This is a genomic window from Lysinibacillus sp. NPDC097868 (assembly GCF_044761135.1).
Classification (GTDB): Bacteria; Bacillota; Bacilli; order Bacillales_A; family Planococcaceae; genus Lysinibacillus.
This window is the reverse complement of the sequence record NZ_JBIWBS010000001.1, coordinates 2,487,690-2,544,351: the sequence shown is the minus strand read 5'-3', so window position 1 is coordinate 2,544,351 and position 56,662 is coordinate 2,487,690. Positions and strand designations below refer to the sequence as shown.

Below are 56,662 nucleotides of genomic sequence, written 5' to 3'. Positions count from 1 at the left end.
ATTTAACCTTCTACAGTTTTTAGCATTAGAGCAGACAACTGCAACAAATGTTGGCTTAATATCAACTTTAAATATGATTTCCATCGCTGCTTGTTCAGCTATATTTTTGAAAGAGAAATTGAATATGCTACAAATTGTTGCAATGAGTGTTTCCTTTTGTGGTGTCATTCTTGTACTATCAAAAGGGAAAATAGACTACTTGTTATCATTGAAGTTTAATACAGGAGATTTGTGGATGCTTGCTGCAGTATGTATATGGGGAATTTATACAATTTGTAGTAAGTGGGCTATGGCCAAAACTTCGGCTTTAATGTCTACTTTATACTCAGCTATTTTTGGACTAATAATGCTTTTCCCAATAAGCATACCTAGATTTACTGTTTCCCATATAGATACTTCTTTCATTGGTGGGCTTCTTTATACAGGCGTATTAGCAACAGTCGTATGTATGCTATTTTGGAATATGTGTGTTTACAATATAGGTTCAACAACATCAGGCGTTTTCCTAAATTTTAATCCAATATTTACTGCCATTTTAGCTTTTCTACTATTAGGTGAAAAAATGAGTTGGATACAAGGGATAGGGAGTGTCATAGCAATAGGGGGATGTTTTTTGTTTTCATACTATACAAAAAAGAGTGATACGACAAAAGATATAGTCGCAAATCAAAGCGTTCAAAATTAATGAGATGCAAACTATAGGTGCCTGAACTATTGGAAATTAAATAAATGAATAATTACAAGGGCTCAAGGCATCATAGTTTATCGACCTTCCTCTCCCATCCATCCTTTCAACTTCTGTCGTGTAGATTTTGTGCTACATAATGGCTTGGCATTGAAATAAAATATGCCCATTTACTAAATGTACATCTACAATGACGCATTCCCCTTTTTCTGTATAATTCCATGGGAAGTCTTCTCTGCTTTAAATATCCACTGATGAAGAGTTGGTTGATATTTTGGTAGTATCCAACCTAAAATTTTGCCGATAAAATAGGCGGCAATAAGTGTACCGATTCCGATTGAGCCTAATGAATGAATGAAAATTACACAGATTGCACCAGCTACACAAATATTTATGAAATCGATAGAAATTTTTGCTTTACCAAATTTTATATTAAATTTTTCGCTAATTGCGTAAGTTAACGCATCGTACGGCATTAATGGAAGTTTGGCAGTTGTATAGCCCATTAAGCCGACTGCTATAACAAATAAGCTACTAATTAAAAAAACAATTCGAGTAAAGAAGGTTTCAGGTGTGGGGAAAAGTTGTACAACAGAGAGCGCAGCATCCATCAAGAACCCAAATAAAAATGAAATTATGAATTGACCTGCAAATTCAGTTAACTCCATTCGTTTACTGATGATTACTTGAATAATAATGTATAAAACATTTGCCAGTGCCATTGTCACACCAACCGATAAACCAGTCGTTAGTGTACTTGCATATGCTAATGATGACACAGGCGATACGCCAAATCCTGCTTGAATCGACAGGCTAATACCAATCGACATAAAAAATAACCCGAGCACGTACAAGATGATACGCTTCAAGGTTTTAATCTGATGATTCATCATATCTCTCACTTCCTATTTAATATAAGCACTATATATAGAATTATAATGCCAAATTCAAGATATGAAAAATATATATATGATAAACTAATCATATTAAAAAACATATAACGGAGAGATGAAATGGATTTTCGACAACTATATTACTTCAAAGAAATTGTGAAACAAGGAAGTATTTCTAAAGCAGCAGAAGTGCTACATATCGCGCAGCCACCGCTTAGTCAGTTGTTAAAAAAGCTTGAAAATGATCTTGGCACTACATTAATTCATCGATATCGTCAAAAATGGGAGCTTACAGAAACAGGTGACATACTCTATCAGTATGCCAATCAAATGCTAATGCAAATTCAAGATGTAAAGCAGAGAATTCAAGAAATTGAACAAGGTATAGGAGGTACAGTAAGTATCGGTGTATCATCTTCATGTTCGAACATGCTTATTGACTATGTCAGTATGTTTAGAACACAATATCCGAATGTTAAGATGAATATAGTAACAGGAAATTCAGAAGAATTATTAAAAAGACTAGAACAAAGAGAAATTGATGTTGCCTTACTTTTACGTTTGGGCAATAGCGAACAGTATGAGATGAAAAAATTAAAAGAACACCCAACCGCTGTGATTATCCCAAAAAGTTGGGCAACATCGTTTTCAGCACAGCATGTGACGATTGAACAGATTGCCCAGTTTCCATTCATAATGCTAGGATCAATGGAAGGTCTCTCCTTCCATGAAGACCTCTTTAAAGTATTTGATGAACAGCATGTTAAGCCAAATATCATTATCGAGTGTAAAGATTTGAGGATGGTTGAGGCACTTGTTAGTAGAGGATTAGGATTATCCGTTATTCCAAGAATAGATTACACATCCCCATTTTTAGAACATACAACGCTTTTTGAATTGAAACAATTTGATTTTCATCTAGAGCCTGTATTAGTTAAATTAAAGGGCCAACAAGTTTCCAAAGCGGCATTTCAATTTTGGGAAATGGTTGATTAATTAACTGCGATTATAGCTCCCAGTTACCGAAGCAGTCTAGTGCAATAATAATTGCTATGAATAAGAACCATAGGAGTGTTGGATTTGGAAGAGTTTGAAGTTTTCCTCCCAAGAAATAAACATGATGTCGATAAGGTTGAAGAAATTAAAAAACTGGATAGAAATATACTAGTGTCTTTATTGCCAGAGCTACTCGTATTTACGCAGGATATGAACTGGCCAGTTGCTCTTGGTGTATTGGAAATTTTATTAACTTTCCCCAAGGAAATTGTCCCCCATGTGCAAGCTGTTTTATCTTCAGATGATGATAGCTGGAAGTGGTTTATTCTTCATTTTTTAGTTTTTGAATTGCCATTAGAGTCAAGAGTTCAGTTTAAAGAATATTTAACGAGGGTGGCCGAAACCCCTACAGAAGTTGAGCTTGCAGAAGAACTTGATGAAATTGCAAAAGGAATTTTAGAGACACTCTGAAAAAATGAGGTTTATCACTACTTAGAAAATAAATCGACGACTTATATGAATGGGCTTCACTATCGCGGGGTCAATTTTTTGTCTGTGAAGGATTAGTTTTATGGAAGAAGGATTTATCGATTTTCAGGAGAACTTTTATTCCTAATAGAAAATATTTCTAGATGAGGTGTTGGATTGAATAAGATAAAAACCGAAACAGAAAGATTAGTTATTCGAATTATAGAAGAGGAAGATTATTCTACTTGGCTTACCCAATATGAAAATCGTTTACCTTCTCAGCATAAATACGATGAAGGTAAAATAGATATGAGCATTTGTACGAAAGAATGGTTTCATGATTTAGTTACAGAACATTTTCAAATGGCTGTTGATGACAAAGTATATATATTTGGCGTGTTTAGAAAAGTCGATAATACTCATATGGGCTTTATAGATTTTTCGACAATTATGAGGAGAGAATTTCAATGGGCTAGATTCGGTTATACGCTCCATAACCAATTTTGGAGACAAGGTTATGGTAAAGAGGCTGTAAAAGCAGCGATTGATTTAGCGTTTGAAAAGTTAAATTATCATCGAATAGAAGCTCACATAAATATTGATAATATACCGTCTATAAAATTGGCAGAAAGTGTTGGAATGGTCTATGAATGCACAAGGAAAGGTTTCATCTACGAGAACGACAAATGGACAGATCACCTAGTCTACTTTATAAAAGCAAATTAAAACCATTGAGTTGCATAAGCAGCTCTTTTTTTATTGAACAAATGATACCTTATTACTTCAAAAAATGTTGACATTGTCCACTAAATTCATTAATATTTGTTGACATAGTCCACAAATAAAGGAAGGCGAATATGAACTTAAATGATAATATCATCGCTGATATACGGCAATTCAATCGGTTTTATACGAATATACTTGGATTATTAGATAAACATGTTTTGGATACCGGTTATTCTTTTACAGAGGCACGAGTAATTGTTGAGATTGGTTTGTTGGAACAGTGTATTTCAAACAATTTAGTTGAAAATCTAAATATTGATCGCAGTTACATGAGCAGAATCATTACTAAGCTTAGTAATGATGGACTAATTAGTAAGGAATCATCGACAATGGATAGCAGAACAAAATTGATTCGATTGACACCTAAAGGGCTTGCTTTATTTGATCTACTCAATGAGAAATCTGATGAACAGATCGTGAATTTACTGCAAGGTTTGTCACCAATGGAGATGAAAGAAATACATGCCTCTATGTTAATGATTCAAAAGAAATTAAATATGTTGGAGGAAATATAAAATGATACGTTTTGAAAGTGATTATGCAGAAGGTGCTCATAAGCGCATTCTGAACCGATTAATTGAAACAAATGAAGAGCAGACACCTGGATATGGTATGGATGAACATTGTGAAAAAGCCAGAACTTATATCCAAAAAGCGTGTGGTATCGAAAATGCAGATGTGCATTTCTTAGTTGGAGGAACACAAACGAATACGACGATTATCGCGTCCATTTTACGCCCACATCAAGGTGCAGTTGCTGCAATTACGGGTCATATTGCAGTGCATGAGACAGGGGCAATTGAAGCCACTGGTCATAAAGTGCTGACTTTACCGAGTGATGATGGCAAAATTACAGCGCAACAAGTTAAAGAATTATATGATGCGCATTGGAATGATGTCACGCATGAGCATATGGTTCAGCCAGGCTTAGTTTACATATCTCATCCTAGTGAGAATGGGACAACTTACAGTAAATCTGAATTAGAGGAATTAAGCAAAGTTTGCCGTCAAAGTGGCTTGCCATTAGTTATGGATGGAGCTCGATTAGGATACGGTCTCGTTTCTAAAGACAGCGATCTATCATTAGCAGATATCGCTAGACTTTGTGATGTCTTCTATATCGGTGGAACGAAGGTAGGCGCAATGTTCGGGGAAGCGGTCGTCATAATTAATGATAACCTTAAAAAAGATTTTCGCTATTTTATCAAACAAAAAGGCGGCATGCTCGCTAAAGGGAGATTGTTAGGAATCCAGTTTGAAACGTTGTTTGAAGATGGCTTATACTATGAGATTTCTAATCATGCTGTGGAACTGGCGATGATGATCCGAGAAGCATTTGTTGAAGAAGGTTATTCATTAAGATACGATTCGAAAACAAATCAACAGTTTCCTATTTTACCGAATGATGTGTTAACTAAATTAGGTAAGAACTATTCATTTTCCTTTTGGGAACAGTTCGATGCTACGCAAAGTGTTGTAAGATTTTGTACTAGCTGGGCAACTAAAAAGGAAGATGTTGAAATACTGATTGAAGATATTAGAAAATTAGAAAATAGCTAAGCCTTTGATGTTTTGTTAAAAATCAATATATAAGTTTTTATTACATAGGAATCCATTTTGAAGAAATTTTAAAATGGATTCTTTTTATTTATGGAAAGGTTAAAATGATAAATATTTTAAAAATTTTTGAACGAAATGAAGTATTTTACAGTCTAATGAGGGAAGGAGGCGAAAAGCATGGAATTAGAAATCACACAGCGTGCTATACGTGGCGATCATCAAGCGATACTTTCACTTATTGAAATGGATGAAGAGATTTTATTTCGCATGGCTTTTACATATATGAAAAATGAGCAAGACGCTTTAGACGTAATGCAGGAGCTAATTTTTAAGGCACTGAAAAGAATGCATACCATTCAACAGCCCGAATATGCCAGAACATGGCTCGTGCGTGTCTTAATCAATTGTTGTAAAGATCATATACGTAAACGCCGACAAACCGTTCAAATTGAAGAATATCACTTATTTGAATGGGCTATTTACTCGGATATTGAGAAATTGTTAGAGCAACTAACCTTGTCTGAGCAACAACTTATCTATATGAAATATTTTCAGCAACTAAAAAACAAAGAAATTGCCGAGCTAAATCAAATTCCTGAGGGTACTGTAAAGTCTAAGCTTCATCACATATTAAAGAAGCTCAGAATCTTCGCTAAAGAAAAGGAGGACTGGCTATGAATAAACAACCAATTGACGTTCCAAAGGACAAACTTCACCAAATTCGTATGGATGCATTGCGTAAAGTGAAGCGAGAAAAAACAACAAAAAAGCGCATCGTTTCTGTTGCAATCGTATTTTTGTGTTGCTTAAGTCTTTTATTTTCAATTCGCGTATCGCCAACAATTGCTAACTATGTTGCAAAAATACCCGGCCTTGACGCCATTGTAACAGCGGTAGTGAGAGATAAAGGGATAAAAGATATTGTGGATAATCATTACTATGAAGAAATCAATGTGACGCAAAATAAAGATGGCTTATCGCTTACATTGCAAGGTGTTATAGCAGATTATTCGGGATTTGTCCTTTACTATGATGCGGATGCGCCATTTGAATTATTTTTGGACAAAGTGCAATTGTTCCAAGGGGATGATGAAATTGAATGCGGTTGTTCATTTACTATGAATGCTGAAAATCAAACAATCTCTTCGTCGGTAGAATATAGTTTTTCAGAGCCAATCGCCTATACTTCAAAGGATTTTAAAGCTATTTTTCACTTTAATGATAAAGAAAAAGGGAATATTGAAATGACGATACCGTTTACTTTACAAAATGATATCGCTAAGGAAAAAGTTTTTACTGCGAATCGTACGGTTGTTGTCGCAGGTCAGAAATTTACGATTACACAAATTCGCCAGTCACCATTAAAAATGGCACTCGATTTTGAAGTAGATGAAGACAATACAATGCAAATATTGGCACTGGAAGATATTGCAATCGTGACGGAAAGTGGTGAGCGTAGAGAAACACTTAGAAATCGCTCATCAATTTACAGAAATAATTCCAATGGAAAATTCACAGTATATATTCAAAGTAATTATTTTGATGATCCACAGGAATTGACGTTAAAGATTGGCACTGTACAAGCTGTGCCAAAGGGTGAGGATTTTATCGAAGTTGATTTTGGTACACAGGAAATAATCTCAAAACCAGATTATTTAGATTGGGATATATCTGTAGAGCAACATAGCCTAAAAATTGCCGCAAAGAAATGGGATGATCGCGAGCGCCATATGTTCTTTGAGAATGCTTTAAAAGCAGATGGCACGGTGTTAGAATTTGCAGGGGGCTCGTTCTCAGATGATGATGAGTATCTATACGCAACAGAAACCTTTAAAAACTACGATGGTAAAGCCAAAATAATGATAGACTATTTCTACAATCCTATTGGGGAAAATATTGAAATTACGATTCCGTTGAAATAAATTACAGATGTTCAGAAGGGGGGAGGTCCTTTTTGAACATCTGTTTTTTCGACTAATAAAGAATTAAAGGATAGGAGTATGCGAATCGTGGGTAAGCTTGGGGAAATCGCGGATAGAAGTCCGTGAATCGCTGATAAACAGGTGGAAATCATATGCAATATTGCTTGAGGTGAAGGAGTTTTTCAGAAAACGCTGAAATCTATCGTTCTTGTATGTTACAAATTAAATTTATTACATAATATTCAGACTTATATTTAATCCGATGCTAGCGTTTTGATATAATTTAAGAAAGAAAATGAGCTTTGGGAAGGAACGGAGGATGATGAATATTCGCAATAAAAAAATATGGTTTTTGTTGATTGTAGTTGTGATTTGGCTAATATGGTTTTACACAAGACCACTAATTACTTTTAATGAGGCAGTACCAGAATTGGATATTGCGAGCATCAATCATGTTTTAATTTCTGATTTGAGAGAATCGCATTATATTGAGCAAGAGGAAACAGAACAATTTATCACGATACTAAATAGCCTCTTTATGAAAAAGAAAATAATACCTAATAGACCGGCTTTTAATGAGGATGCTTATATTTACTTTTATTCAGCAAATCCAGATCAATCCTATACAATAATTTTAGACTATGAAAGAAATATCATAGGAATTATCGAGAGGCCTAAGATGTTGAAGCAATACATTCTTGAGGATAGTTCTGAGCTATTTGCATTTGTTAAAGGTTATTTAAGTAATAATGAGGTAGTCGAATAAACTCGACTACCTCATTATTTTATACTGGGATTCGATTACCTTTTTCATCGTAAAAGGCGTGGATTTTACCTACTCCTGTTACACCTTTGAAAAGCTGCTGTTGTGTTGCCCAGTCACTCGCTTCTAAAAAGGCTAACTCAACATCGAATGTTTCACTATAGCGGTATGAATTAACTACATCACTCTCAAAGCGTTGCACCGCATTATTACCTGCTTTAAGGCCTTGAATCATACCATTTCGATGTGATTGGGATGGGCTTGAAGCAAGGAAACTACACCTAATGCAACCCCGACTGCGCTACTTTTTCCAAAGACCGAATAAGCAATACCTGCAAGTGAAGCGATGTTTCCAATATTTGTTTTGAGTTGATCTGCATTTGTTTTTCCTTCTAGATAATCTATTGCTGCAATTTGGGCAAGTCGAATTGGAAGTATGTCACGATCTCCTTTAATTTTTTTTACTTCGATATATTCTTTCGTTACTGTAGGCATATCAAGCACTCCTTTTTAGTTTTATTGTGTTAGCTAACAATCTATAAAGGTGAACTGGTAGCACAAATAACAACCAATAAGTGAAATTTAATTTTACCGAAAGGGAGATAATTTAGAGTTTTTTATATGGTCGAAAGGATAATCAATTATGAATATTAAAGGTTGTTAAAATACTTGTAAAAACCCCTTTATATAAACAAAGGAGGTTTTAATATGGATCATTCGATACTAATAAATTTTATTAGCAATGTTGGTTTTCCAATAGTGGCATTTCTATTGGTCTTTTGGAAATTTGATAAGTCATTAGCGTTATTGACCGAAGCAGTAAATAACAATACCCAAGCAGTACAGTTATTATTGCAAAAAGAAAAGAGGGAGGGGGTCGAACATAAAAATTGATGGGATATGTAGTCGATAAATCTCTATGATTCGAAAAAAATTATAAAATGTCTGAGGTGATAGTGGTGGATGGCAGATTTGAACATGAAGTTATTGAACTGTTGACACCAAAAATTAAATCAGTGTTAAGACAAACAGATTGGCAATATCGAAATGATTTGGAGCAAGAACTGATTTTAATGGTGCTTTCAACGATAAAAAGAAAGGAATTTAAACAACTTCCTTCCTTTTTTGAACTTATGGATAAAGAGAAAGATACACAAATAGAAAAGTAGAATTGGTGATGGAGAGGGTATGTTTTGATAAAAAATCAAAACATCCTTTTTTCTATTGATAGAGAAAAAGGATGAATTTACAAGAATTTTAAGCTAAATAGAGTGAAAATATATAAAATTTGATATAATTTTAATAAATATAATGAGGAGGTACTCTATGCGGAAACGTAGAATTTTCTTAATCATTGCTGTCGGTGTAATCAGTGTTGTTTTAATGGGATTGGATGTATATGAAAATAAAAAAAGAGATGCTGCTCTTAAGGCTGAGGCTGAAAAAATTTATACTGTTTCAGATATAATGAAAGATGCGAACTTCAGTGATGAAAACGCAACTTTGTATATTGGAGCAGTGGTTGCAACTTTACAAGAACCTTTTAATACAATCAAAGTAGAAGATTCAGTTCAGAAAAAGAGAATCATCGATGAATTGAATAACCTACAACTTAAACAGATTAAAGGTTTCACGTCATTAGAAAAAACTGCGTATCTTATAGATATTACATTGAATAAAAATTATACATTGTATGTATTTGAAAATGAAAAACAAATTCGATTTCTAGATTTTGATGATTCAACTGGAAGTGAAAGTGAATATCTTTATTACTATACCATCCTTAATGGAGATGATTTTTTTAATGCTTTAAAGAATCTAACTCAAACATAAACCTGCCAATTATAGGCAGGTTTTTATGTTGTGAAATTAAGTAAATTATTCTTCTACAGCAACAATGTATTTTAAAACCGTTCTGCCAGTATGAAGGTTAAAGGCTACATAATAAGTTATTTTAAGTGTTAGATTCTTAGATCCGCTATTAAGTGCCTTTCTATGAATAGCGCTCATTTGTCTAGCTCCATCTCTTGCCCTACTTATAAGGTCTTCTTTTACACCTTTCATTCCGTCTGAATAAATTAAGGCGGTACGACTGGCTACTGTTTTAGCAGAAGTCTCGCCAAAGACGATATTTAAAACTTCTGGACTTGTAAGATAGTAAGCATCTGCCATTACATGCTCTGGGTATTTAGTTTCTAAATGTGATGCTCCAGTAAGTAATGCATGCTCCATTTTTAATAAAGTTGCCGGCGTTACAGTGATTGTTGTTGTAGCACCTCGTCGAGAACTAATTATCGCCATAATGTAATTCCTCCCTAAATTTTTTAATAAAAAGTGTTAAGGTTGGCCAACCTAACACTTTTAAAAGGGAAGTTTAAGGTGATTTATCAACCATCTTGATAAATTTTTGGCAACTTAATTAGTATTGAAATTTCTTCTATTTGCAGATTCATACTCTTTTCTTATTTTGCGTAATGCGTGATTTTTAACCTTATTAATAGCTTGTTTTGAAACACCAAGCTCTAAAGCTAGTTCTTCTTCAGTCCAATCTTTCACAAAAAGTAAGTATAGAATCTCTTTTTGCTTTGCGCTTAATGTGGAAACAATTTCGTATAGCTGTTTATCTTCAAAAATCATTTCTAATTCACTAGATTCAACAGGTGTATTAAATTCAATATCAAAATAGTTTCGTTCATTTGCGATTAAATCAAGTAATTTGCCTCCTCCGTCATCGATACTTTTATCTAATATCAATTGATTCAATTTACTGTTATGACGAATTTTTTTATCAAATTTTTGAGACTCAAAAGTTAAAGTACATGAAAAATAACTAAGCAGCTGAATCTTTCTACCATGGATTTGAAACATTTTTTCAATCTTTTCTTTCTTGCAAGTAGTAGGCTTTTTTAAATAACTTTGATACAGCTGATTTATTTCAGGGTTTTTTAAAAAGTTTTTAAGTAACCGATTTTGAATCAAAAAAACCAACTCCTTTACACTTCATGGAATGGGGACCTATAGAAAATTAGATCTATTTCTATATGAGTTTTTATTTATATAAAGGACTTTTCTTAAATCAAAATCAACTTATACAATTGATTAAATTTGTAAGGGAATTTTTGATTAATTTAGCGGGAAAATCTTTTTTTTATAGCGGGAGATTAAAGGGAAATGATAATTTTATTACTTATTAGTAAATAATTTTTTATTAGGTTGTTAAAAAATTATTTAGCCCCTTTATGGTGTGTTAGCAGCTAACTAAAAAACTATAATAATGGAGGTTGTACTATGTCTTTCACAACAACTGAATACGTTAGAACGATTACAGTCTCAAAGTCTACATTACTATCTTTAGGCTTTGTATTTAAATCAACAGTAACTGGAGTCATTCTTGCAAACGTCAGCTACTACATCATATAAAGAATCGGTTGCTTCGACTGCTTCATCAGGTTTAGATTACATTATTGAACTGTTTTCAATAATGAAAAATAACCCTAATTACACATCCGTAGAAGTTCAACTACCTTATTTAGAATGCCGAAAAACAGCGACGGGTGAAGTGTCAACACTTATATCTGGTAAGGGTTCTGTTGTTAAATGGAATACCATTGGGGGAAGTATTCCAGGTTAAGATATAATGGAAAATCGAATTGATATTAAAATTATTGTGACCTTTTGCCGTTTTTAATAAATATTTGTTCATTTCAAAAACAGCACCACCGATTAAATAATTGGTGGTGCTGTCATTGTGTGCTATTTAGATACCACATGTAATAATGCATTAAATACTTGGTCATCAACAACCTGATATGTTTCTTCTAGCTTACCATCAATGAACAAAGAACCGTGATTTGAAAGATATAATTTAAATGCACCGCCACTACCGCTAAGTGAAACTATATAATCAATAGCTTTGGATTCTGAGCGTTTTTGAACACGCTCTAAATCAATTGTTTTTATAATGGATAAAAAAGTAGTTAAACTTTCCTCGTTTAAATCCCGTATTGTTTCATTAGCAGCATCAACAACAAATCCTGAATTGACTTTATCGAAGTCAATCTCGGTCAATAGGTCCTTGGCTAGTGATGTCGTTTTAAAAAAATTCAATGTGTAGAAAGATAAAAAAACAATGCAAACAAGTGAAAAGATGGATAAACGTAATTGCTTACTTGTCATTTTTAAACCTCCTATAGACTAGTGTTCCTAACATTAGTTTTAGCAAAGTGAAAAAATTTTTTTAATAATTTCTCGCTACATTTGATAGAAGCCCATGAATCGCCGGTAAACTTGAGGAAATCGCTGATAGAAGCCTCTGAATCGCTGGTAAACTTGAGGGAATCGCTGATAAAAACCTATGAATCGCCATTAAGACTTCGGAAGGAAGGCCCTGACGCGAACATCAACAGCAATGAAAAAGTGTTCTATTGATTTCAGTCAATAGAACACTTTTTTGTTTCATTATACTTCTTCATTAAAATAGATTTTATAAAATTTTCGATTCGTTTCCTCATCAAAACCAACTTCAATTAGCTCATCCATTTGCTCAATATCACGGACGTTCACTTGAATTTCAATCGCGGAATCCAGTTTGATTTTACGTTTATAACTTTTTTCAGCCTTTGCAATGGCACTTTCGGAAATCACTGTTTCGTAGGGTTTGACTGAATTAATGATAATATCTTTTTGCGTAGAATCAGCCGATTCAAATACTGTTTCGATATAGTCGTTTACTTGAAATTCTTCTTCACTACGGAAATAATCGAGCGTTTTGTTTAAAAGACCCAACTTTTCGGGATTGGAAAAACTCTCTTCTTTTAAAATATATTTTTTACATTCAGTTAATGCTAAGTTTGTTTTATGATAATGTTCATCAGCTACTTTAATTTTCAAAAAACGTTCTTGCCAGTAAACGACATCTTCTTTCTTTTTCGTTTTCATAAAGACAACTGGTGCTTCGTCTGCCCCCATATCTACAATGACGGCCATATTATTGATTTTCTTTACATTAATGCCGTCGATGCCATTGACAGTCACTTTATTTTGTTCATTTTTCACATCTAAAAACATTTCTTTTTCTTCAATTTTAACAATGGCAATAACTTTCTTTACTTCTGTCGACATAAAACAATTGTCAAATAAGCCTATAAACAACTCACCACTTTTAATATTTGGATGACCAGATGCACTATGTAAGTGCGTAGCAATATGTTTGGACTGTTCAAGGAAACTACCTTCCTCATCAAAAATGGCTTTCACATACGTATACACTTCATTCAAACCAATATTCGTTTCATGAAAAAATTCATATTGCTGCTCGTAGTCTAATTTGTTAAATGCTAATTGGGTAAACGCTGCTTCTAGCATGACCTCAGGTTGAGAAAATGCTTCCTCTCCTAAAACAAGAGTTTCGCTTACATAATGTACAACATATTGTGCTAACTTACTTTCACTTACTTCTAACATAATTATCCACCTTTAATATAATTGTTTCGATAATTTACCTTAGCATACCCCGAGTAATAATGACATGGATTTTATATGTTGATAGACCAGGAGTTGGTGTGGTGTAAATAAAGATTTACTTGAGGTGATGGTGTTATTCTCTCGACGTATGAGTTAGAAAATGAAATCTAGTGTGCATTCTTGAGCAACCGGTTTTGAATCAAAAAAACCAACTCCTTTATGTAAGGCGGACCTTAAAGTAATATTGGTCAATTCCTACATGTTTTTTTATTTATATAAAGGACTTTTCTTGAAGCAAAATCAACTATACATTTGATTAAAATTGTTAGGGGATTTTCGGTTAATTTAGTGGAGAATTCGTTTTTTAAAAAGAGGTATTTGGAGGAAATGAATATTTTTATAATGGAAATATCCTTTGTAAAAGATGGTCTCTTAGTAAATTTTTTTAATAATTTCTCTCTATTTTTAATTGAAAATACTTAAAGATTCTGATAAATTATAAAAAAATAAAAGGAGGGAGTTGAAATAGATAAGTATCGTATCGATAGAAAGGGAAGGCAATTACATATTTCAAAGATGTTATATTTGGAAGCTATTGGGCGAAACTTTAGAAGTTTACTAATTAAAACGAGTAAATTAAAAAGGTGTGAAAACGTTGAAAAGCAAATCTAAAAAAACAATACTATTTTCGATGCTTCCTGTGACTTTTGCTGTATCGTACTATCTTATTGGACAACCAAAACCGGAACCCGAGGTTATAAGTGAATTGACTGAGATATTGCCGAATGGTGAAATGAAGGTATCCATTATGGAAAAAGTCGATGAAGAAACAATGAAGTGGCTTGACGAAAAAAAAGCAAATATACAATCACTCATAGCAGAACAAACAGGTTTAAAAGATGGAGACGTTATAGTTTCGGCAACCTCTGAATCAAATATAGGCGATCCAAAGAATCAAGAAATAGGATGTTCAGTTGTACTACGTACGGAGTCAACATTTGATGACCAAATTATTCAAAACGTAGTAGATGGGATCATCAATGTTTTCAAAGATTCGGAGGAAGCAAATATTAGTAAAGAAAACATTGTAATTGCAAATAATACTGATGTCCTCCATTAAAAATACAACTGCTATGTAATAAAAAGTAAATAACCTTTTGGAAGTAAAGAGGGGTAATTTGAAAGCACCTTACTATCTCAATTGATATGCTCTCAAAATTTTATTTGTTTTATATGTTTACACCTGGGAGCATATCATGCTTCATTGGGTGCTTTTTTTATGCCAAAAGTTCTTTAGTTTTCCCTAGGAATTTAATTGATACTTTCAATACTAAAGGGACATTTTTGACAAATAATCAACCTTAATTATCAATTTTATTTCGGGAATGATAGAGTCTATAAACCACATAAACTATGGAATTTAATAACAACAAGATAATCATCTGTATTGTTATTGTAATGACAACAAATAAAACATCTGCAAATAATACAATTTCGCCAGGTGGCAATTCTTGAGCAGGAGTTGATAGAACTGCAATAAACGTAATAATAATCGAACTAAAGAAAGCAGCGTAAGCAAAAAGTGCGTGTTGATAAAACGGTAGTTTAAATTTGCTAAACCAAAAAATCATATTAATCAGCACTAAGGTAAAAGGGAAAAGTAAAAATTGATAAATCATCATATTTATTGAGTCTTCTAGATGTGTCCAATAAAGAATTTGGGCTGAAGATATAATGATAATATTTGTAAAGGGGACAATGAACGAACTATTGCTTTTATGCATTACTCCACCCCCATTCCACTTTTTTTATTTATTTTAAATACATAGATCTTTGTTTGTAAATTGAAAAGAAACATAGCAAATCCTACATTACATATCGTTTGCTATTCCAGAAGAAAAAAAACATATATTACTAGGAGTCTATCTTGCAATCTATGATTTAGGTTTATCGCTTGGGGGCTTTGTGACGGGGATTGTCGTCCAGCTGACATCGTATGGCATAATGTTTATAGTGTGCTTCATTGTGGCACTTATAGCTATGGATTAGTCATATTAAAGCGTAATATTCACTAATTAAAAATGATCCCTTTGCTCAAATAGTTTCCTTATTTGAACAAGAGGGATTTTATATATTATTTTTCGATTTCCACGATAATCTCGTCCATATCAAATTCTTTTAAGTCAGCTTTACTATTCTCTAATCTATATTTCCCTTTAATGGAGCCATCCGTATTGTAATCGACTCCGTCATAATTTGAAAGTGTCACCTTTGGCGTGATGATAAGTTTGGATGCCTCAGGATTTAGCACCTGGAAGGTTTTATTCCAAGTCATATTGACATCATCCATACCGGTCCCACCATGATAGGTGCTAACATATCGATGTCCTAAATTATCTTTTACTTCAATATCTACATCTGCCATATCCCATTCATTTAATATATCCTTAGAAACAGCTTGTTCGTAATTAATTAGGAAAGATGTTGGTGTAATCGTGACATTTTCAATAGTTACTGAAATGCCTTCCTTTTCTTTGTGCTGTTGAATGTTTTGCACTGTAATATTAGCTTTGTCTAAATGAAAACTAAATTGCCAGTCCCCAGTAATTCGCTCCTTATCAGTTGTCAGATCAGAAAGGATATAATCGAGTTTCCAATCTACATCGATGGAAGAATACTTCTCCTCAGTAAAAGTTGTGGCTTTCCCAACATATTTATTTTCATCTATTCGCGAAACCTCGTTTATTCCATCACCTTTATTTTCTATTAGCGGGATACCCTTAATATGAAGTGTGTCGCCCATGTATTTATTGGTTTCAATTGAATAGGTGACAATTAGCTTTTCACCATCATATACGGCATCATTCACTGTTACCTTAATGCCATTGCTTTCTGCGACGGCGTTTATTGGATCTGCGTTTTCCTTATAGTCTACAGATAAGCCATCGTTATTAAAATATTTATAGATATTTCCTATAATCGGAATCTCTTCTGCATTAGCTGTAAACGATAAACCAAAGAGGGTGGAGGCAATTAAACCTAATGTAAGAGACGCAGCAGTTACTGCCTTTTTCCACTTCTTTTGTTTGCCTGCGTGAATACTTTTTAAAAGTTCTTTTTTTACTCTCGCCTTGTCAAACGCACTTACTTCTATTTCTTCAATTTCTTCTATATCAATCTCCAAATCGTTTAAATGCTTAAAAATATTCTTCATACCATACTACCTCCTGTAAAAAAATCAGATGCATGTACTTTTAGTTTCTTTTTACAGCGATAAATGCGATTGTCGATAGAAGCTTTCGTTTTCCCAAGCCTGCGAGCGATATCTTCAGAATGTTCGCCGAGAAAGAATTTCCGAATAAAGATTTGTTGATCAATCGGATCAAGTCGGTTAATCAATTGCATGAGTTCCGACCTATTTTCATTGCGCAGCAAATCCTTTTCTACAGAGTTAGCAGTAAAAGGCTCTAAGTAATTACTGGAAACCTCCATATTTTTTGCAGCTTTTCGATAATAATCAATGGCCTTAAACTTCGCTATCGAACAAATCCAACTTTTGAATTTAGCAGAGTCACCATTGAAATCATTTGCATGATGCCAAACAGATAAGAAAATATCATTCACACATTCATCTATCATGCCTTCGTTTTGAAATGGAGATAGTACTTTATAGGTAATGCTCTTTATTAGGGATAAATAGTTGTCCACAATATATTCGAGTGCGTCTTCTTTTCCGAATTGCAGACGCTGAATAAAATTTGTTTCATTAGATTTCATCTACAATGGCTCCTTCAAATTTTTGTAAAGGCCTTTACACTTACTATAACGAAAGGAAACGACTAATTTCTCATTTTTTAGAGGATTTCACTAAAATTATTAGGAGGAGAGAAACTTCTAGAAGAAAAAAGAGAAGTTGGAGAATCATTTGTTATGAAAAGTGTTAAGCAAAAAAGGAGACCAATAAAATCGCATTTATATAACTAGACTGCAGCGCAAATAAAATAAAAATTTTTTGAAGGGAAAAATATTTTTTGCAATAATAATTTTACCTCCTTTTATTTTCTGAAAAATCTAATAAAACCAATTACACCAATTTAAAATGGATTTCACGACTCCAATTTAAATATCGAATTCAATAAATTGAAATAAAGAAAAACTTGTTTTAAATAGATTTCTAGTGAATTAACGAGAAAAAACATATTGATTTATATTTTTCTATTTTGTAGAATTCAAATTAAGTAAGCGCTTAACTAAAAAGTTTTTCACATAAAAAATGAGGTGATGAACATGCAATGGGGAATTATTAGCGCAGCAAATATTGCTTATGATGAGGTAGTTCCGGCAATCCGCCGTTCTGCTAGTTCCACACCATATGCAATTGCTACAAGATCTACAGGAAAGGCTGACCGCTTTCAAATTGAAACGATTTACGGGTCATATGACGAGCTGTTAGCAGACGAAAATGTAAAATCTGTTTATATTCCTTTGCCAAACTCGCTCCATCATGACATGGTTGTGCAATCCTTACAAGCTAACAAACATGTCTTAGTTGAAAAACCTGCAACGATTTCATTTGCACAAATGAGGAATATCGCCTCAGTCATTGGAGAAACAAAGAAGGTATTTTTAGAAGGGTTTATGTATCAGCATCATGCACAGCATGTAAAAATGAAGGAGCTGTTACCTTCAATTGGTGACATCTTACATATCAAATCTCATTTTTCATGGTTGTTAGAGGATGACAACGATATTCGATTAAACCCAGCATTAGGTGGCGGTGCTATGTATGACGTTGGTTGCTACTGTTTGCATGCAATTACCCAACTTATCGGCTTTAAACCAGTTGCTATTAGCATGGTGAGTAATACACTTTCATCCACAACTGTCGACAGAACAAGTACTTGTACAATGATTGATGCGGCTGGTATTATTTCAACATTTACATGCTCAATGGAGATGCCATACCTTGATTACTATGAAATTATTGGTACAAAGGGTTCACTAAAAGTTTCACATAGTTTCCGCCCGGACCTTGCACCAAATGAGCATGGAATAATTGAACTTCGTAATCATGCAGGCGAAATATTGGAGGAGCATCTGATAAAAGATGATCAATACTTGAGACAAATAGAATATTTTGAGCACCAAGTCGAGGCTCAACAATCTTCAAAGCGCGATGTACAACAATCACTTGAAATGGCGTATTACCTAGAAAAAGCTTATGCATCAGCTCGACAAAGTGGAGAACTTATCCAAATGGAGGAATTGCACTATGCTTAAAACAGCAGTAATTGGATTAGGTCGTTTAGGGCGTTGGCACGCTATTAATATGCTGAATATTCGAGAAATTGAAATTGTTTCAGTATGTGATCATACACTTGAAGTTGCTCAATCGGTTGCAAGTGAATTGAATATACCGCATTTTACGGATAATGTGGATGTTATTATGGCAAATGATGCGATTCAAGCTGTAGTTATCGTGACATCAACTAGTACACATTATGACATTATTTTAAAAGCAATCTCTGCTAAAAAAGCAATTTTTGTTGAAAAGCCACTAACAATTGATATGGATGAATCTATATCTATCCAACAACAAGTAAAGCAAACCAACGCCTTTTGTCAAGTTGGTTTTATGCGACGCTTTGATTCTGACTATGTGGAAGCAAAAAAAATTATAGATGCAGGTGGTATAGGGATACCGCTTTACTTTAAAGGTATTAGCCGCGATCCAATAGCACCTGAGGGTAGTTTTATCTCCCGTAGTGGAGGTCTATTTATTGATATGTGCATCCATGATTATGATCTTGCCCGCTTTTTAATGGGCGATGAAGTGAAAGCGGTTTCTGCATTTGGTAGCAATATTAAATACCCTGAGCTAGCGCAATATGGTGATGTGGATCAAGGCTTAACATATCTACAATTTGCAAATGGAGCTGCTGGAGATATCGAGGGTAGTCGATGTGCATATTACGGCTATGATATTCGCACAGAAGTAATAGGCTCAGAAGGAACACTACTTATTGGTAGTAGTCGAAAAAACAATGTCAATATTTTAACGAAGCAAGGTAATACGCATGAGATTATTCCTGCGTTTCCGCAGCGTTTCGAAGCTGCCTACGTTAACGAGTTAAGCGCTTTCGCTCATGCTGTAATTAATAGAAAGCCTTCACCGGTAACTGTTGATGATAGCTTGAAAGCATTAAAAATTGCATATGCAGCAACTGCCTCATTTAATGCACAAGGAAAAACACATACCGTAGAACTATAAGAAGGGAGGGACATTATGGCGTACGAAGTGTTATTTGAAATGAAAAATATTTATAAAAGCTTCCAAAATAACCACGTACTCAAAGGTGTTGACTTTAATGTTCGACCTGGTGAGGTGCATGTACTGTTGGGGGAGAACGGGGCGGGAAAATCGACACTTATTAAAATTTTAACCGGTGCTTACTCAATGGATCAAGGTGAAATCATTTGGGAAGGGAAACCTGTGCAAATTAACGGACCGATTGAGTCAATGGAACTTGGCATTGCGACGATTTATCAAGAACTAAATGTCATTCCAGAGTTAACGGTATTTGAAAATATTTTCTTAGGTCGTGAACTAAAAAAGGGAGGAAAGTACAGTTTACTTGATCGTCCTGCAATGATTAAGCGTGCAGAGGAATTACTGATAAGACTTGGGCAAAATCCTAAATTAGCAACTACACCATTGAACAGGCTTGGTATGGGCCAACAACAACTTGTAGAAATCGCAAAAGCATTAATTTTAGATGCCAAAGTACTAATTATGGATGAGCCTACATCCAGTTTAAGTGGAGGTGAAGTAGAGCAGTTATATAAAATTGTCGATCAATTACGCGATGAAGGGATTGCTATTATTTTCATCTCGCATCGTCTAGAGGAAATTCGACGCTTAGGTAATAGAATTACCATTTTACGCGATGGTCATGGTATTGAAACGGTAGATGTTGCGACAACTGATACAGATTACTGGATTGAGCTAATGGTAGGACGCTCACTTGATGAGAAATTCCCTAAAAAGCATTTTACGCGGGGCGAAGTTGGCTTCCGCATTGAAAACTTTAAAGTAACGGCACAATCCCCAGCCATCAATATGGACATCCACTACGGAGAAATTTTGGGGATTTCCGGATTAGTTGGCGCAGGAAGAACCGAGCTTGCACGTGCGATTTTCGGTGCTGACAAACGAGAAGCAGGAAAAATATATATTGATGGCGTTGAGCAACACATTCAAAATCCTCGTCAAGCCATCGATGCAGGGATTGCTTTTATTACGGAAGATAGAAAATCTGAAGGATTACTGCTTGATTTACCACTCGATTTCAATGTGTGCTTAGCTAATATGAAGAGCTTTAAAGGTTCGGGAAATTTATTAAGCCCAGCAGCGATGCGAAAACAGGCAGAGTCTTATGTCCAAGAACTAAAAATTCGTCCTAGTAATATTGAGCTCCATGCACGTAATTTCAGTGGGGGTAACCAACAAAAGGTTGTTATTGCTAAATGGCTTTGTACAAGAGCTAAAATTTTTATTTTTGATGAGCCAACTCGTGGTATCGACATTGGGGCAAAAGTTGAAGTATATCGCTTAATTAATCATTTAGTCGATGAAGGTGCACTTGTCATGATGATTTCATCGGATTTACCAGAAATTTTAGGCATGTGTGATCGGGTATTGGTTATGAATCAGGGAAGTATTACTGCTAATCTACCAATTGCAGAGGCAACGCAAGAAACAATTATGAAGGCTGCAACGATAGGGGCATAGCATTAAAGGGAGGAGAAACAATGAGTGAATTAACCGAATCAGTTGAATCAGTGAAACCACAAGGCAAAGAACAATTTTGGAAAAAGTTAATAAGTAAGTTCGGTTCACTGTTAGCACTAATTATTTTGATGATTGTGCTAACGATCCTGTCAGATAGATTTTTAACCGTCAATAACCTTATGAATATCGCTAGACAATCTTCTATTAATGCCCTGCTAGCAATCGGAATGTTATTACCAATCTTAACAGCTGGTATTGACTTATCCGTTGGTTCGATTTTAGCTCTCTCTATTATGATTATGGGGGTTGTGTCAATCAACTTGCAGATGGGGCCAGTTATAGGAATTGTCGCTTGTTTAGCAATAGGTGCTGTTTTTGGTTTATTAAATGGTTTGCTATTAACAAAATTACGTTTACCACACCCATTCATCTCAACATTAGGAACTATGAACATTGCCCGTGGGATTGCACTAATTATTACAGGTGCGGCGCCAATCGCTGGCTTCCCTTATTTAATTCAGTTTTTAGGTAGTGAGTTTATGGGTCCTATTCCAATCAGCTTCTTATTAGTAATTGTGGTGTATATTATTTTCCATATTTTCCTGACTCGTTCGCAAACAGGACGCTACATCTATGCAATTGGTGGGAACAAAGAGGCAGCTCGATTATCTGGAATTAATGTGGATCGCGTGCTTATCATTGTCTATACATTAAGTGGTTTAATGGCTGGCTTAGCAGGTCTAGTGATGGTTGGCCGTGTCAACTCTGCATTCCCGTTAGCTGGTATATCATATGAATTAGACGCGATTGCCGCAGTTATTATAGGTGGTGCCAGTTTCTTTGGTGGTGTCGGAACAGTGTGGGGTACTTTAATAGGGGCACTTATCATTGCGGTTCTCCGTAATGGTTTGAACTTACTTAATGTATCAGCGGATTTCCAAATGACGGTTATCGGTCTCGTGATTATTGCCGCTGTTTATGTAGATGTCTTACGTCAGCGTAAATCAAAGTCAAATTAATACAAAAGGGGATAAAAACCATGAAAAAAGCATCTAAATTATTTTTATCACTAGGTTTAATTAGTTCACTTTTACTAGCGGCATGTAGCGATAGTTCATCATCATCTTCAAATGCAGATTCCAATTCAAATTCAGATGCTGATACAAACGTATCGGTAGTATTAAAAACTTTATCAAGCCCTTACTGGAAATATGTAGAGGCAGGTGCAAAAAAAGCTGGTGAAGATTTAGGCGTTAATGTAACCATTGTTGGGCCTTCCGCTGAATCAGAAGTTATTCAGCAAGTTAATATGTTAGAAGATCAGCTAAGCCAATCACCAGATGCAATTGTTGTATCACCAAGCCAACCAGACACAGTCATTCCGACGCTTGAAAAAGCAGCGAAGGATGTTCCAGTACTCCTTATTGATTCAGACGCAGATTTCAAAGGTAAATTAACATTTATCGGCACAGAAAACTACGCAGCTGGACAAGAAGGCGGGAAAAAGTTAGCAAGCTTATTACAATCTGGAGATAAAGTTGTACTTATCTCAGGGGCGCTAGGAAATCCCGCAACTGATCAACGTATTAAAGGAGCAAAAGATGCTTTAGAAAAAGCGGGTATGGTTATCGTAGCTGAACAACCTGCTGATAGCGATAAAACAAAAGCGCTGTCAGTTATGGAAAATATCCTTGAAAAAGACAGTGAGATAAAAGGCGTATTCGCAGCAAATGATGATATGGCACTCGGCGTATTACGTGCAGTTCAAGCGAAAAGCTTAGACGTAAAAATCTTCGGTACTGATGGCACAGAAGAAGCTGTACAATCAATTCTTGATGGCGGTTTAACAGGTACTGTTGCACAGAGCCCGTACAATATGGGTTACCAAGGTGTAGAATACGCAGTAAAAGCAGCAAAGGGTGAATCAGTTGACAGCCGTATTGACAGTGGTATTGATATTATTCAAAAGGATAATGCACAAAAGCAATTAGAGTTCTTACAAACGATTGGCAAATAAGAAACTGTAAGTATGATTTCGTGTACATTTCACTTTTGAAAACACATCAACTAAAGGAGTTTTGAATGATGAGAGCAACTATTTACGATGTAGCAAAAGAAGCCGCTGTATCCATTGCTACTGTTTCTAAGGTAGTAAATGACACAGGTCAAATTAGTGAAAAAACACGCAATCATGTGAAACAAGTAATGAAAAAATTAGATTACGAGCCAAGTACGATTGCCACGGCTCTTTCAGGAAAGAAAACGAAAACTCTTGGAGTACTTGTACCGAATATTGCCAATCCATTTTTCGGGGAGATTACGCGTGTTCTAGAAAATATCGCGCGCGAACTCGATTATGCGATTATTATTTGCAGTACGTATAATCAGCCAGAGCGAGAAAAGGAATACATTACTTTACTGCTCAGAAAGCATGTTGACGGTATTATTATTGCAACTGAGCAATTGGATGAAGATACACTCCGAAAAATAAATAAACGTAACACACCGATTCTAAAGTTTTCAGTTCACGCAAATCCAAATGAAGCAACGGGTGTCACAACAAATAATTTTGAGGGTGGTTATATTGCTGCCCGCTACTTATTTGATAAAGGGCATCACCAAGTAGGACTAATTGGCGACTTAACAAGAGATAGTGAGAAAAAACGTATGCAAGGATTTTGTGACTTTTTTGAAATGCAACAGCATACTATCCAACCATCATGCATCATTTCAAGCGATTCAGAGCTAACGGAAGCAACGGTAGCGGTCGAGCAGCTGCTAAACAACATGCCTCGACCAACAGCTCTTTTTGCAACAACTGACTTTTTTGCAATTGTAGCCATTAATTGCGCTACACAAAAAGGTATTAAGGTACCCGAGGAGCTGTCGGTTGTTGGTTTTGATAATACAATTTATGCGCAACTTTGCCAACCACCATTAACGACGATTGAACAACCAATCGAAGAAATGGGTAAACTTGCTATTCATCAATTATTAAAAATCATTAATGGTGAAAAAAGTAAACCTTATGAGCAGATCGTATTAACACCAAAACTAATTGAGCGTCAAACGGTGAAGACAATAATCTAGCACAAGCTAGATTAACAACTTACAAATTTACATGTGTAAGGCTATTTATGATTTTAGGTAAGCGATTACCTAAAAAGAGGGGGTTCAAATCATGATTACTGTAGGGGTGATTGGAGCTGGTCGTATTGGACAGCTTCATATCGACAATTTAGCACTAGTACCATCCATTAAAGTCAAATCGGTAGCAGATGTATATATAGACAATATCTACGATTGGGCTCAACAAAGAAATATTGTGAATATTACAAAGGAACCAATGGATATTATTCATGATCCAGAAATTGATGCAATACTTATTTGTAGCCCAACAACAACGCATATGGAGCTAATTAAAGCGGCAGCCCGTGCGAAAAAACATATTTTTTGTGAAAAGCCAATTACTTTTTCGTCAGAATCAACTCAACAAGCTCTAGCTGTTGTCAAGGAGGAGGGGGTTAAGCTACAAGTTGGCTTTAATCGTCGCTTTGATACGAACTTCCGCACAATCCGAAATCAAATCGCAAACGGTGTTATTGGTGCTGCACATACACTACGTATTACCTCGCGTGACCCACAGCCCCCACCTATTGAATACGTGAAAACATCTGGAGGATTATTTATGGACATGATGATTCATGATTTCGATATGGCACGCTATGTTATGCAATCAGAAGTTGTTGAAGTACATGCAAAAGGGGCTGTACTAATCGATGAAAAAATTGGAGAAGTTGGCGATGTTGATACTGCAATTGTGTTATTAACATTCGCAAACGGTAGTATTGGCACAATTGAAAATAGCAGGAAAGCAGTTTATGGCTATGATCAACGATTAGAAGTATTTGGTGAAAAGGGCGCACTAGTAATTGAAAATAATCGCCCATCAAATGTTACTTTTCTTGGCGAGGAGGGTGTTCTAACAGATAAGCCATACCATTTCTTCTTAGAGCGGTACACACAGGCGTATATTGATGAAATAAAAGAATTCGCTACAGCTATTACAAACAATACCGAAATTTTATGCACTGGAAATGATGGTCTACAAGCGGAGCGCATTGCAGAGGCCGCGAAGAAATCGATGCAAACAGGGCAACCAGTAGTTATTTCTAAGTGAAGTAGGAGGCGAAAATCGTGACTAGCATAACATTTCCGCAGGGAAAACAATTTGATTTCGTCGCAATTGGTCGTTTATGTATCGACCTAAACGCCAATGAAATTAATCGTCCGATGGAAGAGACGATGACATTTACAAAGTATGTGGGAGGATCACCTGCGAATATTGCAATTGGCTTAGCTAATTTAGGCTTGAAAATAGGCTTTATTGGTAAAGTTGCAAATGATCAAATGGGAACCTTTATTCGAAACTATTTAGTCCAAAAAAATATCGATATATCGAATATCGTTGTCGATCAAACAAATGCAGTAACTGGGCTTGCTTTTACCGAAATTAAAAGCCCTAGTGATTGTAGCATTTTAATGTACCGAGACAATGTCGCAGATTTACTCCTTCATCCATCAGAGGTTAACGAGGAGATGATTGCTAATTCAAGCGCATTACTCATTTCGGGTACTGCTCTTGCTTCAAGCCCATCCCGTGAAGCGGTATTTTTAGCACTAGATTATGCTGTTAAGCATGGTATACGCGTTATTTTCGATTTAGATTACCGCCCATATACATGGAGGGACAAAGCTGAAACAGCCGTGTACTATAATTTAGCTGCTGAAAAATGTGACATCATTATTGGCACACGTGAAGAGTTCGATATGATGGAAAAAGTTCTTCATGTACAGCATGATGATGAGCAGACGGCCTCAAAATGGTTCGCCTATAAAGCTGAGCTCGTTGTTATTAAACACGGTGGAGACGGTTCAATTGCCTATTCAAAGGATGGTAGTCGTACTAAGAGCGGGATTTTTAGAACAAATGTCTTAAAGACATTCGGGGCAGGTGACTCATACGCATCCGCATTCATCTACAAGCTTATGCAGGGAGAAACAGTAGAAATGGCGATGAAATATGGCAGCGCATCTGCATCCATTGTAATTTCAAAGCATAGTTGCTCAGATGCGATGCCTACGGTGGATGAGCTGGAAGAAAAAGTGAGTACGGGGACGTATGAAAAAATATAAATTAATGTCATAAAAGCGGACGATGTATATGTAGTTCAAGCGAGTTTATAAGATAAAGCAAAGTATTGGTCGGATATATAGAAGTAGTTGCTCGTGCGCGGACAAGAAAAAAGAAGATAGCTCGTTACATGCAATAAGCAATAATCATGTAAATAGTCGCTTGGAAAAGGGCAAACCTTTCGAAGCAATTCTATATATCTTGATTAGAGGAGGGGCGACAAATGGAAACAATACGTTTAACAACAGCACAGGCACTTGTGAGATTTTTAAATGTTCAATATGTATATTTTAATGGACAAGAGCATCGATTTGTCGAAGGTATTTTTACTATTTTCGGTCATGGAAATGTTTTAGGGCTTGGGCAGGCACTAGAGGAAAATCCCGGTCATTTAAAAGTATATCAAGGTCGTAATGAGCAGGGGATGGCTCATATCGCGATGGCATTTGCCAAGCAGCGGAACCGCAAACAAATTTTAGCTTGTACATCATCAGTTGGTCCTGGATCTGCCAATATGGTTACCGCTGCTGCAACTGCAACCGCAAATCAAATTCCATTGTTATTGTTACCTGGGGATGTCTTTATAACAAGACAACCCGATCCCGTATTGCAGCAAATTGAGCAAACCCATAACTTATCGATTTCTACAAATGATGCGTTCCAAGCTGTATCAAAATATTGGGATCGCATAACACGACCGGAGCAGCTTATTTCCGCAATGATTAATGCAATGCGGGTTCTAACTAACGTTGAAGATACAGGAGCCGTAGTTATTGCCTTACCTCAGGATGTACAAGGGGAAGCTTGGGATTTCCCACTTTCTTTCTTTAATAAGCGTGTACATATAATTGAGCGTCGTACACCGAATCTCTCATCAATTGAAGCAATTGCTACAACAATTCGTCAAAAGGAAAAGCCACTTCTTATTATCGGTGGAGGTGTACGCTATTCAGAAGCTGGCGAAGAAGTATTAGCTTTTGCTAAAAAATATGGAATCCCCTTCGCAGAAACACAAGCTGGCAAAAGCACCATTCCTTCATCTGAAAAATTAAATGTAGGTGGTATCGGGGTTACAGGAAATTTATGTGCTAATGAATTAGCGAAACAAGCGGATGTTATTATCGGTCTTGGTACACGCTTTACAGATTTCACGACAGCATCCAAAAGCTTATTTGCCAATAAAGAGGTAATCACAATTAATGCCTCACCGTTTCATGCGCAAAAACTTGATGCACAGTATGTCATTGCTGATGTGAAGGAAGGCATTAAAGCTTTAGATAATGCCTTAATAGGTTACAGTGCAAATTTTTCCGAGCTGGAGGAATTAAAAACCAATTGGCAGATAGAGCGTAATCGACTTGCGAAAATTGTTTATAACGAAAATTTCACACCAGAAGTTTCTGGTCATTTGGATAATGAGCTAAAAGATTATGTTGATGCACTTCAAACGAAATTAACACAAACAACAGCATTATTGCGTATTAATGAATTAATTGAACACGACGCTATTATTACTGGAGCGGCAGGGAGCTTGCCTGGAGATTTACAAAGACTTTGGGAAAGCGAAACAGCAAATACGTATCATATGGAATATGGCTATTCGTGCATGGGTTATGAAATTTCAGCCGCTCTTGGAGCTAAAATTGCTAGCCCTAAGCAAGAGGTGTATGCAATGGTTGGTGATGGAAGTTTCTTAATGCTTCATTCTGAACTAGTAACAAGTCTACAAGAAAATAAAAAAATAAATATATTGCTATTTGATAATGCAGGATTTGGATGTATTAACAATCTTCAAATGTCTAACGGTATGGGAAGTTTTAAAACAGAATTTCGTTACCGTGACGAGCAAACGAGTGAAACAAATGGGCCAGTAATGGCAATTGATTATGCCAAAGTCGGCGAAGGATATGGCTTAAAAACGTATCGCATTACATCTATTCTAGAGCTTGACGCAGCATTGAAAGATGCAAAGTCTTCACCTATTAGTACACTCCTTGATATTAAAGTATTACCAAAAACGATGACAGATGGATACGGTGCGTGGTGGCATGTAGGTGTTGCTGAAACATCAAATAATCCAAATGTACAACTAGCCTTTAAGAATAAAGAACAAAACTTACAAACAGCTCGCAAGTATTAAGGGGGTGACTTTGATGTTAGACAAAGACAATGTTAAATTGGGTATTGCACCAATTGGCTGGACAAATGATGATTTACCTGAGCTAGGGAAAGAAATCACATTTGAACAGTGTATTAGCGAAATGGCATTAGCAGGCTTTACTGGCTGTGAAATCGGTAATAAATTCCCTAAAGATCCTGCTATTTTGCATTCCTATTTAGATATTCGCGGTCTACAAGTTGCTTCTGCATGGTTCAGTTCTTTTTTAACGACAGCACCTTACAAAGAAACAGAGCAAGCATTTTTGGAGCATCGTGATTTTCTTCATGCAATGGGTGCAAAAGTTATTGTTGTATCTGAACAAGGGAAAAGTATTCAAGGTCATTCTGATATAGGCGTTATACACAATAAGCCTATTTTTAATCAAGAGGAATGGGGATTACTTACTAATGGCTTAGAAAAGCTAGGCGCTCTAGCGCAAGAAAAGGATATGCGCATTGTATACCATCATCATATGGGAACGGGTATTCAAACCGTATCAGAAATTGACCGTTTAATGGCTGAAACAGACGAAAGTCTAGTGTCTTTATTATTTGACTGTGGGCACTTATATTTCGCAGGAGAAGATTATTTAGCTGTTCTCATAAAACATGCGGACCGTATTCATCATGTTCATTTAAAAGATGTACGTGATGAAGTTCTCAACCGAGTGAAAAATGAACAATTAAGCTTTCTAGATGCAGTGAAAGCGGGCATCTACACAGTACCAGGCGATGGTCAAATTGATTTCGAACCAATTTTCAAACAATTAGCAGTAATGAATTATAAAGGTTGGTGTATTGTAGAAGCAGAACAAGACCCAGCAAAAGCAAATCCTTTTAAATATGCAAAAATTGCCCGTTCGTATATTGCAAAATTAACAGGAATTTAGGTTAGCAAATAAACTTGTAGTTAGCTATTTTGGGTGCTCAAGCTAATATATAACGACAAATAAAATTGTTTAAGACTGGTGGAAAGGTCGTGCCATAATGTATAAAACAATAGGAATGTTTGAACCTGGATATAATGCGATGACACATCGTCAAGACGATACAAATATGCTAATGGATATCGGGGTTTATTTATTACGTAAAGGTGAAACGATCACACTTCAAGATTTAGAGTGTGAGACAGTAGTACTACCGCTGGAGGGATTTGTAAAGTTATCGTGGGAAGATAAATCAATAGAAGTTAGACGAGAGGATGTTTTTGAGCAATCACCTCATTGTCTACACGTATGCAGAGGTATTGAAATCGTTATTGAAGCTTTTGAAGAAAGTGAAGTGCTTATCCAAAAAACAGATAATAACATTACCTTTGCAAGCCGTTTATATTTACCAACAGAATGTGCTAGCGAAGAGGCTGGGGCTAATACTTTAGATAAAACAGCCTATCGTACAATCAGAACAATTTTCGATTATTCATCAGCCCCTTATTCTAATTTAGTTATTGGTGAAGTTATTTCTCACCCGGGTCGTTGGTCAAGTTATCCACCGCATCATCATAAACAGCCGGAAGTGTACTACTATCGATTCAATAAAAAGCAAGGCTTTGGTTGTGCGATGGTCGGTGATGAAGCATATCGCGTCAAGCATAATAGCTTTCTTACAATTCATGGAGACCTAGACCATCCTCAAGCGACAGCACCAGGCTATGCTATGTATTTTTGCTGGATGATTCGTCATTTGGAAAATGACCCATGGACAGAACGCTTATTTCAAGACGAGCATAAATGGCTACTCGAGGAAGATTGCAAAGTTTGGCCAAATATATAAATTTGAGAACGTGAAAGCAGCCAGTTGACGAAGATTTACCGACAACTGGCTGTTTATCTTTTTCTAATGAATTAAGTCGCTTCCATATCAGGGTAGTATAAATCTTGACGCAAACATACATCTCTATGTGTAAGTGTTTCGCCTTCAAAAACGTAGCCAAATTTCGTCATCTGCCATGATCCCATGTGTTTTACGCACAATGCTCTAGCGATTATATGCTTGTAAACCTAAACTTTCAAGAAGCTCCTGCACTGGATCATGTCCTTATTATGACTTTTTTCTATGACACATAAGAGATACGGGAAATCTTCATACTTTTAGCAACATATTGATAATAAATAATATCCAAAAATACTAGAGCGGTACTAGCATCTTAGCTAAAAATGATTTACAGTATGAAGTGGTGTTAGTAGACTCGTATATTCGTTTTACGATATGGTTTGATTTAGTTGAATCAAAATAAAACAAAGAGCGGGCATCTATTTGGTGCACGTTTTTTTCATTTATTGAGTGCCTTTTTCTGACTATCATAAAAGTACACATTACTGTAACATAGCACCTTTATAATAATGGTTATAGATTTGAAAGGGGCTTTCACATTGGAATGAAGAGTTTTAAAAGGATTGTAAAAATAGTATTATTACTGATGGTATTAATAGGTTTATTTATAGGGTACGCTTTTAAAGTTGAACCAACTAGGCTTGTCATTCATTCGTATGATTTAAATGAGGACAAAGGTGAATCAGTCAAAGTAGTTCAACTATCTGATATTCAAGTTAGTGAAACTTACACAATAAAACAATTAAATCGTTTGGTAGACAAGATTAATAAATTATCACCGGATATTATAGTTTTTACAGGCGATTTATTCGAAAATTTTTCTACGTTTCAACAGAAACAACAAGTAACTGAAAATTTATCTAAGCTTAAAGCTACTGTCGGGAAATATGCAGTTTGGGGAAATCGCGATTATGGTGGTGGTGCTTTTAAAATATATGAAGATTTATTAACGAATTCAGGTTTTACTTTATTAAAAAATAGTGGAGTAAATATCACTGTATTAAATGATAAGAAGCTATTTATCGGAGGATTGGACGATGGTTTGCTTGGAAATCCAGATGTAGACCAATTGTTATCGCAAATGGATGATAGTTTTGATTATGAAATTGTACTTATGCATGAACCAGATATGGCAGACCTTTTAAAAGATACCTCTATTAATTTGCTGTTAGCTGGGCATAGTCATGGAGGACAAATAAAAATTCCATTTATGAAAACAATGACTACTGCCTTAGCTGAAAAATATAGTGATGGATTTTATACTATTAATAAAAGCAATGGGATGCAGCTTTATGTAAATACCGGAATAGGGACATCTAGAATTCCAGCTCGTTTTATGGTCCCGCCTGAAATCTCCGTTTTTAATATTCATTTGTAAGATTATATATAAGTTGTCGTGAATAATCTTATAGTTATATACTTTAATAAACTGATTATATAGGGAGTTGAAAGAATGTTGGCACGATCTAAAGTATTGTATTTTGTCTTTAGCCTGATGGCACTAGCTTTTGTTCTGACAGGTTGTGGAACATCAAAAGAGGATAAGACAGCGGAAGAAAAAGTAGATTATGCATCTGCAGTGAAAGAAAATCCAATTGTGACAATTACGATGAATGACGATAAAAAAATTGTTATTGAACTAGAGCCTAAAGTAGCGCCGAATACAGTTGCTAATTTTATTTCCTTAGTAAAAGATGGTTTTTATGATGGGCTTATTTTTCATCGTGTAATTCCTGGCTTTATGGTTCAAGGAGGAGATCCTGCTGGCAATGGATCAGGTGGACCGGCGTATTCGATTAACGGTGAGTTTACAAAAAATGGATTTGAAAATAATTTAAAACATGAACGTGGTGTGATATCAATGGCACGGACGAATGACAATCCAAATTCTGCAGGATCACAATTTTTTATTATGGTAGAAGAATCGTCCCATCTTGATGGAGATTATGCTGCATTTGGAAAAGTTATCGAGGGTATGGAAACGGTAGATGAGATTGTTGCAGTTAATCGCGATGCTACAGATAAGCCGTTAGAAGATCAAATTATGAAAAAAGTCGAAGTGGATACAAAGGGCTTTGACTACCCCGCACCAGTAGTACAAAAATAGTATAAGTGATACTACTTAAATTAAAAGGCACGTTGATTGACCGCAGGGATGCGGCTGGGCAACGTGCCTTTTATTTGGAGGAACAAAGATAATTTTGCCCCTCATTTTTTATTTCAGTAGTTCTAAAACACCTTTATTAGAAGGAAAGTATCAGAAAGGGGCGTTTTGGAGGAATCGTTATTATAAAGAAGATGGTACATACTCTTTTTGCATCGAAATAAGCCAAATAAAATCATCTTCAGCTATCATTTGAATGTCGTGGCCAAGCTGAATTAACTGCTCAGCCTTTAAATGTTTTGTGCTTTTTTCTCGTCGATTCTTGCCAAGAATAAGGAAATCAGTCTCTTTTGTCACGGCCCCTTGCATTAAAGCGCCACAAGCTCGTGCCTTTTTTGCAGCTTCAGAACGTGTCATTGTGGAGAGGGCTCCTGTAAAGACGATTTGTTTATTATAAAATGGATGCATTAAACGTTCGGATGGATTGGATAGGTAAATAACTTCTGAATTGTCTTGATTTGTGTTCATGTTGTCGGTCTCCTAAGAGGTTGATTTTAAAGGAGTGTAATATCTTGCTTTAAATTTAGACTTACTCTTCTGATATTTTTAAAATAGTACTTTGTCGTAAATATGTAATGTTGTATTGTATGGATAATTGTTGTAAAAAGCAAAGAAGCGCCGGTATTTGACCAGTGATAAGCAATTTCTCATATTTTTGCTTTTCATCTAATGTAGCAACTTTACGGAAATAACCCCACATATGCTGGCACGCATTGCGCATGCTGCCGTCAGTAGGAGTTTGTTGTAATGCTGCTTCGATTAATTGTTCAATTTGTTTATGGGGCAGTAAATCGCGCATTGCCAGCCGAAGCTGATTGTAATGCTTATGGCTATGAAACATGACACGATATTTTTCTTCTCGCCATAATTTTTCTGTTTGTTGACGTTTCATACAATCACCTTCCCATAACAATTTATTATAGTATAAACATCATACATGTTGAGTAACGACATTGCTATGATATTTGAACTTAACAAATAAATAAAACTGTATGCTGGGAAATATGACATGGTCTTGAGTAATTTTTAAAACGCGTGCTGGATTTCCTTCGTTGGTAGCGTAATAAGTGGGGATGTATGACAGTTATGATTGAATTACATATAGCAAATTGGTATATTAATGTATAAATAATAAATCGATGATGTGATCAAGTAAATAAGTATTGTGAAACAGAAAATATAGCCTAGGCTGAAAGCTATATCACCTCTTCTTATTGAACCCTACCACGGAGATGTCAGTTAACAACTAACCGAGTCGTTTCGTTACAAACGTTTAGAGGACTTAATTTTTTATTAAGTCGAACTAAGGTGGTACCACGTCAATTAGCGTAAAGACGTCCTTTATTAGGATGCTTTATGCTTTTTTTATTATTTAAAACATAGGAGGAAAAGAAGATGGCTCAAAAAATAAACGATTTTTCAAAATGGTATGTGGATACGATTCAAAAAGCGGATTTAATGGATTATACGCCAGTTCGTGGCTGTATTGCCTTTAAACCAGACGGCTATGAATTATGGGAGCACATTCAAGCGGAGATGGATAAGCGGTTTAAGGAAACAGGTCACCGCAATGCTTACTTCCCGATGTTAATACCAGAATCATTTTTTCAAAAGGAAAAAGATCATATTGAAGGATTTTCACCAGAGCTTCCATGGGTCACAGAAGCGGCGGGTGAGAAGTTAGAGGAGCGCTTAGCATTACGTCCAACTTCTGAAACAATGATTGGACATTTATATTCAAATTGGATTAAAAGTTATCGTGATCTTCCAGTTTTAATTAATCAATGGGCAAATGTATTCCGTTGGGAGAAGAAAACGCTACCGTTTATCCGTACTTCTGAATTTTTATGGCAAGAAGGTCATACTGCCCATGTCGATGAAGAAGATGCACGTAAAGAAACAATGCAAATGTTAGCAATTTACAAAGAAGTGGTAGAAGGATTGCTAGCGATTCCAGTATATGATGGACAAAAGACACCATCTGAACGTTTTGCTGGAGCGGTTGATACATTTTCTATTGAAGCCATGATGAAGGATGGAAAAGCTGTACAAGCAGGTACATCCCACTACTTAGGTACAAAATTTGCTGAAGCATTTGATATAAAATATTTAAATAAAGAAAATAAACATGTTTATGTGCATACAACTTCTTGGGGTACATCGACACGATTAATCGGTTCTGTTATCATGGTGCATGGCGATGAGCAAGGTCTTGTTTTACCACCAAAGATTGCACCGACTCAAGTTGTGTTAATCCCTGTTGGACCATGGAAAAAGAACCCTGCTATTATCGAGAAATTAGATGAAATCTTTGCAGCATTAAAAGCAAAAGGAATTCGTGTTCGCCTTGATGACTCGGATCAATCACCAGGCTATAAATTTAATGAGTGGGAGTTAAAAGGTGTACCGGTACGTATTGAGTTGGGACCACGTGATTTAGAGAATCAACAAGGTTTAATGAAAGCCCGTGATGAAGATGAAAAAGTTTCTGTATCTTTAGAAACAATTGTTGAAAGCATTGAAACAGAACTTGAAACGATGCAAACACGTCTTTTCGAAAAAGCAAAAGCTTTCCGTGCGAATAACTCGCATACACATATTGATTCAATGGAGCAGTTACAACAACATTTAACTCAAGCTGAACAGAATGAAACAATACCAGGTTGGATTTTAGCAGGTTGGTGTGGAGACGATGCATGTGAAGAAAAGGTAAAAGAAGAGACAAAATTCACAACACGTAATATTCCATTTAACCCACCAGTTACAAAGGATAGTTGCATTCATTGTGGGAAAGAAGCAAAACATACAGTTTGGTTTGCACGTGCTTACTAATTTATGACTAAGTACAAATATAAAGCGTTTCAACAATTTTGTTGAAACGCTTTATTAATGACTTTATACTCATATTCTACGACTCTAAAAAATTAAATATTACTAATATAGATTTTAGGAAAGAAATTGTAATAATAATACATAATTTTCATTATGAATTGGTTTAAAAGTGTTAATAGTTTAAATTATGTATATATTTACATTTTAAGGATACATGATATACTAGTTAGTAATAGGAAAAGTAAAACCATCATAAGTCATCGTTGGCATTTAGCAGAACGTTAATAAAGGGTGGATACTGCAGACACTTTATTTTTATACCTCTAGTCTTGTATAGAGAGTATGATACATATGTTAGTCCAATGTAATGAATGTTTAGTACGTTTCAAAGTTATTTTAGTAAGCGCTTTCATAGGTGCGAGGTTAAATTGTATTTGATATACCAGAGTCGAACACCCAAATATTGCGCATTGTTAACAGTCCATTTTAATCGTTAGAAAGCTGTAAGATGATTTCTCAATAAAATAAATAATTGGTAGGGTGAATGATGGAGGGAATTAAGCAATCATTAAAGATAATTGCAGGTAATTATCAACTATCAGATGAGTTTAATCGCTGTTTAAACGACTTATTAGATCAACATGAAGGTGGTGATTTTAGTGGTTTAAGTAAATTGCATTTTCAAATGAATGGTGGCACATTAACGAAATCTATTGAAGACGTTTTTAATCTTCTAGAATTATGGATTCTTTTTACGGATATCGTTGATGATATTGAAGACGGTGATGAATCAAAGTGGGGAATAGATGGGAACATTTTGCTGAATGCTTCTACAGCTTTAGTTAGTATCGTATTGTTGGAGCTAGAAAAGCTAGAGATACCTTTTAAAAGTGAGGTTACCCGCTTATTTTGCCATTACTTACTACAAGCAGTTGACGGACAGCATCATGACTTAATGAACAAGATAACATCTGAAGAAATGTATATAGATGTTGTTAAAAAGAAATCAGGTTCATTAATAGCACTTTCATCAACGCTTGGAGCAGTGTTAGCGACTGGAAAGTATACAACAAAGCTTGAAATGAGTGGGCACTATATCGCAATTGTCGCTCAACTAAAAAATGATTATAACGACTTATTAAATTTACAAAGAGATTTACAAGTTAAAAAAAGAACCTTGCCATTACTATATTTATTACAATTCGAGGATTCGGCATTTGACGAATTGCGATTGTATTATAGACAGCAGGGCAATGCAACTACGAAGATTTGTATTACTAAACAGCAGATTGTAGATTCTGGATTACACGTTTACGTGCATCTAATGCAATCTAAATATCTTAATCTTGCACTAGACTTATTAAAAGAAGTATATCCAACAAAAAATGTTGAAATATTCAAACAATATATTTAGATGGGGTGAAGGACATGTTAGAAATTACTCAATATCTTCAAAAAAACAGAAACATTTTAGACCTTTTAAAAGAGAATAAAGTATCGCTTTTAAATATCAATGAATTTGAAAAAAATTTAATTTTAGAGTCTTTTGAACAAGGCGAAAAGAAAGTATTAAAAAATAATCTTTCTGCTTACTGGCGCGCGTAATTATTACCACTAAGGTCATTTGTAGACTTTCCATTGTGGTTAATAGTCCTGTCATTAGGAGTACTTGTTTAAGCGCAAATAGGGAGGATTTTACAAATTAGTGACGTAAACAATAAGCTTAGAATTAGAGGGGATGAAGCTATGTATCAATAGTTCATCTCCTTTTTTATTACATAACACACATTCTCGAAACAAATACAAATAGGCTATCTTAAGAAATAGACAGCCTATTTGTATTCACAGTACTTCTGCAAAGCAGACAAGTGGCCAAGCGGAAATTCATTACCTTATTAAATAACTTCTACCACCGTCATTTTCCCAACGGTCAATATCCCTTCCATCTTCGTCCCACACATCGGGTCTTTCTCTGTAAGACATTTTACATCACCCTTTATTCATTAGTTCATTTCTATATTATGTAATGTTGTAAAATTTAGTTCATAGAAAAGGTTGTAATCGCCCGTAAGTCCGCGTGAATCGCCGATTAACTGGTTCCAATCGCCGATAAAACTGTAACTATCGTTAATAGAAATTGAAACGACAATTTTATTAGGAAGAAATCATAAATTCCTCTTTGTAAAGCTATATTTTTGCATATGTGCCAAGTTGTAAGGCGCATATACTGTAGTGAGGAAGGGGGGAGGTGAGTAAATATGAGAATTAACTGGAAGGTTCGATTCATGCATAAGCCGTTTGTATTAGCGTTGTTTTCCATGCTGCTACTACTCGCTCAGCAAGTGGGAGCTTTGTTCGGCTTTGATTTAACGAGCGGAATGAGCGAGCAACTAACGTCCATTTTGAATACAGTGTTATCGATTCTTGTATTAATGGGGGTTGTTGTTGATCCGACTACAAGTGGCACCAGTGATAGTGAACGTGCTTTAATGTATCGTAGACCAAGATAAACATTTTATTACATTTAAAAAAGTGTAATTTTACAATAGAATGAATATGATATAATGTAAGAAAATTCTAATAGCTAGGGGGATGATTAATTGTCGCTTGAAATGGAGCAGCGAATCGCTAAGCTTGAAAAGGAAATGGAAGAGTTACGACAGGAGATGGATGTATTAAAGCAACAACAGTCACAACCAAACACAACTATAAAAAATGTTAACCGATCCATCACTGTACAACCTGCATTACCAACACCAACACAAAAACCAACACCAACACCAACACCAACACAAAAATCAACACCGAAAACTAATGCTCAGCCACAGCGTTCATTTGAGGAGCAAATTATGTGGGCGCTCCCGAAAGTATTTATGGTCATTTTAGTGTTGGGAGTGTTATGGGGTCTAAAGCTTGTTAGTGATTATGGCTACTTATCGAACGAGGTGAAAATCATCCTCGCTTACTTATTATCAATCGCATTAGGGGCTATCGCTTATGTTTTAGAACATAAAAAGCTGGCATCACCAGCTGTAACCATTTCCTTATACGGTGGGGCATTTATCGTAGGGATTTTAACAACTGCGGCTGGTGCTATTCTATACGAGGTATTAGGCTTAACTTTAGCACTGTTCATTGCCTTTGGGTTTATTGTCTATGGTATAGCCATAAGTTATTTAAAGAAAAATGAGGTTCTTACTTTATTTGTTGCCTTTACCTCGTTGTTACTACCTTATTTACTTGAGTACATGGATTTTAGCGCGTTCATTATATTAATTTTTGTGATCGTCCTGTTTACGATGCTGCAATTCGTTATTCTTCAACATAAACAAAAAATTGCGCTCTATGTCACAACCTTTTTCTCTATTATGGCAATAAGTATTGTAGCGTTTATGAATAGTGACAATCGAGTTATTTTTGCAATAGGACTACTCATTACACTTGCAATCTTTTACACGAGTTGGTGTCGCTTGTATAATGCTGAATCTAAATGGAAGCATTTTCATGCTGGACTACAATTTAGTTTAGGGATCTTTAGTTTACTACTTATGAACCTAGTAAGTAGTCGGCTTGAATATAATGAGGTACTACTGCTTGGACAATGTATTTTGTTTGTAACTGTAGCGGGTTATAGCTATAAGCAAAAATGGCAGGAGGCATTTGATAGTGCTGTAACGCTCGCATTTATTACACTTTGTAATACGGTATTAATTATGAATATACCAGAAAAGGTTGATGATTTACTTTTACCATTCATGACATTTGCAGGTGTTATGATGAGCTTACGATTACGAGCAAGTTTAATGAAGGTCGTCAGTTCATTAGGGTTTTCAATTGCACTTATTTTAAGCTTTATCGTACATGAGCCGACCCCATTTTTTAGTATAGGACATATTAGCTTAATATTGCCTGGCGTATACTTGTTAATTATTTATATATATACAATACGTCAGAAGGAAACATTGAATGCTTTTGAGAAGATTATGAAGGATTTATATGTGACTGATATTTTAGCTGTTATTACAGCTGGATACTTCCTTGCTTATATTGCTAAGCTTGATAGTGTTTATGTTACAAGTGCTAGCAATTTCCCACATTTGATGAGTATCGGCATAGTGATATTGTTTATGGGCTCGATGTTGCTACCTGAAAAATATAAAGGCCGTGCATTAACGCCAGTTGCCGGTGTGTTTTTCCTTCTTGTTACGTTCATGCTTAGTGTAATCCCATATAATATACAAGGGATTGAGTGGCTAAATATTGGTACTAGATTAGTCTATATTGCAGTATTTGTAGCTATCATCCTCGATTTACTGATGAGGGGGCGCATTTATCAAATTTATCAAAAACATATGACGAAATTTTTAGATCCAATTGTCAGCGCAAGCGTGGTATTCACGATGATTGCACTATGTGGTCTAGTGTCACAGCTAGCTTATAATAATCTACTGGATTGGAAACTTAGTATTGCATTCACGACAATCACACTATTCTTGTCGGCAAGTCTGTCACTATGGCTCGGCTCAGTAAGACACTTACGAATACTTCGGCTTTCTGGCTTTGCCATACTAGCCATCGCATTTGTAAAGCTAATATTCTTCGACTTATCGGCACTCGATTTATTAATAAGAGCAGTACTTTTCATTGCAATTGGTGGAATTGGCATGCTGCTGTCGGGGCGGTTGTTGCGGAAATAACGAAAAATCACAGGCTAACATGTAATGTTTGCCTGTGATTTATTTTTGAAATAATAATAGCTTAGAAATTTTCTAGTATCATAGGTTCGGTTGTGGTAGTTATTTTGATTGTATTTTGATCCCGTGTTTCGATAAACTTTTTAATCATTTCAAAATCATAATTTACACGTAATCTAGATTCAGAAGTTAAATCCCCTGTATTTGCTTTTCCTCTTAATGCGGTTAGGACAATTCTATTTGCAGAAATTCCCCCATTTATTTTAATATTAGAACCAAAACCATACATTAAAAAATGACCTTTCGTATAGAAGAAACCATCAATATTACTGTAATTATTAATAGCTGTTTCGGAAGAAATATTTGAAATATTTATAAAGTCATTTGCAAAGAAGAAATTGGTACCTCCGTTGTAACCATTAATAACACTGGATGTAATATCAATATCTTTTAAAGAGTAAAAAGTGGCATCGCCATATAATTTAGCACCTTTAATATCAATATAACCTTCTACATAGTATTTCCCTTGTAAAGTAATATCGTAATAATTACTTTGATTATTTTCTAAAGTATCGGTTCCTGCATAAGGACCAATTAATAAATTCCCTTTAATATAATATGAATCTTTTTTATTACCATAGGAAGTATTTTTATTTTTTTCACCCTTTATAGTAATAGTATTACAGGCATCAGAATTTTTATCACAGCTTTTTAATAGTGTTTTCCCGCTTGGGTTCACTTCCTCTTTAATATTTATTGTATCTTGCAACACATTTTGAACAATCACTCTAGGTTTGTTCTTCTCACTAAGATTATAGTCTTTAAATAATTTTTGAAGTTTGCTTTGTTCATTGGCATCCATTTCATTCACTTTAAATAAAGTATAGTTATTACTTAAATAGCTCAAAGATGGGGCTTTTATAAAACTATCAAATGAAGGACCAGTTATATTTTTTTTCATTTCAATAATATTTTTTTTAGGATTAACAATAATCTTTGGAAATGAATTTCCTTCAGCAGCAGTAAGTTTTGCAAACGTACTATCCTTCCAAGTTGGACTATTTAAATAGCCACTAAAAGCTGATTTATATAAGTAAATATCTCCATCAGCTTTTATATCACCTAGCACATCAATACCACCAAATAAAAATAGATTCCCTCCATTTCCTTTTTCATCTGCATTTGTTGAGATGGCATAGTTAAGTTGCTCTGGTACTGAACTAGAGCCAACTACAATTTTTGCATAACTAATATTATGTTGATTTGATTTATTTGTAATTCCTTCACTTTTCACAGTAATTATTCGTTTTAAACGATCTTCTTGTTTATCAGAAAATTTTTCGCTTTTTTGAATACATATTTTCGTATTTCCTAATTTCCCTTTAATATTGATGGTTTTTGGGCATAGATAGTTGGATTTACTAGAATCCTCGAGCGAGTCTTTAAGGATTTGTTCAAACTCTAAAATAGTTACACCGGTAGTCCCGATTTTTTGTTTAAAATATGTGTCGATTTCAGCTTGGATATAGTCTATGCCTTTAGTAGATAAATCTTGGGCAAGAACGACCTCTTCTCTTTTATGATTTTTAGTGTAGCCACTAGTTGTGATTATTTGCAAACTTATACCTAAAATAGAGACGATAATAATCAAGCAAAAAACAATATATAACGCGTATCCATTTTGATTACTAAGTAGTTTTCTCATTGGCGCACTCCTTGTACTAATTTTTTATATCCGGAATACTTTGTATTTGGTTTTCAAAATAATATACTTTTGAAAACTTTTTATTATCGTATTGTAGCGCTAACTTTATATGGTAACTTACTTTCTTATTTGTACTAGTGCTGCTCTTTATAAATGAATCTTTGTGGATCGTTATATAGGGATTGGAAACAAGGTACTCTTGATTTTTTATGCTCAATTTCATAATTGTGCTTCCATCAACAGTAGCGGGAGTAAAGCCTGTAATTAAACAATTATTTTTGTATTCGACTGATGTTGGCTTTGAGCATGATGATTCAAGTATTGAAGTATAGATTAAATATTTTTTGTTAATGTCATCAAACTCAGTTTTTCGTACTTCGTTTTCTTTTAATGTATAAAAGTTTTTGACAAGATTACTCATGATTAAATCAGCTTCGTCTCGAATGTTGTTTTCTATTATTATCTTTTTTTGGGTGTTTATACTATTAGTGAGAAATGAGAAAGAAAATATGGCAATAGTGACCGTCAATACTAGAGTTACTAAAACTTCTATTAAAGTTAAACCGCATTCATCAAGTTTATTTTTTTTCAATTTGAACATACCCCTCTGTGGTGCTTGAGATTATTCTATTATTTATTTTTTTACTAGAAGTTACTGTTACAACTATATTTATTTTATTTTGATTAATTTCAGTTGTAATTGCATTGGAAATTACATTTGTGTTTGACGGTTTAATGCTAACTGTATAGGTAGGAGATTTAGGATTGTCTATAATTTTTACTGTTTTCGGGTAATCTTTAAAATAATCTTCTATGTTAGTAATTTTTTTTTCTTCAAGCCCTGTAGCCTTTAACCTTTCTAAATAAGCATCTGCTAAATTAATAACCACTAACTTTTCATTATTAATATTTGCTGTACTATTTGCCTGAACAAAAATTTGAGCAAAGCTTAATAAAATAATAGATATTAATACGATAGATGCCACAACTTCTAATAAAGAAAATCCTCGCTGTGATTTTATTCTTTTCATATACTCACCTCGATTATAGAGTGCTTTATCCAAAAATTCCGTTATGTTACAGATTGATAGGTAGTTTTCAGCCTAATTATATAGGTTAAAAAACACATTTACAATATAATGAAATGAATGAAATTACACACTTTATGTATATATTGTACGAAAATGTGACAAATTTTAGGTTAAAAGATATATTCAAACGAGTTCGTTTTGTAGTATTATAAAAATATAGATATATAGTAATGATTTTAAATAATATAATAGACATTGATTTTTTCAATAAATTAGTAAAGGTCGTGAGGCTATGAAATTATATTTGAAGTTGGGTGCGATTATCGTAGGTTTAGTTGTGCTGTTAGCTATATGGCTTCCGAATCTAATCATAGATCGTGCGCTAGCAAAAGGCGATGGCTCCACAATTGGGGGCGTTTTAGTAAAAAATCTTGAAGAGGATGCAATAGAGGTAGCTTTACAAGAAGCTATTCGTGTTTGGCAGGATACGCCGATTACTGTTGAAGGTGCAGGTGTAACAACATCACTTGATCCAAAATTGTTAGTATTTGACGTCGCAAGTTCGGTGGCTGAATATCGCAATTTAACGGATAAGCCTTGGTTTGCCTTCTGGGAAGGAAAACGAACAGTTCATCTTCCTTTACAAGTCATAGGGGACGAGCAGCTGACAAAGCAGCTTGAATCTATGGGGGTATGGGAGGCAGAAACTACATTGAATGAAGTAATAGCGCAAGCATCTTACTTAAATAAACATAGCATTGAAGCAACCGTTGCAGATACGACTTCTATGGAAGCAGAGCGATTAGCACTATCAATCGAGCATATACCGACGAATGCAAAAGGTGTTTTAGCCCTAGTAAATATGTTAAATGACTACATTATTGCTCCAAATGAGCCGTTCTCCTTGTTAAGCGTTCTAGGAGAAAAGGCAGAGGAAGCCAATGGTGAAGGGTTAAATTTTGTAACTTCTTTAATTTATCATACTGTACTGCAAACAGAATTTGAGATTTTAGAGCGCCATGCACAAGATAAAAAAATTGAGTATTTACAACAAGGTTTGGATGCAGCAGTCAATCGTGCATTAAATAAAGATTTGCAATTTATCAATTATGCCAATCAACCGAGTAAGTTAAAACTAATGATTGAAAACGACTCATTAAAAGTAGAATTATTAGCTCAAAACAAAGAAAAAGAGATTTCCGTTCGTGTAAGTAAAGATAAAATCGTCCAACCGCGCATCATTACTCGCTATTCAAAAGATTTAGCCATTGGGAAAGAAGAGATTATACAAAATGGACAAGAAGGTGTGCGAGTAGAAGTGTACCGATCGATAGTGGAAAACGGCAGTACTAGAGAAGAATTGGTGAGCCGTGATTACTACGCACCAATCAATCGAATTGTCGTTCAATCTTCAAGACAGCCTACAGTTAGTGATGGAACAGGAAATACTTCAAATGATGCAGATTTACAGGTTGATTTAGATGGGGACGGATTAGCTGATTCACCAGAACAACCTTCAAAAAATCCAACTACCAATAGTAACACTTCGAATACAAGTGGAACTTCAAACACAACACCGTCGAATGATCCGGAAATTGTTTATGGTTACTACGATAAAGGCGGTAATTTTGTACAAACAAGTCCGTAATGAGAGGAGCATATGCAAATGGCTGTAAGAACTGGACGGAAGCGTTTAGGGGATTTACTTGTTGAATCGGGAGTTATTACGAATGAGCAGCTAGAGTATGCTCTTACGACTAAAACAAAGGAAGAAAAGTTAGGGGATTTTCTAATTAAAGAAAATATTTTAACAGAGCAACAATTAATCGAGGTGCTGGAGTTTCAATTAGGCATACCACATATTCATTTAAATCAATACTCAATAAGCCCGGATTTACTTCAACTCGTTCCTGCGGAGCTTGCAAAACGTGCAAATATTATTCCGATTCGACGTGAGAAAAACAAGCTATTTATCGCGATGGCGGACCCGATGGATTATTTCGCAATCGAAGAAGTCCGCATGGCGACAGGCTGCCAAATCGAAACAAGTATAGCCGCAAAAGATGATTTATATCGAACACTTACGAAATATTATGATTTACAAGAATCAATGGAAGCGGCATTGCAAGATATTGGGGCGACTGCTGGAGAAACACAAGTAGAAATCGAACGTGAAGATTCACCGATTGTGCGTCTCGTTAATCAAATTATTGCGAACGGTGTTGCGCAGCGTGCGAGTGATATTCACTTTGACCCACAAGAAACGGATTTGCGGGTTCGATATCGTGTAGATGGTGTGCTAAGAACTGAACGCTCTTTGCCTAAGCATATGCAAAGTATAGTACTCGCTCGTATTAAAATTATGGGCAACTTAAATATTACAGAAAATCGTATTCCACAAGATGGACGTATTAAAACTAATGTCAATTTCAAGCCAGTTGATATTCGACTTTCTACGCTACCAACTGTTTATGGAGAAAAAGTTGTAATGCGTATTTTGGATTTAAGCAACGTTGCAAATACAATAGATCAGCTTGGCTTTACAGAGCGTAATGAAGCATTTTTCCGTAAAATGATTGCGCATCCTAATGGCATTATGCTCATTACTGGTCCTACTGGTTCAGGTAAGTCCTCTACATTGTATGCGGCTTTAAGTAACTTGAATGAAGAAGGCGTCAATATTATTACAGTAGAAGATCCTGTGGAATATCAGCTCGATGGTATTAACCAAATTCAAGTGAAAGAAGAAGTTGGGTTAACATTTGCAACTGGATTACGTTCTATTTTGCGACAAGACCCAGATATAGTAATGATTGGTGAAATAAGAGATTTGGATACTGCGCAAATTGCTGTGCGTGCTTCCTTAACAGGGCATTTAGTGTTAAGTACATTGCATACAAATAGTGCGATGGAATCTATTTCTCGTTTGCAGGACATGGGGGTAGAGCCATTTTTACTATCTTCTTCATTAGTAGGTATTATGGCACAACGATTAGTGCGTAAAGTATGTCGAGATTGTGGAGAAACCTATGCATTTACGAATCACGAACTAGAAATCATGCAGAAAAACGGCATTGAAGGGGTAACACATGGCAGACGTGGAAGGGGCTGTCCTTCATGCAATCAAACGGGGTATCGAGGGCGTATGGCCATCCATGAAATTTTACCAATCGATCGGACGATTAAAGATATGATTTTAAATCGTAGTGGAGATAGTGCTATTCGCGACTATATGAAACAAGAAGGCTATTACACGTTACTAGTAGATGGATTGTTAAAAGTTGTCGAAGGACAAACGACTACTTCAGAAGTATTACGTGTAGCAAATGTAGACTAGGATGTGAACCGTATGATGACAACATCGAGAAATATAGAAGAGCTTTTGACACGTTCATTTGAGGAAAAGGCGTCAGACTTACATTTAACAAAGGGGATTCCTCCTGTATATCGCATCCATGGTCAGCTGGAGCATTACGGGACTGAACCACTTACTTCAGAAGAATTACAAACGATGGTGGAAGCTATTTTACCTGCACATAAAATTCAAGAATTTCAGGATAAAGGTGAAACGGATTTTAACTATTCATTGCCCGGGAAATGTCGTTTTCGTGTAAACGCCTATCACCAGCGAAATGAGATGACAATCGCGGCACGTTTAATTGAAGCAAAAATACCGTCCATTGAATCGTTAAATATGCCTCAGGTGTTGTATCAGCTAGCTGAAAAACCACAAGGACTTATTTTAGTAACAGGCCCAACAGGTTCTGGGAAATCGACGACACTAGCTGCGATGATTGACTATATTAATGAAACAAAATCAAAGCATATTATTACACTTGAAGACCCAATAGAGTATTTACATACACATAAAAAGTCGGTCATTAACCAACGCGAAGTAGGTGTAGATACTCAAAGTTTTGCCAACGGTTTACGTGCAGCACTACGTCAGGACCCTGACATGATATTAGTCGGTGAGATGCGTGACTATGAAACGATTTCAACAGCCATTACAGCGGCAGAAACAGGTCACTTAGTGATGGCGACATTGCATACAAGTAGTGCGCCAACAACGATTGACCGTATTATTGATGTCTTTCCACCACATCAGCAAGGACAAATTCGTGTGCAGTTAGCCAATGTATTAGTAGGTATTATTTCACAGCGTTTATTTATACGAAAAGATGCAAAGGGGCGTATAGCAGCAACTGAAATTTTAGTACAGGCACCGTCCATTGCTAATTTAATCAGAAATGAAAAGGTCCACCAAATCCCAAGTGTGATGCAGACAAGCCGTGCGCTCGGTATGCACACATTGGAAACCTCCATGCAGCAGTTAATTGCAATGGGGAAAATTTCGTTGGAGGATGCAAGGCCATATATGAATGCGGGTGAGTATCAGTGACCGTTTTTCGCTACAGCGGACGTACTAAAACTGGTACACAAAAAAAAGGAATTATTGATGCAGTCAATAAAAAGGCGGCACTCGAAAAATTACGCACGCAAGGCATTAATGCGCGAGAACTGGAAGAGTCGAAAAGTCTTTTGCATAAAGAATTAAACCTCGGCGGCAAAGTGAAACATCAGGATTTCGTTATTTATTGCCGTCAATATGCAACGCTCATCCGTGCAGGGGTGTCAATTGTTGAAGCGACACATATTTTAGGTGTGCAAACGAAAAGTAAGGCGCTAAAAAAGGCTTTGGAGCAAGTTGAAGAGGACATCCGTAGCGGTACTTCATTTTCAGATGCCGCGGCAAAGCATCCAAAAGTTTTTCCAGTGATGTTCGTTAATATGATGCGTTCTGGAGAGGCAACGGGTAATGTAGATGACACTTTAGAGCGGCTAGCAGGTACGTTAGAAAAGCAATTTAAAATTAAGAAAAAAGTGCAATCGGCATTAACTTATCCTGCTATTTTGTCGGTGCTGACAATTGCGGTAGGTATGTTTTTAATGATTTTTATCGTCCCAACATTTATGGCAACTTTTGAGGACATGGATTTAGAAATGCCACTATTAACGGTTATTGTTGTCAGCTTGTCAGATTGGTTAGTTGAATTTTGGTATATAGTGATTGGCATTTTATTGTTAGCAGTCATCCTATTTAGGTATTTTTATAGCCATAATAAGCTCTTTCATTACAATGTGAATTATGTCTTATTACGAGTCCCTGTATTTGGCGTTTTAATGCAAAAAAATGTCATTGCTCGGATGACGAGAACATTATCTTCTTTGTTTAGTAGTGCAGTGCCCATATTACATGCATTAACGATTGTGGAAAAAGTTGTAGGCAACCCAGTAGTAGGGAAGGTTGTTTTGGAGGCACGGGATAATCTTGAAAAGGGTGGTACATTATCGGAGCCATTAGAAAAAAGCTGGCTATTTCCGCCGTTAGTAACGCAAATGACAACGATTGGCGAAACAACAGGTTCACTCGATTATATGTTAGAAAAAATAGCCGATTTCTATGAGGATGAAGTCGATCGCTCGGTCGATACATTAAAATCGCTAATCGAACCATTAATGATACTCGTTTTAGCTGGGGTAGTAGGCGTTATCGTAGCAGCAATATTCCTACCGATGTTCGCACTCTATGAAAGTATGTAAACAATTGATGACTTAAAGGAGGTGATGTAGAAAATAACTAGCGTCGTTTCGGGTGTACGTGTTTTCGCACTAATTATAAATCATTATTAAAGGAGGAACACACCATGTTCAAAAAATTACTGAACAAAAAACTATTAAAAAACCAAAAAGGTTTAACACTTATCGAGTTACTAGCTGTAATCGTGATTTTAGCGATTATTGCAGCCATTGCCATTCCTGCGATTGGGAATATTATTAACAATTCTAAGGATAAAGCAATACTCGCAGATGCTTCCAGTTTACTTGCGGGAGCAAAAATTGCGATTACAGATGGTGCTTGTGGAGATGCGGCTAGTGGTGTAATAACTTGTAATAAGGATGCCTTAGCGGATGTGTTTGAAGGTGGATTGGCAACAGGAGACAGTGTAACTTTAAATACTACTAGTAAAGTATATACAATCACATTTGCTTCATTGGCAGGTATTAAAAATACAAAGAAATTTACTATTGGCACGTCATATGTACCACCAGCTACTTCTATCACTGATAAAGATTTAAAAAGTGCTATGAGTAAGTAATTAATTTTTCATAGAACATCCAACTAAATTGGATGTTCAATTAAATAATTAATTAAACTTATAAAATAATAGGAAAATTCAAACTAAAAAGGAGGCATCTTTTCGCATGTTTAAAAAGAAAAAGAATTCGCATGTGTCGATTGAAATAAAGGATTATGTTTTGCGTGCGCTTGTGGCAAAAGGTGCTGATCCATCGCAGTGGAAGGGTTATGAGTTACCATTGGCGCAAGGGGTAGTCGAAGGTTCAATAATCAATGATGAAATCGTATTGTTTGATATGATGAAAAATCATGTTGCCAAATGGGCAGGCAAGAAGCAAAATGCACGTATTTTTGTACCGGATACTTCCGTGTTGCTTAAGAGTTTTGAGCATCCGCATGATGTGGAGTCAAAAGAGTTAAAAAGCTACGCTGAAATGGAGCTTGGGCAAACGATTCATTTACCATTTCATGAGCCACTTATAGATGTTTATGATCCCACACCGAATGATGGACAAGCGATGTTATTTGCGGCTCCATCAGAAGAAGTGAACAAAACGATAGGGATGTTGCTCGATGCTTCGCTAGAACCGCAAGCTGCTGATATTCGAGCATTGTGTAATATTCGTCTATTAGAGCATATGCAATTACTAGAAATAGACAGAACATATTTAATAGCAGATTGGTCTATAAACGAATTGTCGATTAGCATTTATTCGTACGGTCAACTAGAGTTTTTACGTTATCAATCGTTTGAAACAGACTTAGCAAAATGGCAACCAAAAGAGCAGGAAGAGTTTAATTACTCATTCCATTTAATAGATTATCAAGACAATTATCAATTGACACTAACGGATCAAATTCTTGAAATTGATCGTATTATGAACTTTTTTAAATTCTCGTTACATAAAGGTGAGAAAAGTGTAGATGATATTTTCCTTTTAGGTGATAATCCATTATTGCCTACGATTACGGAGTTTCTAAGTAATAATTTCACGACACCCATTACGGTGTTAAATGACGCCATGGTACAAAAATCATTCCCTCAATTCTCTGAGAAGTTTGCGAGTCTAATAGGGCTGGCTTTGAAGGAGGTACACTGATGGTACCTGAAATTAACCTCTTACCGAATTTAGAAAAACAGAAATCAGCACCCATCCTCTTATATATATTAATTATTGTATTAGTTGGTATCGTTCTAGCATTCATGATAATCCAATATGTCCAGGCGAGAGGCGAGATTACGAAATTAAGTGCACAGGAAATAGAGCTGACATCACAGCAAGAAAAGCTACAAATAGAATTAGATGGTATACGAAATATGAATGCAGGTTCGCTTGAGCAATCGGTGCAATTTGTCAATCATGTAGCTTACCCTGTGACACCATTAATAGATGAGACGCAAGCATTATTGCCAGAGCAGACGTATTTAAGGAATTATCAATTTGGTGAGACAAATATAGAAATTACCGCTGATTTTGAAACGATGTCAGCTATTTCAAACTATCTTGATAAACTAAACGTAAGCCCTTATTTCACGGATATTCAAGTTGGAACAATTGAAAATTTTGAGTTATCGATTGGGGAGCAAAACGAAGTAAGTTTAAAGGATAAATATCAGGAATTACCACGTTATTCGGTAACCATTACGTTGGCAATTGACTTTATTTATTTGGCTGGAGGTAGAGAATCATGACAAGCAGCAAAAACTCAGCGATTCTTCTGCTAACCGCATTAGTTGCAGCACTGTTATTTGCACTCTATTACTATTTATTAACCCCTAAATTGGAAGATGTAGAGGCGAAGGAACAAGACGTAAGTGCACTTCAACAAGAAATTGCAACAATTCAGGAGCAAATTGCTGCATTAGATACGGTACAGCAATCACATGTTGTAAGTGTGCTATCTTTGCGAAAAAAAGTACCTCAAACTCGTGCTATTGAAGGTGTTATTCGAAATATCGAAGAAATAGAAGCAGTAACAGGAACACGGGTTGAAGCTGTAGAATTTAATAATTATGATTCACTCGTGATGGACTCTTCGATTATTGACCCAAACACGCCAGCAATTGAGGAGCAAGCGCTCAGTGACACAGCACAACAACTTACTGAAAATAGCGAGCAAGCAGATGGTGAAGAAGGGGATAAATCATTACCAACGTCTACAATTGCTAAAGAATCATTACCAGCAGAATTGAAATTAGTGACGTTTAGTATTGATGTTGTCGCTATAGATACGAAGGCAATGCTTGAATTTTTAAAGGAAATTGAAAAAATTGAACGTGTGATGAAAATCGACACATTAGATATTACGTTAACTGGGGAAGAAGTTTTATTTGAGGAGGATGCAGATTCATCCATTAAGGCTACCATTCAGGTAACAACCTTCTATTACGAAGGAGAACAATGATGTTAAGGCGCGCATACTCCAAAGTATGGGCGCTATGTTAGTTTAGGAGGCAATAAAAATGGAAATGGCTTATACAATACTAGTATTTGTATTTGGACTAGTTTTTGGATCGTTTTTTAATGTTGTAGGCTTACGTGTGCCGATAAAGGAGTCAATTGTTAAGCCGCCATCTCATTGTACGAGCTGTCAGAGACAATTAACGGCAATTGATTTAGTGCCAGTTTTGTCCTATGTTTTTTTAGCAGGTAAATGTCGTAGCTGTGGGCAAAAAATTTCGTGGATTTATCCGCTAATGGAGTTGCTAACAGGGGTATTATTCGCCTTTTCATATTGGCAATTAGGCTTTAGTAAAGAGTTTATCGTAGCGATACTATTGATATCATTATTAGTAATCCTCGTTGTATCGGACTTCGCATATATGCTTATTCCTGATAAAGTGCTTTTGTTTTTTTTACCATTATTAGCTATTGGACGGGTGTTATCACCCTTAACACCGTGGTGGGATAGTATCGTAGGTGCGGTCGTTGGCTTTGGCATATTATATTGTATTGCTGTTGTATCACGTGGTGGTATGGGTGGTGGCGATATTAAATTATTCTTTTTACTTGGACTTGTACTTGGTACAATAAATACATTATTGACATTATTTGTAGCGGCGGTAATTGGTATGATTGTCGGGATAATCGTGCTCAAAGTACGGCAACAAGGTCGAAAAACGCCGATTCCTTTTGGACCATCCATTGCTTTAGCTGCAATTATCGTGTATTACTATGGGGATGTCATCATTGATTGGTATGTAGGATTATGGTAAGGGGGTATATGGATGAAACCGATTATTGGTATTACAGCATTTGCGGAGGACGATTTATCGTCAAGATTGAATGTAGCCTATAGTAGAAGTGTCATTAAGGCTGGTGGCATTCCACTTATTATTCCGCTAGGGGTAGAGGAAGATGTAGCACAAATTTTATCGCTGACGGACGGGTTATTATTATCTGGTGGTCATGATGTTCATCCATTTGAATTTGGAGCTGAGCCACTACCAAAGCTAGGACAAATACATCCAGAACGAGATAAGGTGGAGCTTGCCTTAATTAATGCGGCTTTTACAAGGAAAATGCCGATTTTCGGGATTTGCCGTGGCATGCAAATACTCAATGTTGCGCTAGGCGGAACTTTATACCAAGATGTTGATAGCGAATATCATAGTAGTAGGCTGTTGAAACATACGCAACAAGCAGCTCGTGGTGTAGCTACACATTATGTGCAATTAACACCTGATACGTTGTTAAAATCAATTATCGAGGAAGAAAAAATTGCTGTGAATTCATTTCACCATCAAGCTGTAAATGTATTAGCAGAGAAGCTAATCGTTGCAGCGAAATCGAGTGATGGCCTAGTTGAAGCGTTCGTACATGAAGACTACCCGTTTTGTTTAGCAGTGCAGTGGCATCCAGAAGAACAAGCCGTTGTAGGAGATTTAGCTGCAGAGAAGCTCTTTGCAGCCTTCACTGAGGAGAGCTTAAAATATAAAAGAGAAGTATGAGTGCTTCTCTTTTTTGTTTGCTAAGTATGAGAATGCATTAATGTACACGGCGATATAAGCCGACTACTTGTCCTAAAATTGAAACTTGATCTACAATAATCGGTTCCATTGTAGCGTTTTCTGGCTGTAGGCGGAAATGATTTTTTTCCTTGAAGAAGCGTTTAACTGTTGCTTCATCTTCTTCTGTCATTGCAACAACAATATCACCGTTATCAGCTGTTGCTCTTTGCTTGACGATGACTAAATCTCCGTCAAAAATGCCCGCCTCAATCATCGATTCACCCATGATTTCTAACATAAATAGCTGATCTTCACTTGTACCGTAAATATCAGGTAATGGGAAATATTCGTCGATATTTTCGATGGCTGTTATAGGTGATCCAGCTGTTACCTTACCAACAAGTGGTACATGGATGACGCTTTGCTTTTGAATTGAATCTTCTGGCTCTAAAATTTCAATCGCACGTGGCTTAGTAGGATCTCGTCGAATAAAGCCCTTTTGCTCTAAACGAGCTAAATGGCCATGAACCGTTGAGCTGGAAGCAAGTCCAACTGCCTCCCCAATCTCACGTACAGATGGCGGATAGCCTTTTGCACGTACTTCTTCTTTGATAAACGCTAGTATATCCTCTTGTCTTTTCGAAACTTTTTTCATGATTGCTCACCTCTTTTTTTATATCATTCTTCTTACTATCTTCTTACTAGATAGTATAGCAGAATGCGAACACTTATGCAAACATAGGTTCGAAAAGTGTTTGACAAAAACGTCTGTTCGCTTTATTATAAGAACATACATTCCGAACAAACATTCTAAAAAGGGGATATGATGAATGAATTGGTTTAAAAAAAATACACATATTTCAATTTTGTTAGGCGCATTTTTACTATTTGCAGGTTATCTTGTTATAACTGATCCTGGAGACATTACTTACACTGAAATTAATATTGAACATGGCGATAGCTTATGGTCGTTAGCTGAGCAATACCGTGGTAAAATGGGTACGGACGACTGGATAAAACTTGTGAAAGCCGAGAACGAATTACATAGCGTGAAAATAGTTGCTGGAAAATCACTCGTTATACCAGTAGTGGGTGACAATAAGATACCCACCAATTCAATTGAAATTGCGAGAAGTGAAAGATGATGAATAAACAACGAACGGCTGTAATTTACTGCCGTGTGAGCACCGAAAAAGAGACACAAAGTTCTTCATTGGAGCGTCAACAAGAAGAATTACTTCGTTATGCTAAGCAACAAAACTATGATGTGAAAAATGTTTTTCTGGATAAGCATAGTGGGTATGATGTTGAGCGCGAAGGATTACTTGAAATGCTCGATTATATTAAAGAAAACGAGATACAAGCATTATTTGTGCAAGATGAAACACGTTTAGGACGTGGTAATGCACGAATGGCTGTACTTCATTTGTTGCAAAAAACTGAAACAGATGTTTTTTCCATGCGTGATGCAGGGCCTGTGCAATTGAATGAGATGGATACGATGTTGCTCGAAATTTTAGCTATTGTTGAGGAATATCAACGTAAAATCCATAATGCGAAAATTCGTCGTGGCATGCGCCGTGCAGTAGAAAATGGCTATCGTCCTGAAAATAACCTTTCCAATCGTGGTAATCCAAATGGTCAGGAGCGTAAGGAAGTACCTATAGAAGAAATTGTAAAGCTACGAAATCGGGGCTTTACCTATGAGGAAATTGCTGCAACACTAAGAGGTCTTGGCTTCGATGTCAGTAAGGCAACCGTACATAGGCGGTATCAAGAACATCAAGAAAGGTTAGCGGGCAATTAATTTTGCCCTGCTAATCTTTTTTTTATGCTTAAAAACATTCCTGTTTGTAAAACAAACTGTCCAAGTAGGTTGTAGGGCAAGATAAATTTCATATTGAAGCTACCCATTCTTCCTGCAGAATTGCGTAATAGTATTCATCCCACCAATCGTCACCATGCGGTATACACTTTTTGAAAAAACCTTCACGTCGCATACCGATTTTTTCCATCACTCGGTAGGAAGCAATATTTTCGGGCTGGCATGTAGCGATAATTCTATGAAGCTTCATTTTGGTAAACCCATAATCTAATAGGGCGTGCGCTGCTTCTGAAGCATAGCCATGACGATAATATGCAGGATTCAACACCCATCCAATTTCATAGGTATGTTCACCAAAGTAGGGATGGAAAACGAGATGACCGATGACCTGTGGCTGATCATGTAAAACAATAGCAAAATGTTGTGCTTGCTCCCCGCTATTATCTGTTATAAATTTTTGTACCTGTTCTACAGTTAAAACACCTTCTGGCATATAGTGCATCACTGATTTGTCTGACATATAAGTATAAACAGCTTGCAAATCCTGTGCTTCAAATTTTCGAATATGTAATCGCTGTGTTGTGATGTTCACCTTATTTCCTCCAATAAGTATAAATTTTTTCCTTGTATAAATAGTTATACACGACTAACATCTGGAAGTCATGTAAATTATGGCTAAGAAGTGTTTTTAAGGGTTGGTATAACTGCATTTTAAGGGAAACCATGCTATACTTTGCATACTGAAGTGATAAAGGTATTGAAAGGTGTGTAACAATGTTATCAAAAGAAAAAATTAATCGAATTAATGAATTAGCAGCAAAAGCGAAAGCGGGCAATTTAACAGAGGAAGAAGCGAAAGAGCGTACTTCTCTTCGCAAAGAATATTTAGATACATTTAGAGCGTCAATGCGCGATACGATTGAAAATGTTAAAGTTGTCGATGAAGAAGGCAATGACGTTACACCTGAGAAGGTAAAACAAGCGATAAAAAATAAATTTTTAAATTAATATGTCACATTTAATCCAGTACTAGAACGTTTGGATTTTCTATTGTTATAGCTGGATAATATTCGTCATTCAGTTCTTACATTTTAAATGCAAGTTACAAAATGATGATAAAGTATGACATAAATCTCAAATAGTATAACAAAAGCATTGTTTTCTAGGACAATGTTGACTAAACTGTAGTAGAACAATATATAGGACGAGAAAGGATGTCACAACATAATGACTCAACATGCGGATCAACTAGCGATTAATGCTATCCGAACATTGTCAATTGATGCAATTGAAAAAGCAAATTCAGGTCACCCAGGCTTACCGATGGGGGCAGCGCCAATGGCTTATACGCTTTGGACAAAACAACTTCGCCACAATCCGGCTAATCCAAAGTGGTATAACCGCGATCGTTTCGTACTTTCAGCAGGTCACGGCTCTATGCTTTTATATAGCCTACTTCACCTTGGAGGTTACGGCCTTCCAATGGAAGAAATTCAAAACTTCCGTCAATGGGATTCATTAACTCCAGGACATCCAGAATACGGTCATACTGTTGGAGTAGAGGCAACTACAGGTCCTCTTGGACAAGGTATTGCCATGTCAGTTGGTATGGCAATGGCAGAGCGTCATTTAGCTGCTACTTATAATAAACCAGGACATGATATTGTCGATCACTATACATTTGCGCTTTGCGGCGATGGCGACTTAATGGAAGGTGTTGCAGCTGAAGCGATTTCATTAGCCGGTCACTTAAAACTTGAAAAATTAATCGTATTATACGATTCAAATGATATTTCATTAGA

64 protein-coding genes and 1 other annotated feature (2 of these 65 only partly in view) are annotated in these 56,662 nt (G+C 35.8%); of the genes, 47 read left to right on the top strand and 17 right to left on the bottom strand.

The features are described from left to right. On the top strand, positions 1 to 685 hold the 3' portion of the coding sequence (locus tag ACIQXJ_RS12685) for a DMT family transporter (protein ID WP_403054077.1). Its footprint begins 230 nt before the window's first position; 685 of the gene's 915 nt are visible here — the last part of the coding sequence; its start codon lies beyond the left edge, outside the window; its stop codon occupies positions 683 to 685. 185 nt (positions 686 to 870) lie between these two features. Here the strand turns inward: ACIQXJ_RS12685 and ACIQXJ_RS12680 are convergent, their stop codons facing one another. Beyond that, the gene (locus ACIQXJ_RS12680; protein WP_403054906.1) at positions 871 to 1,575 is read right to left on the bottom strand and encodes a YczE/YyaS/YitT family protein; all 705 of its coding nucleotides are present in this window, start codon (positions 1,573 to 1,575) and stop codon (positions 871 to 873) included. A 123-nt stretch (positions 1,576 to 1,698) separates the two neighbouring features. On the opposite strand from ACIQXJ_RS12680, the gene ACIQXJ_RS12675 reads away from it, so the two are divergent. The 8 genes from ACIQXJ_RS12675 (at position 1,699) to ACIQXJ_RS12640 (ending at position 8,076) form a co-directional block, all read left to right on the top strand. Continuing rightward, positions 1,699 to 2,574, top strand: coding sequence for a LysR family transcriptional regulator (locus ACIQXJ_RS12675; RefSeq protein ID WP_403054074.1), 876 nt, complete (start codon positions 1,699 to 1,701; stop codon positions 2,572 to 2,574). Positions 2,575 to 2,658: 84 nt separating this feature from the next. Next, positions 2,659 to 3,045, top strand: coding sequence for a DUF5071 domain-containing protein (locus ACIQXJ_RS12670; protein ID WP_403054071.1), 387 nt, complete (start codon positions 2,659 to 2,661; stop codon positions 3,043 to 3,045). Between the two features lie 174 nt (positions 3,046 to 3,219). Then, positions 3,220 to 3,768: a GNAT family N-acetyltransferase gene (locus tag ACIQXJ_RS12665; protein WP_403054068.1), complete on the top strand. Its 549-nt coding sequence runs from the start codon at positions 3,220 to 3,222 to the stop codon at positions 3,766 to 3,768. Positions 3,769 to 3,899: 131 nt separating this feature from the next. Continuing rightward, entirely contained in the window at positions 3,900 to 4,343 is a 444-nt protein-coding gene (locus ACIQXJ_RS12660; protein WP_403054066.1) for a MarR family winged helix-turn-helix transcriptional regulator, read from the top strand. Between the two features lies 1 nt (position 4,344). After that, entirely contained in the window at positions 4,345 to 5,388 is a 1,044-nt protein-coding gene (locus tag ACIQXJ_RS12655; protein WP_403054063.1) for a threonine aldolase family protein, read from the top strand. A 177-nt stretch (positions 5,389 to 5,565) separates the two neighbouring features. After that, on the top strand, positions 5,566 to 6,066 hold the full coding sequence (locus ACIQXJ_RS12650) for a sigma-70 family RNA polymerase sigma factor (RefSeq protein WP_403054060.1): 501 nt from the start codon (positions 5,566 to 5,568) through the stop codon (positions 6,064 to 6,066). Then, positions 6,063 to 7,310 (top strand): DUF4179 domain-containing protein, encoded by a 1,248-nt coding sequence (locus tag ACIQXJ_RS12645; RefSeq protein WP_403054058.1) that lies wholly within the window; start codon positions 6,063 to 6,065, stop codon positions 7,308 to 7,310. The genes ACIQXJ_RS12650 and ACIQXJ_RS12645 overlap by 4 nt, the downstream gene beginning before the upstream one ends. Before the next feature lie 319 nt (positions 7,311 to 7,629). After that, positions 7,630 to 8,076, top strand: a complete 447-nt coding sequence (locus ACIQXJ_RS12640) for a hypothetical protein (protein WP_403054055.1) — start codon at positions 7,630 to 7,632, stop codon at positions 8,074 to 8,076. A 19-nt stretch (positions 8,077 to 8,095) separates the two neighbouring features. Here the strand turns inward: ACIQXJ_RS12640 and ACIQXJ_RS12635 are convergent, their stop codons facing one another. Next, positions 8,096 to 8,275 carry a hypothetical protein gene (locus tag ACIQXJ_RS12635; protein WP_403054052.1) on the bottom strand — a complete coding sequence of 60 codons (180 nt, stop codon included), beginning with the start codon at positions 8,273 to 8,275 and terminating at the stop codon, positions 8,096 to 8,098. A 29-nt stretch (positions 8,276 to 8,304) separates the two neighbouring features. After that, positions 8,305 to 8,568 carry a hypothetical protein gene (locus ACIQXJ_RS12630; RefSeq protein WP_403054049.1) on the bottom strand — a complete coding sequence of 88 codons (264 nt, stop codon included), beginning with the start codon at positions 8,566 to 8,568 and terminating at the stop codon, positions 8,305 to 8,307. 213 nt (positions 8,569 to 8,781) lie between these two features. Between ACIQXJ_RS12630 and ACIQXJ_RS12625 the strand changes: the two genes are divergently transcribed. From ACIQXJ_RS12625 to ACIQXJ_RS12615, 3 genes are all read left to right on the top strand, one after another. Beyond that, the gene (locus tag ACIQXJ_RS12625) at positions 8,782 to 8,967 is read left to right on the top strand and encodes a hypothetical protein (protein ID WP_403054046.1); all 186 of its coding nucleotides are present in this window, start codon (positions 8,782 to 8,784) and stop codon (positions 8,965 to 8,967) included. A gap of 65 nt (positions 8,968 to 9,032) precedes the next feature. Then, complete coding sequence (locus ACIQXJ_RS12620; RefSeq protein ID WP_403054044.1) at positions 9,033 to 9,242, top strand: hypothetical protein; 210 nt, start codon at positions 9,033 to 9,035, stop codon at positions 9,240 to 9,242. A gap of 157 nt (positions 9,243 to 9,399) precedes the next feature. Next, positions 9,400 to 9,906 carry a hypothetical protein gene (locus tag ACIQXJ_RS12615; RefSeq protein ID WP_403054041.1) on the top strand — a complete coding sequence of 169 codons (507 nt, stop codon included), beginning with the start codon at positions 9,400 to 9,402 and terminating at the stop codon, positions 9,904 to 9,906. A gap of 45 nt (positions 9,907 to 9,951) precedes the next feature. Here the strand turns inward: ACIQXJ_RS12615 and ACIQXJ_RS12610 are convergent, their stop codons facing one another. After that, positions 9,952 to 10,374, bottom strand: a complete 423-nt coding sequence (locus ACIQXJ_RS12610) for a hypothetical protein (protein WP_403054038.1) — start codon at positions 10,372 to 10,374, stop codon at positions 9,952 to 9,954. A gap of 114 nt (positions 10,375 to 10,488) precedes the next feature. Next, on the bottom strand, positions 10,489 to 11,052 hold the full coding sequence (locus ACIQXJ_RS12605) for a sigma-70 family RNA polymerase sigma factor (protein WP_403054035.1): 564 nt from the start codon (positions 11,050 to 11,052) through the stop codon (positions 10,489 to 10,491). A gap of 309 nt (positions 11,053 to 11,361) precedes the next feature. Between ACIQXJ_RS12605 and ACIQXJ_RS12600 the strand changes: the two genes are divergently transcribed. Both ACIQXJ_RS12600 and ACIQXJ_RS12595 read left to right on the top strand, forming a co-directional pair. Next, complete coding sequence (locus ACIQXJ_RS12600; RefSeq protein WP_403054032.1) at positions 11,362 to 11,493, top strand: hypothetical protein; 132 nt, start codon at positions 11,362 to 11,364, stop codon at positions 11,491 to 11,493. Beyond that, positions 11,465 to 11,704: a hypothetical protein gene (locus ACIQXJ_RS12595; RefSeq protein ID WP_403054029.1), complete on the top strand. Its 240-nt coding sequence runs from the start codon at positions 11,465 to 11,467 to the stop codon at positions 11,702 to 11,704. Before ACIQXJ_RS12600 ends, ACIQXJ_RS12595 begins: the two co-directional genes overlap by 29 nt. Before the next feature lie 122 nt (positions 11,705 to 11,826). Here the strand turns inward: ACIQXJ_RS12595 and ACIQXJ_RS12590 are convergent, their stop codons facing one another. Together ACIQXJ_RS12590 and ACIQXJ_RS12585 are read right to left on the bottom strand one after the other, a co-directional pair. Next, positions 11,827 to 12,249 (bottom strand): hypothetical protein, encoded by a 423-nt coding sequence (locus ACIQXJ_RS12590; RefSeq protein ID WP_403054026.1) that lies wholly within the window; start codon positions 12,247 to 12,249, stop codon positions 11,827 to 11,829. 282 nt (positions 12,250 to 12,531) lie between these two features. Then, positions 12,532 to 13,536: a nucleoid-associated protein gene (locus ACIQXJ_RS12585; RefSeq protein ID WP_403054023.1), complete on the bottom strand. Its 1,005-nt coding sequence runs from the start codon at positions 13,534 to 13,536 to the stop codon at positions 12,532 to 12,534. Between the two features lie 655 nt (positions 13,537 to 14,191). Here ACIQXJ_RS12585 and ACIQXJ_RS12580 point away from each other — a divergent pair. Continuing rightward, positions 14,192 to 14,656 (top strand): hypothetical protein, encoded by a 465-nt coding sequence (locus tag ACIQXJ_RS12580; RefSeq protein WP_403054020.1) that lies wholly within the window; start codon positions 14,192 to 14,194, stop codon positions 14,654 to 14,656. Between the two features lie 241 nt (positions 14,657 to 14,897). Here ACIQXJ_RS12580 and ACIQXJ_RS12575 read toward each other — a convergent pair whose 3' ends face one another. From ACIQXJ_RS12575 to ACIQXJ_RS12565, 3 genes are all read right to left on the bottom strand, one after another. Further along, positions 14,898 to 15,320 (bottom strand): hypothetical protein, encoded by a 423-nt coding sequence (locus tag ACIQXJ_RS12575; RefSeq protein ID WP_403054017.1) that lies wholly within the window; start codon positions 15,318 to 15,320, stop codon positions 14,898 to 14,900. Between the two features lie 350 nt (positions 15,321 to 15,670). Continuing rightward, positions 15,671 to 16,750 carry a DUF4179 domain-containing protein gene (locus ACIQXJ_RS12570; RefSeq protein ID WP_403054014.1) on the bottom strand — a complete coding sequence of 360 codons (1,080 nt, stop codon included), beginning with the start codon at positions 16,748 to 16,750 and terminating at the stop codon, positions 15,671 to 15,673. Further along, positions 16,747 to 17,313: a sigma-70 family RNA polymerase sigma factor gene (locus ACIQXJ_RS12565; RefSeq protein WP_403054011.1), complete on the bottom strand. Its 567-nt coding sequence runs from the start codon at positions 17,311 to 17,313 to the stop codon at positions 16,747 to 16,749. The genes ACIQXJ_RS12570 and ACIQXJ_RS12565 overlap by 4 nt, the downstream gene beginning before the upstream one ends. A gap of 510 nt (positions 17,314 to 17,823) precedes the next feature. Between ACIQXJ_RS12565 and ACIQXJ_RS12560 the strand changes: the two genes are divergently transcribed. The 13 genes from ACIQXJ_RS12560 to ACIQXJ_RS12500 all read left to right on the top strand — a co-directional run bounded on the left by ACIQXJ_RS12560 (position 17,824) and on the right by ACIQXJ_RS12500 (position 32,622). Further along, positions 17,824 to 18,816, top strand: coding sequence for a Gfo/Idh/MocA family protein (locus ACIQXJ_RS12560; RefSeq protein WP_403054008.1), 993 nt, complete (start codon positions 17,824 to 17,826; stop codon positions 18,814 to 18,816). Beyond that, on the top strand, positions 18,809 to 19,807 hold the full coding sequence (locus ACIQXJ_RS12555) for a Gfo/Idh/MocA family oxidoreductase (RefSeq protein ID WP_403054005.1): 999 nt from the start codon (positions 18,809 to 18,811) through the stop codon (positions 19,805 to 19,807). Before ACIQXJ_RS12560 ends, ACIQXJ_RS12555 begins: the two co-directional genes overlap by 8 nt. A 15-nt stretch (positions 19,808 to 19,822) precedes the next feature. Further along, positions 19,823 to 21,328 (top strand): sugar ABC transporter ATP-binding protein, encoded by a 1,506-nt coding sequence (locus tag ACIQXJ_RS12550; protein ID WP_403054002.1) that lies wholly within the window; start codon positions 19,823 to 19,825, stop codon positions 21,326 to 21,328. Positions 21,329 to 21,348: 20 nt separating this feature from the next. Continuing rightward, a complete protein-coding gene (locus ACIQXJ_RS12545) occupies positions 21,349 to 22,347 on the top strand; it encodes an ABC transporter permease (protein WP_403053999.1) in 999 nt (332 codons plus the stop codon). Positions 22,348 to 22,367: 20 nt separating this feature from the next. After that, positions 22,368 to 23,345 (top strand): sugar ABC transporter substrate-binding protein, encoded by a 978-nt coding sequence (locus ACIQXJ_RS12540; RefSeq protein ID WP_403053996.1) that lies wholly within the window; start codon positions 22,368 to 22,370, stop codon positions 23,343 to 23,345. Positions 23,346 to 23,410: 65 nt separating this feature from the next. Next, on the top strand, positions 23,411 to 24,418 hold the full coding sequence (locus ACIQXJ_RS12535; protein ID WP_403053993.1) for a LacI family DNA-binding transcriptional regulator: 1,008 nt from the start codon (positions 23,411 to 23,413) through the stop codon (positions 24,416 to 24,418). A gap of 91 nt (positions 24,419 to 24,509) precedes the next feature. Further along, positions 24,510 to 25,508, top strand: a complete 999-nt coding sequence (gene iolG / locus ACIQXJ_RS12530; RefSeq protein ID WP_403053990.1) for an inositol 2-dehydrogenase — start codon at positions 24,510 to 24,512, stop codon at positions 25,506 to 25,508. Between the two features lie 17 nt (positions 25,509 to 25,525). Beyond that, complete coding sequence (gene iolC, locus ACIQXJ_RS12525) at positions 25,526 to 26,524, top strand: 5-dehydro-2-deoxygluconokinase (protein ID WP_403053987.1); 999 nt, start codon at positions 25,526 to 25,528, stop codon at positions 26,522 to 26,524. A 221-nt stretch (positions 26,525 to 26,745) separates the two neighbouring features. Beyond that, positions 26,746 to 28,662: a 3D-(3,5/4)-trihydroxycyclohexane-1,2-dione acylhydrolase (decyclizing) gene (gene iolD, locus ACIQXJ_RS12520; protein ID WP_403053984.1), complete on the top strand. Its 1,917-nt coding sequence runs from the start codon at positions 26,746 to 26,748 to the stop codon at positions 28,660 to 28,662. A gap of 13 nt (positions 28,663 to 28,675) precedes the next feature. Next, positions 28,676 to 29,572 (top strand): myo-inosose-2 dehydratase, encoded by an 897-nt coding sequence (gene iolE, locus ACIQXJ_RS12515; RefSeq protein WP_403053981.1) that lies wholly within the window; start codon positions 28,676 to 28,678, stop codon positions 29,570 to 29,572. A gap of 97 nt (positions 29,573 to 29,669) precedes the next feature. Then, positions 29,670 to 30,455 carry a 5-deoxy-glucuronate isomerase gene (locus ACIQXJ_RS12510; protein WP_403053978.1) on the top strand — a complete coding sequence of 262 codons (786 nt, stop codon included), beginning with the start codon at positions 29,670 to 29,672 and terminating at the stop codon, positions 30,453 to 30,455. A gap of 604 nt (positions 30,456 to 31,059) precedes the next feature. Further along, positions 31,060 to 31,893, top strand: coding sequence for a metallophosphoesterase (locus tag ACIQXJ_RS12505; protein WP_403053975.1), 834 nt, complete (start codon positions 31,060 to 31,062; stop codon positions 31,891 to 31,893). 75 nt (positions 31,894 to 31,968) lie between these two features. Beyond that, complete coding sequence (locus ACIQXJ_RS12500) at positions 31,969 to 32,622, top strand: peptidylprolyl isomerase (RefSeq protein WP_403053972.1); 654 nt, start codon at positions 31,969 to 31,971, stop codon at positions 32,620 to 32,622. 180 nt (positions 32,623 to 32,802) lie between these two features. Here the strand turns inward: ACIQXJ_RS12500 and ACIQXJ_RS12495 are convergent, their stop codons facing one another. Beyond that, positions 32,803 to 33,147, bottom strand: a complete 345-nt coding sequence (locus tag ACIQXJ_RS12495) for a BRCT domain-containing protein (protein ID WP_403053969.1) — start codon at positions 33,145 to 33,147, stop codon at positions 32,803 to 32,805. 61 nt (positions 33,148 to 33,208) lie between these two features. Continuing rightward, on the bottom strand, positions 33,209 to 33,571 hold the full coding sequence (locus tag ACIQXJ_RS12490) for a YbgA family protein (protein WP_403053966.1): 363 nt from the start codon (positions 33,569 to 33,571) through the stop codon (positions 33,209 to 33,211). Positions 33,572 to 33,809: 238 nt separating this feature from the next. Continuing rightward, positions 33,810 to 34,024: a binding site (T-box leader), on the top strand. 50 nt (positions 34,025 to 34,074) lie between these two features. On the opposite strand from ACIQXJ_RS12490, the gene proS reads away from it, so the two are divergent. The 5 genes from proS (at position 34,075) to ACIQXJ_RS12465 (ending at position 40,208) form a co-directional block, all read left to right on the top strand. Next, positions 34,075 to 35,511 carry a proline--tRNA ligase gene (gene proS / locus ACIQXJ_RS12485; RefSeq protein WP_403053963.1) on the top strand — a complete coding sequence of 479 codons (1,437 nt, stop codon included), beginning with the start codon at positions 34,075 to 34,077 and terminating at the stop codon, positions 35,509 to 35,511. A 544-nt stretch (positions 35,512 to 36,055) separates the two neighbouring features. Beyond that, positions 36,056 to 36,925, top strand: a complete 870-nt coding sequence (locus tag ACIQXJ_RS12480; RefSeq protein WP_403053960.1) for a polyprenyl synthetase family protein — start codon at positions 36,056 to 36,058, stop codon at positions 36,923 to 36,925. A gap of 14 nt (positions 36,926 to 36,939) precedes the next feature. Continuing rightward, positions 36,940 to 37,116: a hypothetical protein gene (locus ACIQXJ_RS12475; protein WP_401008817.1), complete on the top strand. Its 177-nt coding sequence runs from the start codon at positions 36,940 to 36,942 to the stop codon at positions 37,114 to 37,116. Between the two features lie 653 nt (positions 37,117 to 37,769). Then, a complete protein-coding gene (locus ACIQXJ_RS12470; protein ID WP_173478208.1) occupies positions 37,770 to 38,021 on the top strand; it encodes a phage holin in 252 nt (83 codons plus the stop codon). Positions 38,022 to 38,111: 90 nt separating this feature from the next. Beyond that, on the top strand, positions 38,112 to 40,208 hold the full coding sequence (locus ACIQXJ_RS12465; RefSeq protein ID WP_403053957.1) for a DUF2339 domain-containing protein: 2,097 nt from the start codon (positions 38,112 to 38,114) through the stop codon (positions 40,206 to 40,208). Between the two features lie 61 nt (positions 40,209 to 40,269). Here ACIQXJ_RS12465 and ACIQXJ_RS12460 read toward each other — a convergent pair whose 3' ends face one another. From ACIQXJ_RS12460 to ACIQXJ_RS12450, 3 genes are read right to left on the bottom strand one after another with little or no spacing between them, the layout of a single operon-like run. Further along, on the bottom strand, positions 40,270 to 41,910 hold the full coding sequence (locus tag ACIQXJ_RS12460; RefSeq protein WP_403053954.1) for a hypothetical protein: 1,641 nt from the start codon (positions 41,908 to 41,910) through the stop codon (positions 40,270 to 40,272). 16 nt (positions 41,911 to 41,926) lie between these two features. Then, positions 41,927 to 42,502, bottom strand: coding sequence for a hypothetical protein (locus ACIQXJ_RS12455; RefSeq protein ID WP_403053951.1), 576 nt, complete (start codon positions 42,500 to 42,502; stop codon positions 41,927 to 41,929). Next, positions 42,489 to 42,941 carry a type IV pilus modification PilV family protein gene (locus ACIQXJ_RS12450; protein ID WP_403053948.1) on the bottom strand — a complete coding sequence of 151 codons (453 nt, stop codon included), beginning with the start codon at positions 42,939 to 42,941 and terminating at the stop codon, positions 42,489 to 42,491. Before ACIQXJ_RS12450 ends, ACIQXJ_RS12455 begins: the two co-directional genes overlap by 14 nt. 292 nt (positions 42,942 to 43,233) lie before the next feature. Between ACIQXJ_RS12450 and ACIQXJ_RS12445 the strand changes: the two genes are divergently transcribed. The 10 genes from ACIQXJ_RS12445 (at position 43,234) to ACIQXJ_RS12400 (ending at position 53,035) form a co-directional block, all read left to right on the top strand. Continuing rightward, a complete protein-coding gene (locus ACIQXJ_RS12445) occupies positions 43,234 to 44,589 on the top strand; it encodes a VanW family protein (protein ID WP_403053945.1) in 1,356 nt (451 codons plus the stop codon). Positions 44,590 to 44,607: 18 nt separating this feature from the next. Continuing rightward, entirely contained in the window at positions 44,608 to 46,278 is a 1,671-nt protein-coding gene (locus ACIQXJ_RS12440; protein ID WP_403053942.1) for a GspE/PulE family protein, read from the top strand. 12 nt (positions 46,279 to 46,290) lie between these two features. Beyond that, positions 46,291 to 47,343 (top strand): type IV pilus twitching motility protein PilT, encoded by a 1,053-nt coding sequence (locus tag ACIQXJ_RS12435; protein WP_403053940.1) that lies wholly within the window; start codon positions 46,291 to 46,293, stop codon positions 47,341 to 47,343. Beyond that, entirely contained in the window at positions 47,340 to 48,545 is a 1,206-nt protein-coding gene (locus ACIQXJ_RS12430) for a type II secretion system F family protein (RefSeq protein ID WP_403053937.1), read from the top strand. Before ACIQXJ_RS12435 ends, ACIQXJ_RS12430 begins: the two co-directional genes overlap by 4 nt. A 104-nt stretch (positions 48,546 to 48,649) precedes the next feature. Beyond that, positions 48,650 to 49,102 carry a prepilin-type N-terminal cleavage/methylation domain-containing protein gene (locus ACIQXJ_RS12425; protein ID WP_403053935.1) on the top strand — a complete coding sequence of 151 codons (453 nt, stop codon included), beginning with the start codon at positions 48,650 to 48,652 and terminating at the stop codon, positions 49,100 to 49,102. Positions 49,103 to 49,208: 106 nt separating this feature from the next. Beyond that, positions 49,209 to 50,183 carry a type IV pilus biogenesis protein PilM gene (pilM, locus tag ACIQXJ_RS12420; protein WP_403053932.1) on the top strand — a complete coding sequence of 325 codons (975 nt, stop codon included), beginning with the start codon at positions 49,209 to 49,211 and terminating at the stop codon, positions 50,181 to 50,183. Then, positions 50,183 to 50,776 (top strand): PilN domain-containing protein, encoded by a 594-nt coding sequence (locus ACIQXJ_RS12415; RefSeq protein WP_403053929.1) that lies wholly within the window; start codon positions 50,183 to 50,185, stop codon positions 50,774 to 50,776. The genes pilM and ACIQXJ_RS12415 overlap by 1 nt, the downstream gene beginning before the upstream one ends. Further along, the gene (locus ACIQXJ_RS12410; protein ID WP_403053927.1) at positions 50,773 to 51,489 is read left to right on the top strand and encodes a potassium transporter; all 717 of its coding nucleotides are present in this window, start codon (positions 50,773 to 50,775) and stop codon (positions 51,487 to 51,489) included. The genes ACIQXJ_RS12415 and ACIQXJ_RS12410 overlap by 4 nt, the downstream gene beginning before the upstream one ends. A 58-nt stretch (positions 51,490 to 51,547) precedes the next feature. After that, entirely contained in the window at positions 51,548 to 52,300 is a 753-nt protein-coding gene (locus ACIQXJ_RS12405) for a prepilin peptidase (protein ID WP_403053925.1), read from the top strand. Positions 52,301 to 52,312: 12 nt separating this feature from the next. Continuing rightward, the gene (locus tag ACIQXJ_RS12400; RefSeq protein WP_403053923.1) at positions 52,313 to 53,035 is read left to right on the top strand and encodes a gamma-glutamyl-gamma-aminobutyrate hydrolase family protein; all 723 of its coding nucleotides are present in this window, start codon (positions 52,313 to 52,315) and stop codon (positions 53,033 to 53,035) included. Between the two features lie 37 nt (positions 53,036 to 53,072). Here ACIQXJ_RS12400 and lexA read toward each other — a convergent pair whose 3' ends face one another. Then, the gene (lexA, locus tag ACIQXJ_RS12395) at positions 53,073 to 53,690 is read right to left on the bottom strand and encodes a transcriptional repressor LexA (RefSeq protein ID WP_401008790.1); all 618 of its coding nucleotides are present in this window, start codon (positions 53,688 to 53,690) and stop codon (positions 53,073 to 53,075) included. 175 nt (positions 53,691 to 53,865) lie between these two features. Here lexA and yneA point away from each other — a divergent pair, with 175 nt between their 5' ends. Then, positions 53,866 to 54,180: a cell division suppressor protein YneA gene (gene yneA, locus ACIQXJ_RS12390; RefSeq protein ID WP_173478223.1), complete on the top strand. Its 315-nt coding sequence runs from the start codon at positions 53,866 to 53,868 to the stop codon at positions 54,178 to 54,180. Then, positions 54,177 to 54,842, top strand: coding sequence for a YneB family resolvase-like protein (locus ACIQXJ_RS12385; protein WP_403053920.1), 666 nt, complete (start codon positions 54,177 to 54,179; stop codon positions 54,840 to 54,842). The genes yneA and ACIQXJ_RS12385 overlap by 4 nt, the downstream gene beginning before the upstream one ends. An 88-nt stretch (positions 54,843 to 54,930) precedes the next feature. On the opposite strand, the gene ACIQXJ_RS12380 is transcribed toward ACIQXJ_RS12385, so the two are convergent. Then, positions 54,931 to 55,452 carry a GNAT family N-acetyltransferase gene (locus ACIQXJ_RS12380; RefSeq protein ID WP_403053917.1) on the bottom strand — a complete coding sequence of 174 codons (522 nt, stop codon included), beginning with the start codon at positions 55,450 to 55,452 and terminating at the stop codon, positions 54,931 to 54,933. Positions 55,453 to 55,634: 182 nt separating this feature from the next. On the opposite strand from ACIQXJ_RS12380, the gene ACIQXJ_RS12375 reads away from it, so the two are divergent. Together ACIQXJ_RS12375 and tkt are read left to right on the top strand one after the other, a co-directional pair. Next, positions 55,635 to 55,868 (top strand): DUF896 domain-containing protein, encoded by a 234-nt coding sequence (locus tag ACIQXJ_RS12375; RefSeq protein ID WP_403053914.1) that lies wholly within the window; start codon positions 55,635 to 55,637, stop codon positions 55,866 to 55,868. A 219-nt stretch (positions 55,869 to 56,087) separates the two neighbouring features. After that, positions 56,088 to 56,662, top strand: partial view of a transketolase gene (gene tkt, locus ACIQXJ_RS12370; RefSeq protein WP_403053911.1) — the 5' end (the start) only. Its footprint extends 1,420 nt past the window's final position; the window shows 575 of its 1,995 coding nt (coding positions 1–575); it begins with the start codon at positions 56,088 to 56,090; its stop codon lies off the right edge, out of view.

Excerpts from the sequence above, each read along its gene's own strand:
- ACIQXJ_RS12680 (WP_403054906.1), bottom strand. The coding sequence starts at position 1,575 with ATGAATCATCAGATTAAAACCTTGAAGCGTATCATCTTGTACGTGCTC.
- ACIQXJ_RS12675 (WP_403054074.1), top strand. The coding sequence starts at position 1,699 with ATGGATTTTCGACAACTATATTACTTCAAAGAAATTGTGAAACAAGGA.
- ACIQXJ_RS12660 (WP_403054066.1), top strand. The coding sequence starts at position 3,900 with ATGAACTTAAATGATAATATCATCGCTGATATACGGCAATTCAATCGG.
- ACIQXJ_RS12655 (WP_403054063.1), top strand. The coding sequence starts at position 4,345 with ATGATACGTTTTGAAAGTGATTATGCAGAAGGTGCTCATAAGCGCATT.
- ACIQXJ_RS12650 (WP_403054060.1), top strand. The coding sequence starts at position 5,566 with ATGGAATTAGAAATCACACAGCGTGCTATACGTGGCGATCATCAAGCG.
- ACIQXJ_RS12645 (WP_403054058.1), top strand. The coding sequence starts at position 6,063 with ATGAATAAACAACCAATTGACGTTCCAAAGGACAAACTTCACCAAATT.
- ACIQXJ_RS12640 (WP_403054055.1), top strand. The coding sequence starts at position 7,630 with ATGATGAATATTCGCAATAAAAAAATATGGTTTTTGTTGATTGTAGTT.
- ACIQXJ_RS12630 (WP_403054049.1), bottom strand. The coding sequence starts at position 8,568 with ATGCCTACAGTAACGAAAGAATATATCGAAGTAAAAAAAATTAAAGGA.
- ACIQXJ_RS12625 (WP_403054046.1), top strand. The coding sequence starts at position 8,782 with ATGGATCATTCGATACTAATAAATTTTATTAGCAATGTTGGTTTTCCA.
- ACIQXJ_RS12615 (WP_403054041.1), top strand. The coding sequence starts at position 9,400 with ATGCGGAAACGTAGAATTTTCTTAATCATTGCTGTCGGTGTAATCAGT.
- ACIQXJ_RS12610 (WP_403054038.1), bottom strand. The coding sequence starts at position 10,374 with ATGGCGATAATTAGTTCTCGACGAGGTGCTACAACAACAATCACTGTA.
- ACIQXJ_RS12600 (WP_403054032.1), top strand. The coding sequence starts at position 11,362 with ATGTCTTTCACAACAACTGAATACGTTAGAACGATTACAGTCTCAAAG.
- ACIQXJ_RS12590 (WP_403054026.1), bottom strand. The coding sequence starts at position 12,249 with ATGACAAGTAAGCAATTACGTTTATCCATCTTTTCACTTGTTTGCATT.
- ACIQXJ_RS12585 (WP_403054023.1), bottom strand. The coding sequence starts at position 13,536 with ATGTTAGAAGTAAGTGAAAGTAAGTTAGCACAATATGTTGTACATTAT.
- ACIQXJ_RS12575 (WP_403054017.1), bottom strand. The coding sequence starts at position 15,320 with ATGCATAAAAGCAATAGTTCGTTCATTGTCCCCTTTACAAATATTATC.
- ACIQXJ_RS12570 (WP_403054014.1), bottom strand. The coding sequence starts at position 16,750 with ATGAAGAATATTTTTAAGCATTTAAACGATTTGGAGATTGATATAGAA.
- ACIQXJ_RS12565 (WP_403054011.1), bottom strand. The coding sequence starts at position 17,313 with ATGAAATCTAATGAAACAAATTTTATTCAGCGTCTGCAATTCGGAAAA.
- ACIQXJ_RS12560 (WP_403054008.1), top strand. The coding sequence starts at position 17,824 with ATGCAATGGGGAATTATTAGCGCAGCAAATATTGCTTATGATGAGGTA.
- ACIQXJ_RS12555 (WP_403054005.1), top strand. The coding sequence starts at position 18,809 with ATGCTTAAAACAGCAGTAATTGGATTAGGTCGTTTAGGGCGTTGGCAC.
- ACIQXJ_RS12550 (WP_403054002.1), top strand. The coding sequence starts at position 19,823 with ATGGCGTACGAAGTGTTATTTGAAATGAAAAATATTTATAAAAGCTTC.
- ACIQXJ_RS12545 (WP_403053999.1), top strand. The coding sequence starts at position 21,349 with ATGAGTGAATTAACCGAATCAGTTGAATCAGTGAAACCACAAGGCAAA.
- ACIQXJ_RS12540 (WP_403053996.1), top strand. The coding sequence starts at position 22,368 with ATGAAAAAAGCATCTAAATTATTTTTATCACTAGGTTTAATTAGTTCA.
- ACIQXJ_RS12535 (WP_403053993.1), top strand. The coding sequence starts at position 23,411 with ATGATGAGAGCAACTATTTACGATGTAGCAAAAGAAGCCGCTGTATCC.
- iolG (WP_403053990.1), top strand. The coding sequence starts at position 24,510 with ATGATTACTGTAGGGGTGATTGGAGCTGGTCGTATTGGACAGCTTCAT.
- iolD (WP_403053984.1), top strand. The coding sequence starts at position 26,746 with ATGGAAACAATACGTTTAACAACAGCACAGGCACTTGTGAGATTTTTA.
- iolE (WP_403053981.1), top strand. The coding sequence starts at position 28,676 with ATGTTAGACAAAGACAATGTTAAATTGGGTATTGCACCAATTGGCTGG.
- ACIQXJ_RS12510 (WP_403053978.1), top strand. The coding sequence starts at position 29,670 with ATGTATAAAACAATAGGAATGTTTGAACCTGGATATAATGCGATGACA.
- ACIQXJ_RS12505 (WP_403053975.1), top strand. The coding sequence starts at position 31,060 with ATGAAGAGTTTTAAAAGGATTGTAAAAATAGTATTATTACTGATGGTA.
- ACIQXJ_RS12500 (WP_403053972.1), top strand. The coding sequence starts at position 31,969 with ATGTTGGCACGATCTAAAGTATTGTATTTTGTCTTTAGCCTGATGGCA.
- ACIQXJ_RS12495 (WP_403053969.1), bottom strand. The coding sequence starts at position 33,147 with ATGAACACAAATCAAGACAATTCAGAAGTTATTTACCTATCCAATCCA.
- ACIQXJ_RS12490 (WP_403053966.1), bottom strand. The coding sequence starts at position 33,571 with ATGAAACGTCAACAAACAGAAAAATTATGGCGAGAAGAAAAATATCGT.
- proS (WP_403053963.1), top strand. The coding sequence starts at position 34,075 with ATGGCTCAAAAAATAAACGATTTTTCAAAATGGTATGTGGATACGATT.
- ACIQXJ_RS12480 (WP_403053960.1), top strand. The coding sequence starts at position 36,056 with ATGATGGAGGGAATTAAGCAATCATTAAAGATAATTGCAGGTAATTAT.
- ACIQXJ_RS12475 (WP_401008817.1), top strand. The coding sequence starts at position 36,940 with ATGTTAGAAATTACTCAATATCTTCAAAAAAACAGAAACATTTTAGAC.
- ACIQXJ_RS12470 (WP_173478208.1), top strand. The coding sequence starts at position 37,770 with ATGAGAATTAACTGGAAGGTTCGATTCATGCATAAGCCGTTTGTATTA.
- ACIQXJ_RS12460 (WP_403053954.1), bottom strand. The coding sequence starts at position 41,910 with ATGAGAAAACTACTTAGTAATCAAAATGGATACGCGTTATATATTGTT.
- ACIQXJ_RS12450 (WP_403053948.1), bottom strand. The coding sequence starts at position 42,941 with ATGAAAAGAATAAAATCACAGCGAGGATTTTCTTTATTAGAAGTTGTG.
- ACIQXJ_RS12445 (WP_403053945.1), top strand. The coding sequence starts at position 43,234 with ATGAAATTATATTTGAAGTTGGGTGCGATTATCGTAGGTTTAGTTGTG.
- ACIQXJ_RS12440 (WP_403053942.1), top strand. The coding sequence starts at position 44,608 with ATGGCTGTAAGAACTGGACGGAAGCGTTTAGGGGATTTACTTGTTGAA.
- ACIQXJ_RS12435 (WP_403053940.1), top strand. The coding sequence starts at position 46,291 with ATGATGACAACATCGAGAAATATAGAAGAGCTTTTGACACGTTCATTT.
- ACIQXJ_RS12425 (WP_403053935.1), top strand. The coding sequence starts at position 48,650 with ATGTTCAAAAAATTACTGAACAAAAAACTATTAAAAAACCAAAAAGGT.
- pilM (WP_403053932.1), top strand. The coding sequence starts at position 49,209 with ATGTTTAAAAAGAAAAAGAATTCGCATGTGTCGATTGAAATAAAGGAT.
- ACIQXJ_RS12415 (WP_403053929.1), top strand. The coding sequence starts at position 50,183 with ATGGTACCTGAAATTAACCTCTTACCGAATTTAGAAAAACAGAAATCA.
- ACIQXJ_RS12410 (WP_403053927.1), top strand. The coding sequence starts at position 50,773 with ATGACAAGCAGCAAAAACTCAGCGATTCTTCTGCTAACCGCATTAGTT.
- ACIQXJ_RS12405 (WP_403053925.1), top strand. The coding sequence starts at position 51,548 with ATGGAAATGGCTTATACAATACTAGTATTTGTATTTGGACTAGTTTTT.
- ACIQXJ_RS12400 (WP_403053923.1), top strand. The coding sequence starts at position 52,313 with ATGAAACCGATTATTGGTATTACAGCATTTGCGGAGGACGATTTATCG.
- lexA (WP_401008790.1), bottom strand. The coding sequence starts at position 53,690 with ATGAAAAAAGTTTCGAAAAGACAAGAGGATATACTAGCGTTTATCAAA.
- yneA (WP_173478223.1), top strand. The coding sequence starts at position 53,866 with ATGAATTGGTTTAAAAAAAATACACATATTTCAATTTTGTTAGGCGCA.
- ACIQXJ_RS12385 (WP_403053920.1), top strand. The coding sequence starts at position 54,177 with ATGATGAATAAACAACGAACGGCTGTAATTTACTGCCGTGTGAGCACC.
- ACIQXJ_RS12375 (WP_403053914.1), top strand. The coding sequence starts at position 55,635 with ATGTTATCAAAAGAAAAAATTAATCGAATTAATGAATTAGCAGCAAAA.